We start from the raw sequence: 57,671 nt of genomic DNA, 5'->3' as shown, positions 1-57,671 counted from the left end.
ATTTTTTCACTAAGTATTCACAAGCGGCAATCACATAGCGCTTTTATGAAAACAGATTTGTTCCTCTCCCTCATTCTGAGAGTAGACAATATAGTTTTCATTAGGCAATCACAGTAATATTTGCATGAGTAATAATTGCCTGATTCGAGAATTGGGCTATTTGAACTTGTGCTGTACCACCAAGTCCATCTTTATCAAAGAATAGGTTGCCTGTAGTTTGATTGTAGATGAAGCGATCGCTTGCTGTTACAGCATTAGCACCAAGTCGAAATAAGCTAGCCTCAAGAGAAGTATTTTGAGATTGGCTAAGTCCAAATTCTGCCTTGGAAACAAAGATAGTATCATCTCCAACAGTAAAATCAGCAATAATATCATAGCCTCCAATGCGTGTATCAGTCAGGTAGAAGCTATCTCGACCAATTCCACCAGTCAATACATCTTTACCAGTTCCACCACTCAGTAGATCATCGCCTACACCACCGAACAAGGTGTCATTGCCAGTACCACCAATTAGGCTATCATTACCATCAACTCCATTCAACGTGTTAACACCAGTGTTTCCAGTCAGGATGTTATTCTGGCTGTTGCCAATACCATTGATTGCTCCGGTTCCAATCAAGGTCAAGTTTTCCAGGTTATTTCCCAACACCCAACTAACCGAAGACTTGACTAAATCAGTGGCTGCATCTAAGCCTTCAGTAATACTATCGTTCAGGTTGTCTACAATGTAAATGTCATTGCCAACTCCACCATTAAGATTGTCAGTCCCTGCACCTCCATCCAAAGTGTCATCGCCTGCACCGCCGAACAAGGTGTCATTGCCTGAACTACCAATAAGGCTGTCGTTGCCATCAACTCCATTCAAGATGTTAGCGCCAGTATTTCCAGTCAGGATATTATTGAGACTGTTACCAGTACCATTGATTACCCCACTTCCAGTTAGGGTCAAGTTTTCTATGTTATCTGCTAAAACCCAACTGACGGAAGACTTAACTAAATCTGTACCTGCATCTAGGCCTTCAGTAATCGTATCGCTTAGGTTGTCTACAGTGTAAATGTCATTACTGACTCCACCATTGAGATTATCTATTCCCACACCTCCATCCAGGGTGTCATTGCCAGAACCGCCGAATAAGGTGTCATTGCCGTCACCACCAATTAGACTATCGTTGCCATCAGATCCATTCAAGGTGTTAGCAGCAGTATTTCCTATGATGATGTTATTAAGGTTGTTACCAATACCATTAATTGCTCTACTTCCAGTCAGGGTCAAGTTTTCTAGGTTATCTGTTAACAACCAACTTACCGAAGACTTGACTAAATCTGTGCCTGCATTGACGGATTCAAGAATAGAGTCGCTGATGCTGTCTACAGTGTAAATGTCATTACCGATTCCACCAATCAAGCTATCATCTCCTAAACCTCCATCCAAGGTGTCATTGCCAGAACCACCGAACAAGGTATCGTTGCCGTCACCACCATAGAGATAGTCATTGGCATCGCCACCGTCAAGGATATCATTACCCGTACCACCATAGAGAGAGTCATTGCCAGCACCACCATAAATGTTGTCTTTGCCTGTTTCTCCATAAAGGCGATCGCCACCTTCGTAGCCGAAGATGATATCATCAGCTACGCTTCCCGTCAGGGTATCAGCTGAACGCGTACCAAATAAAGTATTTTCGCTGACATCTTGAAGTCTAACTGTGACAGTTTCTACGCTGCTAGTGCTAATGCCGTCGCTAACAGTAACTTGCAACTCAAAGGTGGGGTTAGTTTCAAAGTCGAGGTCGTCGCTATCGTTGACAGTAATTTCTCCAGTGCTGGAGTTGATATTAAAGCCAACCTGACCATCGCGATCGCTATCCAAGTTACCATTAATAATTGTCCAGTTAGAAAATGTGCTGCCATCCACATCTGTTGCAGCTATGGTGCCAACCACCGTACCATTGGCAATACTTTCATTAATGCTAAAACTTTGGCCTGCGGCGATCGCAGGAGCATCATTCACTGAGTTAATAGTAAGTAGCAGCTTTTTAGAAGTGCTTCCCCCTGTATTTCCATCGTTCACAACAATACTAAGGCTATCAGTACCATTGATATTGGCGTTACCTTTGTAAGTCAGTCCAGCAATATCAGCGAGGGTGGCATTAATTTGACTAACAGTACCAGTGAGAGTGACATTACTGCTACTGTTGTTGTTTATACTGGTTGAGGTTAAACCACCGACTACATCACTTTTTATTGTAACTGTACCTTTGGTTGCTGTGAGAATAACGCTAAGAAGCGAATTTCCGGCGTCAACATCATTAATCGCAATGCCAGGAATTGTGACTGAAGCATCTTCATTGACAGTAACACTAGGTAAATCAGAAATAGTTGGGGTATCATTAACAGCAGTAACATTAATTGTTCTAGTCACCGCACTACTAATACCACCATCACCATCTGTGAGGACAACTTCAATAGTCCGAGGAGTGGTTGAGGGGCTTTCAGATACATTAACGTAAGTAATATTCCGCACTAAAGCTTCGATGGCAAAGGGTGTTGCATTGGCATTCAAGCCAATTACCAAATCTTCAGTGCCAATACCTCCAGAGAAAGTACCGATTTGCAGAGTACCGTACTTGATGATGTTGCCGTTGAGGTTAATTTGAGTAATGTTAGTGCCTTCGTTACGGATCGCAAGACGGTCATCAATGCTAACACCGTTTTTGATGCGAACAGTCAATTTGCCATTGTCGAAGTTAACAGAATCTGGGTCTGTAACTTTGACATAAGATTCTGTAATCAAAATGGCAGCAGCGTTTTCTGTATAATTAGCAGCATATCCCGGCCAACTGCTGATTATTGGAGCATCACTCACACCAACTTTCAAAGTGACCGTGGCAATATTAGAATCAGCAATGCGATCGCCTGCTCGATAAGTAAAGGTATCAATGCCTTTGAAGCCAGTGTTAGGCGTGTAGTTAAAAGAACCATCAGGATTGAAAATTAAGCTCCCATTTTGCGTCCCGGACACCAAAGTTGCTTTTAGAGGTGTTTTCTCGCTATCAGTGTCATTTGTCAGGACACCAGGAAGTCGATTCCCAGTTGTTGCATTGTATTGTATTCGTCCCCGATAGCTTTCGTTTATAGGATCGCCATCGCCATTTTCTCGGAATGTGGCATCAAAGCTGACAATTTGGCTATCAACACCATAAATAATTTGATTGATAGTAAATTCACCAGTCAAACTGTTATATCCGCGTCCATCACCACTTACGTCTAAACCAGGCTGATTAGTCGCTTGGAATGGGAAACGCGCTGCACCTGTGTATGTTGTACCTGTTGTGAGTGGGGCGTTAAATGGAGCTGCAAATGAAAGATCCCACCACTTGCCGCCACTTCCAGGTTCGCTGTAGGTAATTCGTATCGCGTTATTGCTACTGGTGTTTGTTGAGTAGGCGCGTGAGGCTCCAAAATTACCTGTGAGCGGAGTATAGCTATAATAATCGCTTTGACCGATATAGTTACCGCGATCGCTATCTAAAATCAGCGCTGTAGTAGCAGCGGCAGTACTAAATAAGGTATTTTCTGATACCAAATAGCTATCGTTTGTTGCCACCGGTGCTTGATTAGCGCTAATCGCTGTACTCGTAACCTTGATATTATCAATACCAATCCACTCATCTTCCCCATTGGCATCAGTTGTAATCAAGCGAATTTGCACTTGTGCTTGATTGTTAACTTCCGGTGGTAACAAAACGCTTAAGCGTGCTTCTCGTGCATCGTAGGAATAGGGTGTTGTGCCGTTATTGGAAGCATCAGAGACGAAACCTGCTGGCAGATTGATGAAATCCCCTGTATTACCAATGCGATACTGGACGGCAAGAGGTTGAATTGCATTGCGTGTTGAGGTGTCAATGTCTTTGAGCGTGAAATTTAACTGGACATTCTGACGCCCTGTAGCGTTTAAATAAAATACCAAGTGCGGTGCTGTAGCTGTTGATGAACCTCGCAGGGCAATAGTTGGGTTGCTTTCATAGACAAACTCCGCCACACCAGCATTTGCGTAGGTACTAGGATTGGTCTGATTTGCATTAACATCAATCGGAGTTGCAGAACCATCAGCAAGCACTGTTTGTGGGTCAACGCCAACACTGCTGACTAAATTATCGCCTCGAAATCCTCTGATGCTGGGTATGTTCAGCCAATCATCATCAGTGGTAATTAAACTTGTGTTTGACCAGTCTTGACTAAAGTCGCTCAGTGCGAGTTGATAATAAACAGGAGCAATGGATTTGACTGTGAGCAAGGCGGTGTCCGTGGCGTTACTAAAGGCAGTTGTACCACCGTTGCTTGTGGTGTCGGCAAGATTACCATTGAGACCACTAGTTCTATCCCAAGCTCGGAAGGTAATAGCGTTAGCAATATCACCATTAAAATTAGCATTGGGCTGGAAGTAAATGCGGCTATAAGCATCTGCTACTAGCAAACGAGCGCTACTTTCAGAAACCGGCCCTAAAGGATTCCAGACTGTACCACTGTTAGTGCTGTACCACCAAGTACCGTTAATAGTGTTAGCGCCAGTAATAGCTATACCTATTAAACCGCCACTATTGGGGTCAGTAATATTACTATTTATACTGACTATGGAAGATATTAAAGTTCCAACTGCCCCCGAAGGTGCGCCTGCATTTTCATTGACTGCGCTTAGGGTAACAATAGTATCAGATAACACAGGTGCTGTATTCGCAGGCGCAGTTGGTACTTCATTAGAAACACCGAGGAAACGTGCCACTGCAAAGTAGCCATTGACATTACCTACAACAACAATCTTCCCATCTGATTGAGTTGCAAGGACATGAGTCTCATCATATTTACTCTTAAGCGAAGTTGTAACCTGACCAGCTGTGCCAAAGCTTGTATCTAAAGTTCCATCAGGGTTGTAAGCTAATAGAACAGTAGTGCGATTAAGGCTTTGAGTATCGCTTTCTACATAGCCACCGACAACAATTTTGCCATTTGGCTGAATCGACAAACTAGTACCACGGTCACCAGTGCTAACGCTAAGAGGAGCAATAACTTTACCACCATTGCCAAAGTTAGAGTCTAAAGTGCCGTCCGTATTAAAACGGGCAATAGCAAAGTCTTCTTGATTAGAATTATTCCATACATTCCACACATATCCAGTAACAACAATTTTGCCGTCTGACTGAATTGCAAGACTTTCGATATTCTCAAAAGAAATACCTATCGCGGCCAGAACTCTACCACTATTGCCAAAGCTCGTATCGAGACTACCATTGGTGTTATAGCGTGTTATGGCAAAATCATTGTTATTGCCATTGGAAGCTCTTCCTCCAACTACAATCTTACCATCAGGCTGAATCGCAACAGCATAGCCGTTTGTGCCATTTACCTTGCCACCATTACCAAAGCTTGTGTCTAGGCTGCCATTGGTGTTGTAGCGTAATAGAACATAATCTGGATTACCATTGCCGATATACCCCGCTAAAATAATCTTGCCGTCCGGCTGAAGTAAGACGTTATGACCGAAGTCTTCACCAAAGTTGGTAATAACTTTACCGCCATTGCCAAAGCTGCTATCTAAGCTACCGTCAGCGTTGTAGCGTGTGAGAGCAAAATCTGGTTGGCTAGGTTGGGTACTGTCCCCCCAACTATAGCCGCCAACAATAATCTTGCCGTCGGACTGAAGAGTAACACGATAACCAAAATCGCTGGAAGTACCTACTATATGAGTAGTAACTGTACCACTATTGCCAAAGCTGGTATCTAAGCTGCCATCAGGATTATAGCGTGCTAAAGCAAAGTCAGGGGCACTGACGTTATTGTTTTCCATGTAAACATAACCCACTGCCAAGATTTTGCCATCCGGCTGAATTGCAACACTATAGGCAGGCCCGCCATAACCAAATTTAGTAGTGACCGTACCACCATTACCAAAGTTAAGGTCGAGGTCACCAGGGTTCTGTACGAGTTTGATAGTAATGTTTTCGTTTGTACTGGTTGCAATACCATCACTGACGTTGACTTGCAGATTTACAGTAGGGTTAGTTTGGGGATTAAGGTCATCAATATCATTGATAGCCAACTGTCCGGTATTGGGATTTATACTGAAAGCTTGATTGCCGTCACCATCTGTATCTATGTTCCCCCCGGCAATTGTCCAGTTAGAGAAAGTAGTGTTGCTATCAACATCCGTAGCCGTCAATGTACGAATAATTGTGCCGTTGCTAGCATTATCGGGAATGGTGAAAGAAATGGGTGTGACTACAGGTGCATCATTGACAGCATTAATCGTAATTGCAGCTGTGTCAGTAGTACTACTAAAAGCAGTGGAGCCGCCATTAGTACTTGTGTTTGCCAAGTTTCCATTTGTTCCACTAGTTTCATCCCAAGCACGAAAGGTGATGGCGTTGCTGATGATGCCGTTGAAGTTAGAGGAGGGACGGAAATAAACACGGGTGTTAGCATCTGCCGCCAACAACCGGGCGCTACTATTTGATACTGTACCCAAGCTATACCAGTTTTGCCCATTGTTAGTGCTGTACCACCACGAACCGCTGATGGTGTTGGCGGCAGTAATAGCTATACCAGTTACTGCCCCAGTGTTGGAGTCGCTGACGTTTGCACCAAGGCTTACTAATGAGGAAACTAAGGTGCCCACTGCTCCAGAAGGTGCGCTCGAATCTTCATTAATTGAATTGAGGGTAACAACAGTGTCAGTTAGTGTAGGAGCATTATTTAGATGTGGTAGCACCAGGGGTAAAAGAGTAATTCAAAGTAATATTACCCGTACTACTTTGATAGCCATCTACAGAAATGTGATAAGTTGTTCCAGCAGTAACTGTAAAGCTCACCTTACTAGCACTAGTTCCATTACTGTCGTCGTTGTCAGCAACCAGGCTCAAACTATTAACAGCATTGCCTGTGTAAACACTAAGGTAAGTATCAAAGCCGCTATTTATAGTATCAAAAACAACGTTTCCAGAAGCGGCAGCAGTCCAACTCCACCAGACTGAGTTGGTGGCTCCTGATTGAATTAACTCGCCTGATTCGCTTGTGGCTCCTACATTATTGCCTGTACTACTGCCTGAGTTACCAGAAAGTACAATACGGTTAGCAAAGTTGTCATTAAAGGAAGCTAAAACGAAGTTGTAAGTCTCTAATATTTCTGGTTTAAATATCTGAACAGTTGTCACCTCGCCTCGACTGATTTCCAAATTCCAGTCTCCGCCTAAAGCAGCATTCCCTGTGAGATTGGCAGAAGCAGCAATGCCAGCTTTTGTCAACTTGTGCAACTTCTCAATGAATTCTTCTCCAGCGTCTCCAGCAGCAACGTTACAGCCATAGAGTAATAGAGATGGAGAAACGCAGAGATGGGAAGACCAGGTTTGTAGTTCTTGAGCGTAGCGTTGCAATGTGCTGAGGCTAAGTTGGGTGTTACCTAAGTAGAGGCAACCAGGGGAGCCATGAGAGATGATGTGTACACTTTCAACTCCACGGCGCTGTGATAGTACTTCGGTAATTTGTTCTACCCCATCTTGGTAGCGATCGAGGATAGCTACCTCTACTTGTGATACTAAATTTTTAAGTAATAATTCGTAATTAATTACCGAAGAATCAATGAAAATAATGTTTGTATTTTTCATGTCCACTGTATTATATTGATAGTTGGAATTTTGAGTTTTAATTGTTATTAAAACTCAGGATTAAACATGAAACATTGAATGATAAAAAACCAAAAACTATTGACCAGCAATTTATTCAATAAATTAGCCTGATTTTTTATCTTTATAAAATGACAATCCATCAAAAAAGATAGCGATTATGATAGTAATATTTTCTTTATATACTGTCTGAATTGCATCGATGTATTTTCTGAGATATTGTCAAGATATTGTAAAGATTTCAGAAAAGAGAGTAATATTTATTACTTTAATTTTCAAAAATGACCAAAGCTGTCCCATGACAATTAGATTTTTCAGCACGGGGTCTTGTTTTAAGTTTTCCCTCAGCAGAGGCTTTTCTACCAAAAGGAGATGCTAAATCAATCTTAAAACCAGATTTGCGAACAACTTATCATTCCGATTACCTATACTGGCCTATTAACACTGATCGCATCGCTCTAGGGCAAAGGAGCAGAGGGGCAGAGAGGAAAGATGCTTCAGGGGAAGATTTACTGCAAGTTTCTGCTCTGCTCCCCTGCCCCCCAGCTAGCTCTTTAATAAACTCAGTTACTAGTTTCTCACTAGTCTGTCTGAATCAATCTTCAGACTCAGGACTTAGGACTCAAGACTTTGTTCCGTGGTAATATCAGTCACACGAAATCGCAAAAAACCGTGGCTACTGTATTAAAATCTCATCGGGCATCAAGAAGGCGTAAACATTCAGCGCATCCTCTCCAACGTTTGCTTGAGTATGGACACCAGTATCGTAAACAAATTTGGCTGGCGACTACTTATTCTATCCTCAATAAGTTTTTCGACTTAGCACCACCCGGTTTAATTGGTATCGCGGTGGATGTGGTAGTCAAGCAACAGGATTCCATAATTGCCCAGTTAGGGGTACGGGATGTCTTTGGGCAATTTTTGATTATTTCCTTGCTGACTGTCATCATTTGGATACTAGAATCGGTTTTTGAGTACGCCTACGCTCGACTTTGGCGAAATTTGGCTCAGAATATTCAGCATGACTTGCGTTTAGATGCATACAAACATTTGCAAGAGTTGGAATTGGCTTATTTTGAAGAACGCAGCACTGGCGGTTTAATGTCTGTCCTCAGTGATGATATTAACCAATTAGAGCGGTTTTTGGATGGGGGAGCAAATGATATCATCCAAGTTTCTGCAACGGTTCTAATTATTGGCGCTGCTTTCTTTATTCTGGCTCCTAGTGTAGCGTGGATGGCTTTGTCTCCGATGCCATTTATCCTCTGGGGTTCTTTTGCCTATCAACGACTACTTGCGCCTCGCTATGCTGATGTCCGCGAAAAGGTAGGTTTTCTCAATTCGCGGTTGTCAAACAATATCAGCGGAATTACTACTATTAAAAGCTTCACATCTGAAGCTTATGAAGCCTATCGTTTGGAATTAGATAGTGACGCTTATCGTCACAGTAATTCTAAAGCAATTACTCTTTCTGCTGCTTTTGTGCCGTTAATTCGGATGCTGATTTTGGTGGGTTTTACAGCATTACTTTTATATGGCGGAATGGCAGCAGTTTCGGGAGCCATGTCTGTAGGTACTTACAGCGTATTAGTGTTTTTAATCCAACGCTTGCTGTGGCCTTTAACTAGATTAGGCGAAACTTTTGACCAATATCAAAGGGCAATGGCTTCTACTAATCGAGTCATGAATTTATTAGATACTCCTATCGCCATTCATACAGGTGATGTGGCGTTACCTGTAAATGAAGTACGCGGGGAAGTGCAATTTAACAATGTTTATTTTGCTTATAAAGATAGATTTCCAGTAATTAAAAATCTGTCTTTGGATATTCCGGCGGGGAAAACTATTGCAATTGTTGGTTCTACTGGTTCTGGTAAAAGCACTTTAGTCAAACTCTTATTGCGGTTATATGAAGTGCAAGCTGGAAACATTACTGTTGATGGCATTGATTTGCAAAATTTGAATTTGCAAGATTTACGCCGTTGTATTGGTTTGGTGAGTCAAGATGTCTTTCTATTTCATGGCACTGTAGCAGAGAATATTGCTTATGGTAGCTTTGAAACTACAGAGCAAGAAATCATCACGGCGGCGAAGATAGCCGAGGCGCACGAATTTATTATTGAATTGCCCGAAGGTTATGAGACAATCGTGGGGGAAAGAGGACAAAAGTTATCTGGTGGACAAAGACAACGGATTGCGATCGCCCGTGCAGTCTTAAAGAATCCCCCAATTCTGATTTTAGATGAAGCAACCTCGGCAGTAGATAATGAAACAGAAGCAGCAATCCAGCGATCGCTAGAACGGATTACAGTAGATAGAACTACAATTGCGATCGCTCATCGTCTTTCCACTATCCGCAATGCCGATTGCATTTATGTCATGGAACATGGGAAATTAGTAGAATCAGGAACCCATGAACAATTGCTAGAGAAAGACGGTATTTATTCCGGCCTCTGGCGTGTACAGTCAGGTTTGAGATAAATTTCGCCTATTGTCTGTGTCTTCATTACGAATTATTTATGTTTTTTGGTAATAGTCAACCAGAATCAGGTGATACTAAGTGGCGTCGCCAGTTGGATAAGTTTGTCAAAGCAAATCAGCAAGAGTTAGCGGCGCTGTTTTGGGGATTATGGTTAGCAAATGGTGACAGTCAGGGTACTGTTGGTATTGATTTGCAACCAACGCCGCATTTTGTTTATTGTCCAAAAGAGCAGATAGAGAATTTAAATATTAAGGTTGAGAATCGGCTTCAGGAAATTTTGGGAATTGTTGAGAATCACAAGCCGGAAGTGGAAGTTGTGATGATTGGGATTGGGAAGGGGGAAATTAAGTTAATTCAGTTTGCACCGGAACCAGCGCCACCGATTTGTTTTGAGGAAGTTGGGAAGGATGTGGATGGGTTATTGGATGTGCTGGAAGAGAGGATGAGGGAGGAGATTGTTTTTTAACGCAGAGGGACGCGGAGGGAAGCGCAGAGGTACGCGGAGAAAAGACTCTATTTATACCGCTTGCTGTGTTGATTTGCTAAGAAACGTTATATTTAGGTAAATAATTTATGTCAGGAAACGTAATGGCTAGCGTCACCATCACCACCAAAGGAGAAGTAATTATTCCTAAAGAAATTCGGGATTATCTTAATCTTGATATAGGTAGTAAGGTTGATTTTGTCATTGATGAAAATGGGACAGTTAAACTAATTCCACTCAATGTTCCTGTTCAAACTCTGTCCGGCATTTTACATCGTCCGGCGATGAAAAGTGCAACTTTAGAAGAAATGGAAGCAGCAATCCAAGAAGGCGCAAGTGATTGGAGTTGATACGAATATTTTAGTGCGCTACCTCACAAAAGATGATGAAAAGCAGTGGAAACAAGCTGCTGAAATTATCGAATCAGGAGAGCAATGTTTTGTAGCAAATATAGTTCTTTGTGAGTTGGTTTGGGTTTTACGGGGAAAGCCCTATGAATTTAGTAAGGAAGAAATTAGCAACACTATAGAGTTAATGTTGCAATGTTCAGTGTTTGAGTTAGAAAATCGCTCTTTAGTTTATCAAGTATGACAGCGATTTCATCAGGGAAAGGCAGATTTATCCGACTATTTAATCGGCGCGTTGGCGCAGCCCGCCGCAGGCATCGCTCAACATAATAGTTGTAGTTCAACAGTAACTTTTGACAGAAAGTTAAGAAGCGAACAGGGATTTAATTTACTTGAATAATGCTTATTTTGCAATCGGCGTAGGTGTAGCCCGTCGCAGACATCGCTCTCCATTATCAACGAACACATAAAAGCGATCGCTCACGATCTCAGCACCTCATCTAGAATCACAATCGGCAAGTTTGTGGCTGTCCTCAGTTGCCGATCGTTGGTGAGAAACTGAGTACAGCCAGATGTTGTAGCAGTCGCAATATGAATGGCATCAGGTGTTCTCAAACAAGGCGTGCTTGCACGTAGCCTTGCTGCTTCACGCAAAATGATCTGACTTATTGGAATCAACTGCATTTGAGGCGATCGCAGTAATCGCTCATAGGCATCAACCAGAAATGTATCCGAGTTTCTCAGTGGCACAACTAAGGTTTCCATCAGAGTTAGTTCGCTGCTAAAGACTTCAAGAGTTCTTGCCTGAAGACTATTCCATAAGGGATTCAGCAACACCCCATAAGTTGGGGTCTGTTCGACGGCGTAAATAACTGTTACCGTATCGATGTATACACGAGCAGCATTTGGCAGAATTAGTTGTCCCATGCATCTCGTTCTGCTTGGAGGTCTTGATTGATTTCTTCTACACTTCTGCCAACAGGACGCTGTTTGTGGATTTCTTCAAGCAGGTGGATAATCGATTGTCCTTCTAGTGTCGTTTTTTGTGGTATCAGGACAATTACCTCAATAGTTTGTCCTACAGAGGTTGAGAGTGTATCGTCAGGCAAGGTGATTTCAATTTTGTTGCCTGGTAACACTTTAGTTTCAATGCGTAATGCTGATTGCATCAAGCCTTCTCCTGATTTGGTTTCTTTTTAGCTATTGTTTGTTCTATGGACTCCCTATCGTTCTATCCATTGTGGCTCAAAAAGCGATCGCGATCGCAATTATCTCTCAACTATCAAAGGCGATCGCTTCTCGGTTTACAATCTAAATAAGAGCGATGTCTTTGACAGGCTACGCCTACACCCTCATAACACCATCATTTCACCTCAAAACAAGAATATTCTCGTTTGGAACAAGAACGTTCTCACTTAAAACAGAAACGTTCTCATTTGGAACAAGAACATTTTCACTTGAAACAAGAACGTTCTCGTTTAGAACAAAAACATTTTCATTTGAAACAGAAACGTTCTCACTAAAAACAGGAAGATTCTTGTTTGGAACGCGAAACTTCGAGATAAAAGCTTGATTGATGAGGTTGGGAAGATGAATTTTGCTATTGTGAGTTGAGGCGATCGCGTAAATTTGCTAAATTTTTACGACAAGCAAGAGTATTGGGATGATTCACCTTTAACTGTCGCTCCAAAATATCTAAAGCTTGGATGTACAGGGGTTCAGCTTTGCTGTATTTGCCTTGGAAGTTGTAGAGATACGCTAGGTTGTTGAGACTAGTGGCAACATCTGGGTGTTCTTCTCCCAGCAACTTGCGCTTGAGTACCAAAGCTTGGATAAAAAGGGGTTCAGCTTCGCTATATTTACCTTGGGATTGGTAAAGTAACGCTAGGTTGTTGAGGCTAGTGGCAACATCTGGGTGTTCCTCTCCCAGCCGTTTGCGCCATAGTGCCAAAGTTTGGATAAAAAGGGGTTCGGCTTCACTGTATCTACCTTGGGATTGGTAGAGTGACGCTAGGTTGTTGAGGCTAGTAGCGACATTTGAATGTTCTTCACCGAGCAGTTGACGCGTGAGTGCTAAAGTTTTGATGTACAGGGGTTCGGCTTCACTGTATCTACCTTGGAAATAGTAGAGGTTACCTAGGTTATTGAGAGTAGTAGCGACAGATGGGTGTTCCTCTCCCAGCAGCTTGCATCTGAGTGTCAAAGCTTGGATGTACAGAGGTTCGGCTTTGCTGTATTTGCCTTGGGATGCATAGAGTAACGCTAGGGTGTTGAGGCTAGTGGCGACATCTGGGTGTTCTTCTCCTAGCAGCTTGCGCCATAATGTCAAAGCTTGGATGTGCAAGGGTTCAGCTTCACTATATTTGCCTTGGAATTGGTAGAGTAACGCTAGGTTGTTGAGGCTAGTGGCGACATTTGGGTGTTCTTCTCCCAGCAGCTTGCGCCATAGTGCCAAAGCTTGGATGTGCAGAGGTTCAGCTTCACTGTATCTGCCTTGGGAACGGTAGAGTTCCGCGAGGTTGTTGAGGCTAGCAGCGACATCTGGATGTTCTTCACTCAAGCGTTGTTTAGTGATTTCTAGACACTGCTCTAACCAAGGTACTGCTTTTTCATACAATCCCTGACCATTGTAAAACGAAGCATTACCGACAAAAGACCAGTGTAAATCATCATTGCTGAGGTATTGAATAAGATGATTTGCTACTTCAGCTAAATGAGGTATTGCTGGGGTGACATCATTAATTTGCTCAAGGGTGGGTGTTTCAGGAATATCTTTAGCAACTGCTACCATTACCCGGCAAAGCGATCGCTTTAATTCCTCTGCCTGTTCTAAACCTGTAAGCTTATATTGGAAAAACTCCCGCAACAGTGGATGTAATTGGTAAATTCCCTCATCTTTGCGCTGGAGCAGATGCAAATTCAATAACTTCTTATCCCGAATATCCTCTAACTCTTCCTCGTCTGACTCTGGTAAACACTGTTCTACCAAATCCCAAGCTATAGGCGCGGCGGCAAATAAACTCAATAAACAGCCCAACTGCTTATCATCGTCGTTTAATTCTTGCCAACTCAACTCAAAGGCTGCTAACACACCCCGTTGTGCTGTCATGTCGCCTTCTGGTTTAATAAGTGCAGGCTGTTCAAGTCGCTTTTTCTCCAACCGTCGCAACATTTCTGTTAAAGAAAGGTCTGGTTTCCGCTTGAGATATCGCCCCACTAATTCCAAACCCAAAGGCAAATATCCCAACCACTCACACAACTGATTTGCCACAGCTAATTCTTGCTCAATTCGCTGTGGTGTTTCTTTAAAAAATGACTTTAATAACTCCAGCGCCGCTTCTGGTTGCAATACATCCAAGGATAATTGCTGAATAGATGCTCCTAAGTATTGGCGCGTGGTAATCAACACTTTAAACCGGGAAGATGACGAGGGTAAATAAGGTTTAACCTGCTGATATTCCCCAACATCATCTAACACTAGCAGCACATCACCCTCACACCAATGCCGCCAGCAGTATTGCACTTGAGCCAGGACATCCAAACCTTCTGGTAGCTTTAAATCAAGCACAGTTCTGGCAAACCGCACAACTTGAATGCCTGCATCACCAGATTTTGCCAACAACCAGCAAATTCCACCCTTGTAAGTTTCGCGGTGATTCCTGGCATATTGTAGGGCAAGTTCAGTTTTACCAACTCCACCCATGCCAGCAACAGCAGCTATAGCCACCTGTTTGTTTTCCTGCAAAAGTTGGTGGAGATTTTGCAATTCCACTTCACGTCCAACAAACTCCACCACCCCACTTAAGGGAATATTTTCATAAAACGTAGGCTTGGGTTTAGCTTTTCTCGCTTCCGCACGCTGCACACCTGGCTTTTCTTCCCTAAGACGTTGCCATTCTTCATCGAATTTCTTTAAGTTCCCATCTTTATCGCCTTTGTCACACCAAAGCGTCAGCTTAAAATGCCAGTTCTCTGAACCTCGCTGGTGTTCGCGCAAATCTTCCAGAATACCCAAAAACTTAGCAAGTGCTTTTAATGCTTCTCGAACTTGTTCTTTCTCTAAACCACCAAGTTCCGCCAAAACTCTTAGCTGTGTCCTCACAAGTAATTGCTTTGGTGTTTGCCAATTAAAGTCTATTTTAAAACGCTCACTGTTTTCTACTTCACCATTGGCATAAGCCAACAACCTTTCTAATAGCTGCCTTACCCGCGCTTTAACATCATCACCATAGCTAACACGCGCCATCGGTTACTTTTGCTCAAATTTGGACAAAGTTTCGGGAATCCCCAAACTTAATCTAGCATCCCCAAACTCAAATCTCCGGGTATTCACCCATTACAGCCAACAAACAACTGTATTTGCTTTCACTGACTACCCCAAATTTACCGTTGCTTCAGTATTCAAGGTGAAACAAATGCAAAAGGCAACGAAATCTATCAATATTAAAAAGCTGGTGACAGTTTTACTATTTGTAATTCCCTTAATTGCAGACTGGTTAATTCCAGGTTCGGGTATTTTCATAGAATTTGCCTTTCTAATTTGGGAATTGCTGGAACTACAGGAAACAGAAGGGGATAATTTGAAGTAAAAGTGACATTTACCAATGTTACAAACCCTTATCTTCAGCCCTATTTATTACAATGGAATAGGGTTTTATTCACTTCCCTGCAACATTTACCCCACCCTAACCCTCCCTTTTACAAGGGGAGGGAACCAGATTTTTCTTGTTTCCCCCCTTTACAAGGGGGGACTAAGGGAGGTAACAACGCAATTAATTACGAATTACAAATGCAATTTAATACCCAACTGCTACCTCAAATTAACAGTAAATCCCTGAGAGAAAATGGTAAACAATATTATGTAGATGCCAAGGGAAACCGCTTCCCTAGCGTCACCACAATACTTAATGTCACCAAACCCCAAGCAGATAGAGACAGATTATTAAATTGGAAAGCGCGTGTTGGAACAGAAGAAGCCACCCGCATATCTACAAACGCCAGTCGTCGGGGAACCCAAACACACAAACAAATTGAGCGCTACCTCCTGGGACAAAATCCTGTTTGTCCAGAAGCCAGTCGCCCTTATTGGGAAAGTATTCAGCCAGTTTTAGCAGAAATCGACACAGTGAAACTCGTAGAAGGCTCCGTTTTTCATTACGATTTGAGCTATTCTGGCAAAGTTGATTGTATTGCCAGTTATCGAGGCATCCCTTGTATTTGCGAGTGGAAAACAGCAGACAAACCTAAAGGTTCAATCGAGCATTTATACGAACATCCACTGCAACTTACAGCATACATTGGAGCAATTAACAACTATTATCGAGATTATGGTATTCAGCTAAATCATGCTTTGTTGGTAGTCGCAATTCCAGAGATGCCAGCTGAGGTATTTTGGTTTGAACCAGCAGCAATTAAAGATTACTGGCAGCAATGGGAAAAAAGAGTCGCCGAATATTGGGAACGCAGAAGTGTTTGGAGTTGATGAGTGGGATTCTGGTTCAAAGATGCGGTAAGTGGCTTGATTTAAATTGCTGCGATCGTCGTTAAAGAAATACTGCTAATCATGCATTGCCTCCTACCCACTTCGAGATGTGGGACGAAAGGAACTTAAATGCATCTTGCTACATCAGTTGCCTTGCTGTAAAGTTGGAATGCGATGAGAATTTGTAAATTTTTTCCTCTTATGATTCAAAAAAAGTAGCTGGCGAAATGTGAAAAAACTCTGCAAGTTTGCTAATGTGATTAACTGTTAGCTTGCGCTGTCCACTCAAGACTTCAGATACAATAGACTCAGTTTTAAAGATAGGAATTAAGTCTTTCTGTCGCAAACCAAATTCGGCAATCATTGCTTGAAGTAATTCTACACCATGAATATCAGGTATAGAATGATGTTTTTGTTCATACTCGTAAACCAGAGTACCTAAAACATTGAGATAATCTTGTTCATCTGGTGTTAATTCAACTTTATCAATTAAGGAATCAATGACTTCTTGCGTAGCCAGCAATTCTTCCTCGGAAGTTACGGGACGAGGAGGAAATGATTTGAGTAATTCAATATACCTTTTATTAACAGGTGTTTTAGGGATCATTTTGTATTCTTATGAACAACTCACTAATAAACAATAAAATCAACCTCCTTGAAAGTGATTCAAGGTAAATTTTCAGGTTTGATAGTTGGGATTTCGCGGGGGTAATGCCTGGAGTAGACTTTGTGTTCCTAACTGCACCTCTATCCGATGACGAATATAACTATCCGGATGAGTTTTAGCGATCGCAATTGCTTCTGGTATAAGATGTCTAAGTTCATCGGGATAAAGCAATGGATCTAGTACAAGACTAGGAATAATACTGCGGCGTACTTCGATGCTAGAATTTTTAACGAACTCTCTAAGAAACAGGCAGCGCTTGCATAGCTGAATATCAGCTAAGGCATCATAAACTGCCTGTGATTCTGGTGTTGCGTACTCTTTACTAAAGCTAGGAACTTCTCTATCAAAGCGCAAGGGAACCTGTGCCCAATACAGTGCGTTTACCGCCCCTGCTTTCTCGAAATTTGACCCATGCTCAACGAATTCTAGCAAAGCTTCATTGACAAGACGATGACCGAAAGCAATAACACATGGTTCTACGAATGAACGATTAAAGCTGGGATTTATTTCATAGACAGCAGCGCGGATGAGAGGGGAAAACAGCCTTTCTTTAAGGCGCTTGGGAGCAGATTTAGTAACTTTGTTGACCATGAAGACAACAAATAATTTACGTTGTTCATCTCTAAGTGCTTGGATAAACCAATTGATATCTTCTTCAGATGCACTTAAAAAACGCTGCCCAGTCTCAGACCATAAATTTTTCAGAGTTTTATCAGCTAAATCAGTTCCCCGTGCTGCTAAGTAACTTACACAATAGTCATCCCAGCTATTATTTCGTGTGTCCATATTGTTAGAGAATCAAAGCGATCGCTTTCAATATAGCTTCACTTAAGTAAATCAACTTAAACTAGAGGCAGCAATTGTATTCGCACGCTTAACTTGAGGTGTTGCAACCATCCGCATTCCGGCTGGTGCAGCTAAAGTTAACCCACGGCGCACAGGACGCACGGGACGTTTATTCACTAGCGAAACTTGAAATTCTGATAAAACAGTTGCCAAGACAATTTTCATTTCATACAGAGCAAATGCCATCCCAATACAGCGACGATTACCGCCACCAAAAGGTAAATATTCATAAGGTGAATATTGTCTTCCTAAAAAGCGTTCTGGTTTGAACTGCTTGGATTGTGGGTAAACTTCTTCCCGATGATGCGCTAAATAAATACTGGGGATTATTACCGTTCCCTCTCGCAGTTCGTAGCCCATAATTGTAATTGGGGTCTTCACTATCCGCGGGAAAGCAGTCATGACAATTGGGTAAAGTCTCAATGTCTCTTGGCAAACTGCTGACAAATAGGGCAATTTACCTACACTATTCAAATCGTGGTTAACTCCAATGGTGTTGAGTTCCTGTAACAACTTCTCACGCACCTCTGGTAAACGATCAATCCAGTAAAAAGCCCATGTCAATGCCGAAGCGGTAGTTTCATGTCCTGCAACTAGCAGCGTCATTAACTCGTCGTGTAATTCTTCATCTGACATCCCTTGACCATCGTCATAACGAGCCGCCATCATCAAACTTAGGATATCTTGGCGATTTTGATCGGCTTGCTCCCGACGTTCTCGAAGCAAAGCATAAATTAGTCGATCGATTTTTTGCCGTTGTTGCAGAACCCAACCCCACGGACTCCACACACCGAAATCTTTTTGCATGAACTGGAAAAAGAAGGCGCTGGACATTATGGGCGAAGTGATGAAGTCTAATAAGTCACTTAGCGATCGCCTCAGTTCCTCAAACAGTTCTCCATCATTCAAACCAAATACAACCCGTAAAATAACACGCAAGGTAATTTCTTGCATCGACTCACGGATCTTAAAAGGCTTGCCAATTTGCCATTCATTAGTCACCTGTCGGGTGATTTCCCGAATTTCCTCACCGTAAGCCCGCATTCTTTCGCCATGAAAGGGAGGAGCTAATAATTGCCGTTGCCTCTGGTGGCGATCGCCATCCGCTAACATAAAAGAGCGATCGCCAAGTAAAAATTTTAGTCCGATGTTCCCCCTGCCAACCTCAAAATGCCTAGAATCAGCAGTAAAAATCTGCTCAAGTGCTTGGGGTTGACTAAAATATACTAGATGGTTATCAGAGCGATTACTCTTGATCGTGAAAGTGTCACCGTAGATTTGGGCAAAATCATCCACATATTTCACTGGCTGAGTAATAAACTTGATCATCCTCAGCCAGCGCGGCATTTGAGGCCCATCGGGTAAATTGTAAGTTGTTGTCATAGAATTTTAGGGAGTTAATGGCTTCTGAATTTTATTGTTACGACTTTTCATGTTACTTAGGGTTACAGAAAGCGGTATATTCATCATTGGGGACTAGAAACTGGAAGCTGGGGACTGAAAAAGAAGACAAAGAGGATAATAATAACTCTTGTACAGACAAGGGTTAATCGCGTCTCTACTTCTAACTCAGCACTCAGCACTCCTAACTCAGCACGGGCTAAACGCCCCGCTACCGCTAACAAAAGGCAGCATCGGAAGTAAGCAGTGCCAAAAATCATCGCTATTCTCAACGGTAAAGGAGGAGTCGGTAAAACGACTACCGCAGTCAATCTGGCTGCAAACTTTGCGAAGAAAAAAAAGGTGCTGCTGATTGATGCAGATATTCAAGGTTCTGCCAGTTGGTGGTTTGGGCGCAGTCAGCAGGGAATGGGATTTGATTTATCTCAAGAAACAGATCCCGCACTTTTAGGTGATTTAGCAAAGATAACAGGTTACGATTTAGTAGTGGTGGATACACCTCCCGCGCTACGCTCTGAAGCATTAGTGGCGGTAGTTGCGATTGCAGATTATCTAGTTTTGCCGACACCCCCATCTGCAATGGATTTAGCAATCCTCGTGGAAACAGTCAAGGAAGCCGTCATCCCTGTGGGAACCCCCCATCGGGTATTGCTCACCAAAGTCGATACGCGCAGTCTGGGGGAAGCACAAGAAGCAAAAAACACTCTGACTCGCTTAGGTATTCCTACTTGTAATACCTTTATCCGTGCCTATAAAGCTCATGAACGAGCAGCACTTGAAGGTGTAGCGATTACTCAATGGCGAGGCGGAAATGCACGGGAGGCGGAATTAGACTACCGCCGTGCAGCTGATGAATTACAGCGTGATTGGAGAAAATAATAATGGCTAGGAAACAAAGTCTCTCTGACTTACTACAAGAAGAGGCGCAAAAATTTACACCCCCAGAAGGTGAATCTGCGATCGAGGTTACAGCCGAAAAAATAGCCGAAGAACAGGCTGCATCTGATGAGGAATCGTCAGCACAAACACTTGAGCCAACTTCTACTAAGCGCACAAGTCCCACTAAAGCTGATTTAGAAGCAAATGTCAAAGAGTTGACAAGTAATCTAGAAACAAGCCACAAAAAAGAAGCATCTCTTGAACAAGAAGTCGCTGATTTGCAATCAAAATTATCTAAACAAAAAACATTTGTATCAGAACAAAAATCATTACTAGAACAGCTAACAAAAGAACTTGATGAGACCAAAAAAACAGCACTGCAACTTGCAGAAGCAAATTCCCTGCTTATAGAAGAAATTAATTCTTTAAAACAAAAAGCAGAGCCAAAAGTAGAACAAAAAGTACAAGAGAAATCTAAACTTGTTGTCAAAGAAACTAGCGCGATCAGACCAGTAAAAGACCACTACAATCCACTTAACTACAAAAAATCACATCGGTCATCAGAAACACTCGCTCAAAATCAACCACAAAATCAGCCGAATGAGTATCCTGATAGTTCTAATGAGATGTGGTTACTTGACTAGAGTCAGTTCATCACTCAGTTAAAGGTTAATGGTACAAATCAAAATCTATGGCACTGCTTCATTTATCCGTCATTATCGCAGTGCCATTTCTGACGCAATTCATTCTTGTGTTGTTGAAGCTCTAGTATATCCTCAAGATAAGCGTGTCCATCGGTTCTTTCCTCTAGAAACCGATGATTTCATCTACCCTTTAGGACGTTCAGAGAAATACATCATCATTGAGATTAGTATGTTTGAGGGACGCACTATTGAAACGAAAAAGAAACTAATTAGGTTGTTGTTTTCTTGCTTATCTGAACAAGTTGCAATTGCACCTATAGATATAGAAATCACGATTACAGAAACCCCAAAACACAACTGGGGTATCCGGGGAACAACAGGAGATGAATTAAACCTAAATTACCAAGTGCAAGTATAAATCTTTTGAGCTTGTAAGGCATGTATTGTGATGCCCATACTAATCTGATTTACTCATATAAAAATCTCATGTCTACCTACTAAGTAATAAACTGCTATCTTTTTACAAAACAGGTTTGCGATCATAGCTACAGAGTTTCCTAAAATTCTGTAAAAGTAATACCAATTTGAAAAAAAATGCGACAAATAGATCGTCTGTAGAGAAGCGATTCATCGCGTCTTTCCCCAAGGATGTGTTGCAATCATTAATTGAATTGGTATAACACAATTAAAGATAAAAATAGTAGCTATGACAGAAGCCATTAGCAACAGATGAAAAACTTTCTAAATCGGCTTTAGAGAAAAATTATTGAAAGTTGGGCTATCTTTCAACTCGAAAATCTAAAATATGCTGGGCAGTTATTTGTGGTTGTTCCAAGTGTGGGAGATGACCACAATCTTGAATCCACTTAAGAGTACTGTGTGGAATTGCCCTTTTAAATCTCATGGCATCCTTAATACCCAAAATTTTATCAGAATCGCCCCACAAAATTAGTGTTTGTTGCACAATTTTTGATATGGCTGTGAATCTAAAAGCACTGTAACCACCACTTTTAGTGAAAGAAATCAAAGCTTGATGCCAACTCGGCATTTGTAAATGTAATGCTCCACAATATAACGCATCGATAGAGGCAAGAGTTTGATTTTTGTATCCAATGCGAGAAACGCGATCGCGCACCTTCATATTACTCAAAAACTGAGTTGCTAAATAATCTAATGGGGGAAACATGAATTTGCTCAATGGCGAACCACCCGCTAACCCCGCACTGTCAATTAACACCAGCTTTTTTACCGCTTCTGGGTAAGCCAATGTAAAATCAATCGCTGTGGCACCGCCCATCGAAGCGCCTACTAAAATTACAGGTTGGTTAATTAGGCTTTTCCAGAAATAATAAAGATGGGTTTTAATTGCAATTGGGCTATAGGCAATTCCTGAAAGTCTATCTGTAAACCCAAAACCCAACAAATCCACTGCCCAAGTTTCATTATCTTCAGAAAGTAGTGGCAAAAGCCGCCGAAATTCTAATACAGAACTGTCAAAGCCGTGAATTAATAAAATTGGAGTTCCACCACACCCTTGCTTGACAAATGTTGTGGTAACTGCTTGATTAGTTAAAGGAGTAGCGATCGCAGTTGTTTGAATACTCCGAGCTAGTGCGATCGAAGTAGGTTCTGTAAGTTGCCCAACTGCCGTAGGAAGAAAATTCGGAAACATAAATTTCAGTTTATCGTACTAGTACAACACGGTGGAAATAAACCACCCATTCCAAATCAATGAAATGCTTATGCTGTATTCATTTTTAATTTTTAATTTTTAATTCTGCCTTGCGGTACTAGTTTGCTTCCACCCATAACTAATTTTGTTAAACAATAAAGTTACACAACCTAAGATGCTGAAGTATTATTTGTAATATATATATAAAACATAAGGCAGGGACTATCAAAATATTCTAACTCCCAACAGACATGATTAATCGCGTCTCTACTCCCCCAAAAAATATGGCATCAAAGAAAGTTTCCCAAAATGTCAAAATTGGGACTAAAGCCACGTACAATTAAAATCGCTTATCCCTTAATCCAGGAGCTAATGCCATGCCAATGGCGGTTGGCGTAATTGAAACTTTAGGTTTTCCGAGTGTCTTAGCAGCAGCAGATGCAATGGTCAAAGCTGCCGCAGTTACAATTGTGTATTATGGTCAAGCGGAAAGCGCTCGCTTGTTAGTCGCCGTCCGGGGACAGGTTTCTGAAGTAAATAGAGCTGTTGAAGCCGGAATCGTAGCGGGTGAGGAAGTAAAAGCTGGTACAGTAATTACCTACTACATCGTTCCCAATCCCCCAGAAAATGTCGAAACCATATTACCAATCCATTTCACCGAAGAATCAGAACCTTTCCGCATCTTCTAAGCAATTTTGCTATCAAAATCTGTAGCGAAGCTTCGTACAATTAACTTGTAGCCCCCAGTTTGTTCATACAGGAGATTAATAATGTCATTACAGGCAGTTGGAGCACTTGAAACTAAAGGTTTTCCTGCGGTGCTAGCAGCAGCAGATGCTATGGTAAAAGCTGGTCGAGTTACCCTTGTTGGTTATATCAGAGTAGGTAGCGCTCGTTTTACAGTTAATATTCGTGGTGATGTTTCTGAAGTAAAAGCCGCTATGGCTGCCGGTGTTGAAGCCGCAGAAAATGTTTACGGCGGTACACTTGAATCTTGGGTGATTATTCCTCGTCCCCATGAAAACGTTGAAGCTGTTCTACCAATTGCTTATACAGAACAAGTCCAAGGTTATCGAGAATCTGTAGAAAATCCCATTGTTAGATCGAACAATCGATAGATTTAACTTCCTGCGGGGGAATTCAAAACAAAAACTTCCCATAAATGAATTTAAAGAGAAGTTTTTTGTCAGGCTTCTGACTATCAAAACTTTAGAGGATTACATTCCTTCTGTTTTTAGATTTTGCATAAGTTGAATTTTGAAGCAGAAAGAAAGCAACAGTCAGAGTCAATAGTCAAAACCAATATTGACTGTTGACTGTTCATTTTTAGAAATATAAAAGCTTTAAGAATAACTTACCAATATGAAAGGTGTAGTTGTGACTGAAGCTAGTTTAAAAAAGATAAATTTACTTATAAATCCCTGCTATCATTTTATACAACAAATTTCCAAAAATCCTTTGAAGCGCTAATTACCGTATATACACTTAATTAAATCAACAAATTTTACAAAACATAACTTAATACGATTCAGTGAAAGCCCGATCCTCTTTCAAAAGTAGGGAATTCAGCCAATTTTTTCAGAGGGATTAGGGAATCTTCCAAGGCAAAATCTCATCAACACTAAGAGGATGTTTAAAAAGTATTTTTGGTAACATTTAAGTCTCAGAAACCTAACCCCCCTAGCCCCCCTTCCCTACAAGGGAATGCGGGTTTCAAAGCCTCTCTCCGCTTGCCTAACGGCAGGCTAACGCCAACGGGGAGAGGTTTGGAAGTGGGGTTTGTAGTATACTTTGCGACTTTTCAAACAACCTCTAAGTATATTGAGATTAAACTAAATATTATATGACGTAAGGGTTTGTACAGAGTCGAAACTTATACTAGTGGAATAACGTCCAACTTTGAGTTAAATTAGATTCGTTCCTCGGATCTGTTACAAAATGTCAGATTTACCCGATCCATTTTGTGAAAGGTGTATCCTCCACACTTTAAGCAGATTTCTGTTCTCAACTAAAAAAACATAACTTTACAAAAAATTTAAATTGGCAGAATGCCCCAAATGCTTGATACATAGTAGGTTTGGACTTTTTAAAGTAAAAGTAAAACATCAATGTAGAAATTTCTGCATAATTTTAGTGAATCTAGACGTAATAAAAGTAGAATCACTGAGCTATTTTCATGAAACTCATGAAATCTGGGGCAGCTGCCAGTTAAACAATTAGGTGGGACGAATGGGGGTTGTAATGCAAACTTCAAAATTGAGTTTCGAGGAATGCAATCTCATTATGACAATAGATGTGGAAAAACTGGCTCTAGATTGGCAAAAGCGCTTGGCTGTGGAATGTCCAGACCAAAATGAAGCCGCAAGGCAAAGCATTATTCTCTGGCTGCTGGGATCTGACTCAAAACGGTTCGATCTGTATAATCCTAAAGAACTAGATATCGCCAAGCAAGCGATGGAATATCGCTGGAGGATTTTACGTCAACGCTACTTGGGGTTGGGGCGAGAACGTGCTTATCGCAACTTGATAACCCGATTGGGGAGTTTAGTAACATTACGGAATAAAATTCAGACTTGGGTTTCCCTCAGCCGCGATCGCCAGCGTAGTGTAATGGATGTATTACAAGAAGTACTCCAAGAATTACTGCAAAACGACAGCCAGATGCAACAGCAAATGGCTGATATTGCCAAATATACAAGTGATAGACGATTGGGAGATGCTCTGCTATTTGCTAGTTTAGAAGAATATTGTTTGCGGCCAGTAAGGAATCAACCCCTATTAGCTTATCGATTTGTAAATTATTTGCGTCGCACTCAGCGCGGTGGTTTAACCCAAGTGCCAGGGCGTGATTTGGTTCGCCTAGTCTCAGAAGAAGTTCTTACAGACGACAGTGACAATCGAGTTAACTTAGTCGATAGTCAGGCGATCGCAGAATATATTGAAGCACAACAACTAGAGGAACAACAGGGACTGCGCCAGTCAGTACAAAAAGAATTTGAAAATTATTTACAAGAAAATCTTGGCACAGAAGCAGTGGAATGGCTACGGTTGTATCTACAAGGTAAGTCCCAAGAAGAGATCGCCAAAAAACTGAATAAGCAGACTAAAGAAGTCTACCGTTTGCGAGAAAAAATTAGTTACCATGCTGTACGTGTTTTTGCCCTCAAAGGCAATCCAGAACTCGTAGACAACTGGCTCTCAATTTCCTTGCAAGAACATAACTTGGGATTAACCCAAAACCAATGGCAGCAACTTGATGAAAAATTGACTCCTCTAGGGCGGCAAATCTTAGATTTGCGCAGAGCAGGTAATTCAATAGAAGCCATAGCCGAACAGTTAAAACTCAAAACCCATCAAGTGCTAGGCGAATGGACGAAAGTCTATCTTGCAGCCCAAGCTTTAAGAACCCAAGAGTAGCCTGTAGTGGAAAATGGAGCATAGGGAAGTGGGGAGTGGGAAGCAGGGAAAGAGGGGAGAATAATTAATACCCAATGCCCAATGCCCAATGCCCAATGCCCAATGCCCAATCTTCAGTATTATCCCCAGTCCCTAATCTAAAATTCATACTTTACTTACATTTACTTAAGTATATATAATTGGAATTTTAACAATTTAACAAAGTATCTTTATTAACTACCTATTGAATTAGAGGCAAAATATAAGTAAACACCAACGAATCAAATCTATGTTGTCTTCAAAGGGCGAACTAAATGATACCGTAGCAAATGGACAGCAAATGCCAACTGCCGCTCAAACTAGGTGGGAGCAAGAAGGCGATTGCGAACAAATGTTCCACCTAATCGATCATCTTTTGTCCTTTGAAGCTTGCCTCTACCACCAGATTTTACCCTTTAGATTAGAAGACAAAAACCTCTTGCTAGGTATGGTTTATCCAGAAGAGAGCGAAGCCCTAGATTATGTTGGTCGCATTTTGTCTTATATCAATTGCACAATGGTGATTGAGGCGATCGCAGCCGATGCTCACCGCAGAATACTATCAGCCTACCTCAATCATAAGAATATATCCCAGCTAGATGCCCAACAACTGCATCAGCCAACAGTGGACTTTCCCCCAACAAATAGCCCAGCTACGATTACTGACATACCCAGTCCTTCTCTAGATGCCGACTCAGAATCAAATCAACAACCAGTATTGACGGTGTTTCAGACACAAAAGCGCCAAAATTCTGGACAGCGGGTAGACTTGCCTCCTATCCCAGAGCTAGACCAATCATCTCAAACTACGACATTCTTCACCCCTATTTCTAGAACTCAATCGGGAGAGTATTCTGAACCCACATCATCAAACAATTTACCTATTTTTCCCACACAAGCTTCCCAACTACTGAATCCGATTGAGTTGCTAACAACACTGCCACCAAAAAAATTACTAGAAGAATTACTAGGGCGAATTTTTGCTGGGGGAATTGGTCGGCTGTACTTAGAAAGACAAGCTTACGAAGGCAGAATATTGTGGAGTGACAATGGAGTTTTGCAGTCTGTATTAGACAAACTGCCGCTCTCAGTTTTTCAAGGAGTATTGAATGAATTAAAGCGGTTTGCTTCCCTACCTGTAACCACGCTTGCAGAACCAAAACAGGTAGAAAAGGAATACGTGTATCAAAAAAACCGCTTATTATTACGTTTGCGAGTCATGCCGGGAATCTACGGCGAAGAGGCAACACTCCAAGTATTGCGGGGAGCAGCATTAAAATTCTATCAACAACAACAATTGACGCGTATAGGCCGCGATGCTTTAGGAATTTCTCAACAACTAAGCATTAAGTTACATGAACTACAAGAACAACTTTTACTGAATCCTAGCCTTGATTCTCAGCAATTAGAGGCTTTAGTTGCCCTGAATCAATTAGTGAAAAATTTAGACCAACAGATCAAAATACTGGCACTAGATAGCAATCTACCAACAAAGAGTAAATCATCAGTCAGTAGGTGAAAACGCTGATTTCGTTCGCATACATAATTGTTATGTTGTAATGGAATCCTAGACTGATAAAGCTTAGAGATTCATCTCTAAATAAATACAAATTTTGCGATCGTATTCTGAGTAAGATTACGGTTTAGACAAACTTAATAGTAGCAAAGTTAGTTACCCGCTCTTGAATCCTATTGTTGCAAATATTTCATGCTAACTGAGGTTTTTAGTGAACTTTTCCCCTTAATGAGTACAGCCAATCCACAGACATTGGAATGGCTACTTAACGTTGCAATTGAACATGAATATCCATCTGGGCGAGCCGTTGTGATGGAAGATGCCTGGGGTAACGCCGTTTACTTCGTGGTTTCTGGTTGGGTCAAAGTCCGGCGTACCGTCGGGGACGATTCAGTAGCTCTGGCAATTTTTGGTCGTGGCGATTTTTTTGGAGAAATGGCAATTTTGGATGAATCTCCACGCTCAACCGATGTCATTGCCCTTTCATCAGTGAAATTGCTTAGTATCTCCAGAGAGCGGTTTATTCAAATACTGTTTAAAGACCCGCAGTTACATCACCGGATGTTGCAACTGATGGTGCGGCGATTGCGACAAATTAACCTGCGCCTACAAATGCGGTCTTCACCACCAGCAGTCAAACTCGCCCATACCCTAGTGAGTTTAGGCGAAAGTTATGGTCAGGAATCAGACTTAGGAAAAGAAATTTTTAACATTCCCTTTAAAGATTTAGCAGAGGTGACAGAAATCGGCGTTGAAGAAACCACCAAAATCATGGAAAAGCTGCATGAAAAAGGGTGGATCAAAATTGATAGCGCCAACAACATCACTTATCTTGTGAACTTCAAACAGTTGATGAACTTGGCTGGCAAAGTGTAATTGTTTTATTTATTCAGCGATACAAATTTTGGTATTAAGTAAGTCAACCGATAAGATGCTTCGGTTGACTTACTTATTAGAGGTGTAGGTACTTCACGAAATTAGTCCAATGGATGACACCATTCCACCCCTGACAAAAAACGTCACACAGGCACAATTAGTAGCAGCAGAACCTAGTACTGACCCTGAACTGTTGCGCGAATTAGGATTATCTAGCGACCAACAAACCCGTCAGTTGGTTGCAGGTAATCCTAACACCCCAGTTGATGTCCTGTTGCGTTTGGGAGCAGAATTTCCGTCCCAATTGCTAGATAACCCCGTGTTCCCATTACTGCTTTTTGAAAATCTTAATCTAGTTGCAGAAATTCCCTTACCTACCTTACGAAGCATTCTTAGGCTAGAAAATGTTCCTGTGTCTATTCTAGAAAAATTAGCAGATAAGTCAGATTACAAAGTACAACTACTAGCGCTAGTTAACAACGTCCAAACTCAAAAAGTAGTTTTCAATCGGTTAAATCAAATCAACGATTCTTATATTGTCGAATCTGCTCGTTTACACATCAATTTAGCTGGTGAATTAACAGAGGGATACGAGCAAAAAGTTAAAGAGGTAATTCAAGGAGCCATCTCTTGCGATCGCAATGTTTTTGCTTACGATCTTGTTGTCCCCGCTCAAATTTGCTTTATCCCAGAATTTATTGTTGAATGTTGGGTAAGGGAGCCAATCTATGAGCATTATTTGTGTAGGAGGATTGCTTATTCTCCTGCTACCTCTGCCAGTATTCTCAAACATTTAGCCAATCATACTGATGGTTATACACGGAATGGAGTTGCCCAAAATCCCAATACTTCCGCAGAAGCTTTACGAAAATTGGCAAGCAAACAGGAAGCAGGAGAACCTCGAATCTTTCTTGCTCGCAATCTAAATACACCTAGTGATGTTTTGGAGAGTTTGAGCAAAGATCGAGATAAAAAAGTTCGTATTAGCGTCGCTGAAAATCCCAACACACCCCTAACTGTACTTCAATATCTAGGAAACGATACAGAGAGAAATGTTGCTGAGGCTGCTACTAGAGCAATAGGAGAACAACAAGGGGAATATACTGCTGAAACAGTCAGAAAAAACCCGAAAACTCCCCCCCATGTGTTGGAAAAGTTAGCAGAAAAAGACCCCCAGACTGTCTGCCAACACCCAAATACACCGTCCGAACTGCTTTTAGAATTCTCCAAAAGCGTTAACTCACAAGTTCGTGAATGGGTGGCTAAAAACCCCAACGCACCAGTGAATATTTTAGAACAGTTGGCTGATGATGACTCTTCTACAGTTCGGCAGGAGGTTGCCCAAAATCCGAATACACCATTAAGTCTTCTGTTTAAGCTATTTGCTAGAGACGCATCGTTAAGCGATACAATAGCTTATCAAATGTCAAGAGAACAATATCACTCCCCCCAGGTGAAGAGTATCTTAAATATCCTAAATGAAGAAAGTACCAGCCACCTAGAAACCATTTTGCAGAGATTAGTAAGCGAGGGAGGAGAGGCGACTCGTCTGTTTTTAGCTCGTCGCGTTGATTTACCTGCTCATATATTGGCACAACTTACTGAAGCAACAGAGGTTAAGGTGCGTCAGGCTGTAGCTCAAAACGCGAATACACCAACCAGCGCCTTGGAAAAATTAGCCAGAGACGAAGATAGTACAGTTCGGATGCATACCGCTTCAAAAATTAACCTGTCGCCTGAGACTTTAGAAGAACTAGCGGTTGAGAAATCATCTAGTGCAGTGCATGAAAAGGCAATGGTGAATCCCAGTTTACCAAAAGAAGCAGTGGAACGTACTCTTTGCGGGGAATATGCAACAGATTACTTGAAACTGAATCCTGATTTTCTATCTCGTCATCCTGATAGCAAGGCTAGGGTAATCAATTACTATGCCAAGTCCGAGTCTTTTTGGGTTCGTTTTATTGCCCTACTTCAACCCCAGATTTCTCAGGAATTACTACAGGAAAAAAGCCTTTCTATTTACTGGTTGGAACGATTAGCTGTGGCTCAAAATCCACAAGCTGCTCAAAAAATCCTCAATCAGCTGGCAAAAGACGGCAATCAGTTGGTTCGAGCAGCAGCAAAAGCTACATTGCAGGATCTCTCTTAATCCTATATTCGCAGCAGAAGATTTAGGGACTTCCAAATAAAAAAACATCCCAAAACTGAGGCAAAAATTCTCTCTATTTCTTTTCTCTCTGTGTTCTCTGCGTCTCTGTGGTAGCCTACAGCAAGCCATTCTGCATCTACGTTTATTTAAATAATTGGCGTTGCATAATAGAGGGATGAATTGAGGTCATCTACTGTGCAATGTCCATACTGCGACTCTACTGAAATTAGAAAAAATGGTAAACGAAGAGGTAAACAAAATCACATTTGTGTCAATTGTGGTCGTCAATTTATCGATGTTTACAGTCCACCAAAAGGGTACTCAAATGAAATCAAGCAAGAATGTTTAAGGTCATATGTCAATGGCATGGGATTTCGAGCAATTGAGCGTGATAAAGGAGTTCACCATACAACCGTAATTTATTGGTTAAAACAAATAGGCGAAAAACTCCCCGACGTACCGCCTAGCGACGACATACCATCCGTTGGAGAATTAGATGAACTACAAACCTTCATCGGTTCAAAAAAAACAAAGTTTGGTTGTGGACGGCAGTAAATCACTTTCATGAGGGTATCTTAGCTTGGGTAATAGGCGATCGCAGTTCAGAAACATTCAAATGCTTGTGGGATATTGTTTCCTATTGGCAATGTTACTTCTACGTCACAGACGGTTGGAAGGTTTATCCTTGCTTTATTGACCCAGGAGACCATATCGTGAGCAAAACCTATATGACTAGGGTCGAGGGCGAAAATACCCGCTTGCGCCATTACCTAGCAAGACTACACCGAAAAACACTCTGCTATTCTAAATCCGTGGATATGCTTAAACATTCAATTCGATTGTTACTTCATTATTTTAAGTATAGAGAAATACCCGTGTTTCCATGATTCATCCCGCATTTATGCAACGCCAGAAAGGCTATTATTTGCTCGTGTACGCCTGTTTCTAAGGCATAAGCTTTGAAGCTATCAAAATCAGGTTGTGCCTCTAGATGTAAAAACCTGTTTGCTAAAGGCGTAGGCATATCAAATACAGCTGCACGGTCTTCTTTGCGGTTGCCAGCAGCCCAGACAAACCAACCTGATGGTACAACGTAAGAGCCGACTTTTCGATCTAAAATCAACTGTTGAGCGACTCCCTGCATTGCTGGCGGTGCCATATTTAGTTCATCTAAAAACAAGATGCCTTTACCGTCACGAGGGAGGAATTCTGGTGGATACCACTTGGAGATACCATCTTCAGCAACGGGTAAACCGCGCAAATCGGTGGGCGCAAGTTGACTGAGGCGCACATCCACAAAGTCGATATCATACTCTTGAGCTATCTGTCCGACAATGCTGGATTTGCCAATGCCAGGAGGCCCCCAAATCATCGTACTAATTTGCAAGTTTTTACGGATCAGGTTGTCTAAATATGCTTTTAGATCGGAAGGTGTCATGGATTTTCGCTTTTCGGTCAAAGCTCAGAAGATAGAACCTCGGCTTCTAACGAGAAGTAAAGGATACGGGTATTATATTTGAGCATTTCCAGGTATAACCTAGAAACTAGATTTTAAAAGTGTTTTATTACAAATGGGTTTTCTAATCAGAGAATCTCCGCCAGTAAGGATTTTTGGTGCGTTGGCGTAGCTCATTGTAGACATCGCAGACTGCTAAATATGGCTGAAATACTCAAATAGCCTGTAGTAATTATGTACAATGCATAAGTAGTATATTAGTTATGCAAAAGAAATAAAGTGTAATCTTTATTTGAGAACAAGCGGATTTATACGTGGAGTCAAAACTTACAATACTGTCTTTTCTACGAGATGCAGTGCGATCGCACTGCATCTCGTAGCCTATTAACAATTATCTCAGCAAACAAGATGACTGAAGCAACAGCAACTCGTCCCAATACCTACATCGAGGGAACTGGGCCAATGATTCATTACCTGGTGGCTATGCCTCAACCAGAAACCCATCTGTTTGAGGTGACTTTACACCTTGTCGATTATCCCTTACCGATTCTTGATTTAAAATTGCCCGTTTGGACACCAGGTTCCTATTTAGTCCGAGAATACGCCAAGAATTTACAAGATTTTGAGGCTTTTGCAGAGAATAAGCCTTTAACTTGGCGTAAGCTTGGTAAAAATCATTGGCAGATAGACAAAATAGATGTTTCAGAATTAACTGTACGTTACCGCATTTTTGCGAATGAGCTATCGGTACGAACAAATCACTTAGATATCACTCACGGTTATTTTAACGGTGCGGCACTATTTTTTAGAATACCTGGCTGGGATAAGCAACCCATTCGCGTCACTATCGTACCACCACAGCCAAAATGGCAGGTAACTACTGCCTTACCACCCGTTGCTGAGGAAACGAATACTTTCTTGGCTAGCGATTTTGATACTCTGGTGGATACTCCTTTTGAGATTGGTTCCCACCAATTGTATAAATTTGAGGTATTAGGAAAACCTCATGAATTGGCAATCTGGGGACAAGGTAATTACCAAGTTCAGCAAATGATTGCTGATATCCAAAAAATTATTCAAGTAGAAGCACAGATGTTCGGCGGTTTACCATATCAACGATATGTGTTTCTGCTACATTTATTTAGCCAAGCTTTTGGCGGTTTGGAGCATAAAGACTCTTGCTCCTTAATTTACCAGCGTTTTGGATTTCGCGCTCAGGAAAAATACGATCGCTTTATGCAATTGGTAGCACACGAATTTTTTCACTTGTGGAATGTGAAGCGTATTCGCCCAAAAGCATTAGAGGTTTTTGATTACGACCAAGAAAATTACACCCCATCATTATGGTTTTGTGAGGGTACTACTAGTTACTATGACTTGTTGATTCCTTTGCGGGCAGGAATTTTTGATGTTCAGTCGTATTTGAATAACTTGGGTAAGGAAATTACCAGATATGAAACTACACCGGGGCGGAAGGTACAACCCGTTTCCGAGTCGAGTTTTGATGCTTGGATAAAACTTTATCGCCCGGATGCCAATAGCGGTAATTCCCAAATTTCTTACTATTTAAAAGGAGAAATGGTATCGTTGCTGCTAGATTTGCTGATTCGCTCTACTCACAACAATCAGCGCTCCCTTGATGACGTGATGCTGAAAATGTGGCAGCAATTTGGGCAAGATGAAATCGGCTATACCCCAGAACAGTTGCAGGAAGTTATCGAATCTGTTGCCGGAATCGATTTGACTGATTTCTTTAAACGCTACATTGATAGTACTGAGGATTTGCCTTTCAATCAGTATTTAGAACCCTTTGGTTTGCAGTTAGTAGCCGAACAGCAAGAAGAACCTTACCTGGGCGTGAGAATAAATACAGAAAATGGGCGGGAGATCGTTAAGTTTGTAGAAATTGGTTCACCTGCACAAGTAGGGGGAATCGATGCAGGTGATGAGTTGTTAGCAATTGATGGGATTAAGGTAACGGCAGGTGGCTTAAGCGATCGCCTCAAAGATTACCAACCAAACGATACCATTCAAGTAGCAGTTTTCCACCAAGACGAACTGCGTACCTATTCCATCACCCTCGCATTACCACGCCCCATTCGATATCAGGTGAAGCCTGTTGATTATCCTAACTCCACCCAGCAACAAAACTTTGCTGGATGGCTTGGGGCTGCGATCGCAACTGTTTAATTAAGGGGCATGGGGCATGCATGGGGCATGGGGCATAGGGCATTGGCAGAAGAGGCAGAGGGGAAAAACTTACTGAACTTCTCCCCTGCTCCCCTGCTCCCCTGCTCCTCTGCTCCCCTGCTCCCCTGCTCCCCTGCCCCCTGCTTCTTCGCCACTTCTAAGCCGTTCTCACCGCCCCAGAGTAAATCAAACCCCGTTGCAAATCTAGCGTTATAATCGCTCCATCCCGAATCGCCTGTGTTGCCTGCTTCACGCCGACAATGACTGGTACACCGAGACGCAAGCCAATCACTGCTGCGTGACTTGTAAGACTTTCATCTTCAGTAATAATCCCGGCAGCTTTCCGAATTGCCTCAACAAAATCGGCACTAGTGCGGGGTGCAACCAAAATATCTCCGGGATTAAAGTTACTCACATCCATACCAGTACTAGCTACCCGTGCGCGACCACTTACTGAACCTTGTCCTAGTCCAATTCCGTGACCTAGTACTGCCGTCACCACCTCTACTTTAATCAAATCTGTAGAGCCAGAAATCCCCTGGAGTGTACCAGCGGTCATCACTACTAAATCTCCTTGGGACAGTAACTGAAGTTCCTGAGCCACGTTAATCGCAGCTTGAAATGTCTGACCAGTAGAAGGTAATCCTAGCACCAACAGCGGTTTGACTCCCCACACCATCTGTAGCTGCCGCGCCACATTTACATGGGGTGTCACTGCCAAAATTGGTGTGTGAGGACGAAACTTAGAGACATTGCGAGCTGTTGCCCCAGTTTGCGTTAGGGTCATAATTGCTGCTGCACCTAGTTGCTCGGCAATTTGACCAACAGCTTGACTAATCGCATTGGGAATGGAGCGGCGGGAATCTCTCAAAGAACGTAAGTTTAAGTGTTGGGCTTCTTCCTGCTCCATCCGCTCGGCAATTCGTGCCATCGTCGCCACTGCTTCTACAGGGAAGCTACCCACAGCGGTTTCATTGGAGAGCATCACCGCGTCTGTGCCGTCTAAAATCGCGTTTGCCACATCCGAAACTTCAGCGCGAGTGGGACGGGGATTGCTCACCATGCTATCTAACATTTGAGTAGCGGTGATGATGGGAATCCCCAAGCGATTTGCTGTGGCAATTAGCCGTTTTTGCAGCACCGGAACATCTTCTGCTGGCAATTCCACCCCTAAGTCGCCTCTGGCAACCATCACGCCATCACACAAAGCCAGAACCGCTTCCATTTGTTCAATGGCTTCATGCTTTTCAATTTTGGCAACCACTGGCACTTGCTTGCCTGTACTAGAAATTAGTTCTTTAATTTCGATCATGTCCTGGGGATTGCGGACAAAGGAAAGTGCCACCCAATCGACACCCTGATCTAGACCAAACATTAGATCCTCTCGGTCTTTGTCGGTCATTGCCTTAATTGACAGGTAAACGCCGGGAAAATTTACGCCTTTGTTGTTAGAAAGTTTACCAGGCACGGTGACGCGACAATGCAAATCACCTTTGTCCCGGTTTATTTCCTCCACCAACATTTCTACTCGTCCATCATCGAGGAGAATTTTTGCCCCAACTGGGACTTCTTCGGCTAAATAATCGTAGGTGACGCAACTAATTTCCTGCGTGCCTACAACTGGACGATTTGTCAAGGTGAAGCGATCGCCTTTTGCCAAAACTATAGACCCGTTATCAAACTTCCCCAAACGAATTTTTGGGCCCTGCAAGTCTTGGAGAATAGCCACTGGCTGATTTAGTTCAAAGGCAGTTTGCCGAATTAAGCGAATACTACGCTGATGGTCGGCATGAGTTCCGTGGGAGAAGTTTAGCCGCAGCGTCGTGGCTCCCGCTTCAATAATCGCCTTGAGTATTTCAGGACTGCTAGTGGCGGGCCCAATAGTAGCGACAATTTTTGTCCGGCGCAGAGAATCTCGTAATTGCATAAGGGCTGAAGTTAGGGAGCTATCTGGGAAGTCATCGTAACTTAAGTGGCATCTCCTTTTCAGTCACTGCTATATCAATTAGATATAAGCAGTTAGATGAGGGTTTATGGGAGAGTGGGGGCTGTGGGATAGACTAGATATAGTACATCAATCTTGTATCTATCCTCCCAACGAAGGAGTTTATTGCATCAACTTCTTGCCGATTGTCATACCCCACTTATCAGTAAAGACTAGGCTTCGTCTGGAATCATAGCGTTATTCATCTGCTGATATGCAAAGCTGTCGATAAATCTTGCTATACAAAAGTTTACAAAACTTTATTCGTCCCTAATATTTATCGTATATTCGTAATGTTTGATTAAGAAGGAGACAATGTTGGAGACGATCGCATCGGAGGCAAAAAAGCCACTGACAATCCCGCCAAAGGAATTTTTAGCGCCTCCTGGTGATTTTAATCCCACGCTACTGTTGTTTTTGGTAGCTGTAGCAATGCTGGTGTTATCTAACTTTGGTTACTGGCTTTGGGAATGGCCGCACTGGCTGTGTTTTAGCGTTAACACTATTGCCTTGCATTGTGCTGGAACGGTAATTCATGATGCCTGTCACCAATCTGCCCATCGCAACCGGGTGATGAATGCAATGTTAGGACATGGCAGCGCTCTGATGCTAGCTTTTGCTTTTCCTGTATTTACGCGAGTGCATTTACAGCATCATGGTCATGTCAATCATCCCAAAGACGATCCAGATCATTATGTCTCTACAGGCGGGCCGTTGTGGTTGATTGCAGTGCGGTTTTTGTATCACGAGGTGTTTTTCTTTCAACGGCGACTGTGGCGTAAATATGAGCTATTAGAATGGTTCATTAGCCGCTTAATTGTCGGTGTGATTGTTTATATCTCAGTGCAATACCACTTTTTAGGTTACATTTTGAATTTTTGGTTTATACCAGCTTTTGTGGTGGGAATAGCACTAGGATTATTTTTTGATTATTTGCCCCATCGTCCTTTTGCGGAGCGCGATCGCTGGAAAAATGCTCGCGTCTATCCTAACCCGATTCTGAATATCTTGATTATGGGACAGAATTACCACTTAATTCATCATTTGTGGCCTTCTATTCCTTGGTATAATTACCAGCCTGCATATTATGTAATGAAACCGCTTTTAGATGAAAAAGGATGTTATCAAACTTCAGGATTGTTGCAGAAAAAGGACTTTTTTGAGTTTGTTTACGACATCTTTTTAGGAATTAGATTTCATCATCAAAAACAATAGAGTTGCTGCATAAAGCGATCGCTATTGAAATTGATGTATAAGAACTTATCTTTGACAACATCCGCCCCGAAGGAATTTTCAGATTAGACTGGATCGATAACCTATACTGCCCTGCCCAAGATTTAGCTTGCTGGCAGATACTTTAAGATGTCGCATTGGGTTTAACTGCAATTGTCCAATACTGAAATGTTTTTCCCCCAATCCGATCGCTATCCTCACGGTAGATTTGCCGCAAGCATTCATAAAACGCTTGGGCTTCATTCTCCAATCCAAATGTTATTAAACACTTTAAAATACGGGTGATGCGAAGATAATTGTGGTTAAAGATATACACCCATTCGCCTTTACGATTCAGATAGTCTTCTGACTGGCTGATAAGTATTTTTCCGTCATTACTCTCGTGGCGTTGCAACCCATAAAATTTAAGCATAACTGTGAAGGAACGCAGCAAATTTTGACGTAGGTGTGGGTTGCTTTGAAATGCTTGAATTACTTCCTCATCAACGATGGGTGCATTAGAATTGAATGCACTTCGCTCAGGCAAAGGGAACAACCACTGAATGTAATCATGGGTACACTCCAATTGTTCAAAATCCCAAGTCCACATCTCTTGAATTGTCCGACCTTCTGAATCGCGTTGCTCGCCTAAGTAGAACGGAACAAGCATTGCAGTGAGTTGTTTTTGATGATTCATTGCAAATTCCCTTTACAACTCAATATCTTGATTTTGAGCGCGATCGCCTTACCAATGACCTTAGAATAAAAATTGTATCTTTTCAGTCATAGACTCAGAAGAAAGGTTTAGCGTTTTTATAGCTTCTTCAATATCTACTCTGAAATCTAAGCGTTGAGCCATAAAATTTACATCGCTCTAATACCAATATAATCAGTGAGTTCACGCCTCAAGGGTCGTGGAACACATTCATCAAGCAGAATTCGCATAGGCAGTCAGCATTTCCTTTGCTAATTCGAGAGCGGCGTAGGCGTAGCCCGTCGTAGACATCGCTTGCTCACGGCTGACACTGGGAAAGCGATCTAAAAACTCATCTAGTGAGTCACCCGCTTCCAGATAATCGACTAAGGTTTTTATCGGCACACGAGTATCAACAAAAACAGGGGTTACCCCAATATATCAGGGTCACTATGAACAACACGCGATGTAGATGTCATATAGTTAGTATGCGTGCGACAGATAACCTTCCGATCCTAGCTTTGATTCTCTCGTAAATCTCAGCATATATTCCATATTCTTGAAGCCTTATTTAGCGCAGCTTAATAAATAATTAGTATTACAATTAAACATAGGGTATGACAATGTATTATCAAATAAATATGCCATCGAATCTGTTCGCGCTTGTCAAGATTCTCTAGTACTTCCTAGTATTATTTATTTTTGTCCCAAGAATTGATTGCTCTTTATCTTTTATGAGAAATTTAGAGCTATTAATTCTAATAACCTCATACATTTCTGCCACAAACACTGAACCTAAAGTAGCTACCATATCTGCAATAGAAATCTTAAATACTAATGGAACCTTAAAATTAAAAAATGATTTTGGCATAGTTTTAACATTTAAATACAACTTTTTTTGACTAACGTACCATACTCCAGTAAATTTATTACCTGTTAGAAGTTCTTTAGGTTTAGATAAAAGTAATGTTTGAATCCTGGTTTGCTCATAAGTCATATCATCTTTAAATTCAATAGTTATTTTTTCCGAACCAGTATTAAAACGCCATTTTCCCAAAAGTAAAATTTCTATTTCTAAATCGGAATGTTTACTAATATTCATATCTTACTTATCCACAGAATAATTATTTAATTTTTCTCTCAACTTAGGTGAACAGTTGCGTGTAGCAAAAATGCTTTGATTTCCTACTACCCATATCTTTGGATGATTTTGTCTAAAAAATTTTTGAATATCATGAATGCAAACTCTTACATTATTAAGATACTCTCACTTGGCAAAGTGCATAAGCATAAACTTTCGTAACGAGCGTCTGTTCATCCTCACGCTACAACTGAACTTCTGCATCCGGGTAGGTGACTTGGAGTGCTTCTACTTGTAAGTATCGCCTAATCCTTCCACGCCTGATTCGTTATTAATGCGTATTTAGATGCATCGCTACACGAATTCGTTTTAGGGCGTTGCATAATTGCGGGATGATTTTACTAGTTTTGTGGGATGGGCCGAAAAGCCCGTCCCTTGTATTTCTGGGCGGGCAGGATGCCCACCCCACAAAATTTTGGATAAGGCTACCAATTACCTACAGGTTGAGCAGTTGGAGAAAACATTGAGGGATCGATTGAAATGCCCAATCCTTCAGCTACACGACGACCATAAGAAATATCTGCCCGGAAGAAGTGGCAAAGTTGGCGCATTTGGATATCCTGTCTCGCTTGAGAGAGACTGCCGACGATATTATGAGCAAGACGCTCTTGCTGCTCAGGAGTTAGTAACCGATACAAATTACCTGCTTGGGTGTAATCGTCGTTTCCTTCACGATGACTGTAACGATCGACTGTGACATCGCCCAAATGGTTAGGTGGCTCTGCATAAGCTGGATTTTCTTTAGGCGTACCCTCAGCACTATTCGGTTCATAGTTAGGAGCGCTACCGTGGTTGTTCCCCGATGCCATAAAGCCATCTCGCTGATAATGCATCACTGGACATTTGGGCTGGTTGACTGGTAGTTGCTGATAGTTACCACCCAAGCGATACCGTTGAGCATCTGGGTAAGAAAAAATTCGAGCTTGCAGCATTTTGTCTGGAGAGAAACTAACGCCAGGAACCACTGCACTAGGGCTAAAAGCGGCTTGCTCTACTTCGGCGAAATAATTCTCAGGGTTACGATTTAGCTCTAATATCCCGACTTCGATTAAAGGATAATCTGAGTGCTTCCAAACTTTGGTCAAGTCAAAAGGATTATCAGGATGTTTGGCCGCTTGCTCCTCGGTCATCACCTGAATACACATCCGCCATTTGGGATAATCTTTGTTAGCGATCGCTTCAAACAGATCGTGAGTCGCATGATCTGGATCTTCACCCTTAATCTTAGCCGATTCTTCCTCCGTCAAGGTTTGATGCCCTTGCAAAGTCTTAAAGTGAAATTTGCACCAGACGCGATCGCCCTGAGCATTAATTAAGCTGAAGGTGTGGCTACCAAAACCATCCATGTGTCGATAGGTTTTGGGTATTCCCCGATCTGAAAACAGGATCGTCACTTGGTGAAGCGATTCTGGACTGAGTGACCAAAAATCCCACTTTGCATTCTGGTCTTTGCAATTAGTTTGAGGATTGCGCTTTTGGGTATGGATAAAATCAGGAAACTTCAGGGGGTCACGGATGAAGAAAATCGGGGTATTGTTGCCTGTGATATCCCAGTTGCCCTCTTCAGTGTAGAACTTGATAGCAAAACCTCTAGGGTCGCGCTCGGCATCTGCTGAACCTTTTTCTCCCCCGACTGTAGAAAAGCGCAGGAGAACTTCAGTTTTCTTGCCAATTTCAGAAAAAAGTTTAGCTTTACTGTAGCGGGTGATGTCATTGGTGACAGTAAAAGTACCGAAAGCAGCCGCACCTTTAGCGTGGACAACTCTTTCAGGAATACGTTCTCTGTTGAAATGAGCCAGCTTTTCTAAGAGATGAAAATCCTGGATTAATACAGGCCCACGCGATCCAGCCGTGAGTGAGTTCTGATTATCAGCAACAGGAATACCGTCAGCAGTTGTCAAGTTTTGGGGTTCAGTCATGGTTCAAGAAGCTCTCCATGTAAGTTACTCAGATTGCCCACAGTACATTTTAGTCAGTAGGTATCTATCTACTGATAGAACAATCTAATTCAACGTGAGTTCGATAAACCTCTCCCTCCCAGCCTCCCTCTCCGAAACGGAAAGGGAGGAGCAATGAAAAATTCAGCTTTTTGCTCCCCTCTCCGTGTCGGAGAGGGGTTGGGGGAGAGGTCAAATAAGACTTGTCGAACTCAAGTTAATTCATAGTCATAACGAGTTTATATGTAAAGCATACTCGATATGATTATGAATTACAAGAAATCTTTTTGTATTTTGGTAAGATGTAGAGACGATATATCGCCTCTATACTGCCTTTCAGGTATTTAAATGTTTGAGAATCAACGAGCAAACATCTGTCGCCTCAATTTGATGTTCATTAACTAGGTGAGTTTGATGGGTGATAAATAGAGGCCCTTCAGCAACAGAAGTGGTGATATTACCGTGAGAGCCACGCACCAGCGAAGCATCCAGAGGGATCACATCCATTAAGTAGCGAAAGCCCAGTTGTTTTTTAAGTAACTTGAGAGCAATTTTTCCTTGAGGAAATTTTATTTGCGGATCGAGGAAAAGTTCTACAGGATCGTAACCAGGCTTGCGGTGGATATCTACGGTTCTAGCAAAATCAGGCGCTTTTGCATCATCGAGCCAATAATAATAGGTAAACCAAGCGTCAGACCCAGCGATCGCTACCAACTCTCCCGATCTAGGATGATCGAGATGGTACGTTTGTTTACCCTCTTCATCCAATACTTGCGCCACGCCTTCAGTCGCTTCTAGGAGCGATCGCACTTTCGGGATATACGCCGGATCGTTCACATATACATGAGCAACTTGATGATCGGCAACAGCAAAGGCAATGCTAGCACCAAAATCCAGTAGTTCTCGCCCTAATTCCTCGCGCACAGCAATTAAACCATTTTCTCGTAGTACGCGGTTCAAATCCACCGCTTTAGAAACTGGAGTAATGCCATACTCAGAAAGAATAATTACTTGAGTATTTCGTGCTTGATAATATTCAATTAAATCGCCACAAACAGCATCAATTTCTCGCAAATCAGCTTGAATCTGTGTTTGATTGTTACCAAACTTTTGCAGACAGTAATCTAAATGTGGTAGATAAACTAGTGATAATGTCGGGCTATAACGTTCCTCAATCCATTTTGCGGAATTGGCAATCCATTGGCTAGAACTAATGGTAGTTTTCGGCCCCCAAAAATCGAACAGAGGGAAGTTTCCTAAATCAGATTGAATTTGCGATCGCACATCACTAGGATGGGTATAAATATCAGGTAATTTTCTCCCATCTGCGGGATACATTGGGCGCGGTGTAATCGCATAATCTACTGAAGAATACATATTGTACCACCAAAAAAGGTTGGCACAAGTGAAGTTTGGATCGATTGATTTAGCTATTTCCCAAACTTTGGGAGCTTGTACTAGTTTATTAGATTGTCGCCAAAACTTCACTTCACACTCATCGCGGAAGTACCAACCATTAGCGACAATTCCATGTTCATCAGGCAATTTTCCTGTTAAATAAGTAGCCTGAACCGAACAAGTTACAGCAGGTAGAACTTTTTTAATGGGAGCCACTTGTCCTTTATTAGCCCAAGAAGATAAAAACGGCGTATTTTCTCCTAGTAAACTGGGCGTTAATCCTACGACATTTAAAACAACTGTTTTCTGCATACATTCAATTCTCTCTTATACCAATTTGAAGAAATAACTAGAGATGCGCTATGGTATATCTCTACAGATTTCAACCAGAAAAACCAGTGAAAATCTTAATTTATTAATTACGAATTACGAATTACAAATTACGAATTATTTTTAATACCCACTCATATTCACGCTGAATAGAAGTCAGCAAATCTATCTTCATTTCTGATGGCAATACATCCCAAGTGTAAGTCTCAATTTCTAGATGTGAGCAAGCATTATTTGTCTGAAGTAGCTGTAAAACAGTAGCAATATCATCTTGGGTAGATTGCAAAATTTGATAATCATGAATAAAAATTGGGACATGAAAGTGAGTGCGCCATTCTTCAGCTAGAGATTGCTCTAAATTTGGTAATGCAGTTATTAAATCAGGATAGTGGTGGAGTGTACCATCGCTACGACGTTCTATTACCTGGTGAAGATAGGTAGATTCTGCAAAAGGACGTAAGCGTTCAACTATCAAACTACGCTTTTCAACCTCAGCAGGTATTTTTACTTTAATTGCAGCGCTGATTTGAATTTTCCCAATTTTAATTCCTACCGATTGCAAACGTCCAAATACAGAGTTTGGCTGCTCATATTCAACGGAAAAATGGCAGGTGTCATAGCAAATTCGAACGTGTTCTAGCAATTTAGTCTCTGCTAAATCCTGCTCAATATTTAACTTGTCTGATAAATAACTACCACCTATTGGCAATAACCAATTTTGATAGAAGTCAATTACTTCCGAAGTATTTTCAATTAAACCATCAGGCTCAGGTTCTAAATCAATATGAAGGATCTTGCCTGTTTCTTCATGGATGCGAATCATTTCTATAACAACTGATGCTATATTCAAACAACTCTTTTTTATAACTGTCTCAAAAGTTGCTTGGTCTTTTATCCACCAAGGTTTATAGGATAATGGTAGTGTAGAAATTCCGCCATCAAGTCCTTGGGGTAATAGACTAGCTAAAATGTGTGCCAAATTTAATGTATAATTAACCCGTTCTTGTGTAGACCAATCTGGTGCATAAACTTGGTCTTTTACCACCTGTCGATGGAATCCACCATAAGGAAATCCATTTAAGGTGAAAACATATAAATCTTGTTGAGTTAGCCAAGTTTGGAATTGAGCCAAGTTATTATTTTCTAAAAGTTCTTTTGCTGCAACATCTGCTAACCTCAAGCCAATCCCAAAAGGTTCTGTAGGCGATAAACGTGATTTTAGTTCGGGAATATACTTCTCTAAATTGGCGAAAACCTCTAGCCAACTTTCACCAGGATGAATATTGCTGCAATAAGTTAAGTGAAGATTATTGTTTTTTGTAATTTTCATTTTCTAGTTATATGCCTTGTATATTTTTAATCTGTTTTCTTTGGCTTCAACTATTTCACAAAATACTTGCTACATATTCATGGGTAGGGGCGCATAGATGTGCGCCCCTACAGCCGATTAATGGTATTACTGGGTGTATACATTCAAATTTAAGTAACAGCAAATACCTTTGCTAACTTCATAGAAAATGGTAGCAAAATTAGAACAAATAAACCGTAATACAAACCAGCAAAACCAGATGCAACGGTTGCATCTAATACTATTAGAGATAAAACACCTATTCTCACAGCATTTCTGATATTTTCAGCTATCGGTTCGCGCGCTGCTTTGATAAAGTTAGGCAAGATTCTGATAGCTAAGAAAATAGCGAATGGTAGGGCTGCGATCGCTCTATACTCTTCTAGTAATCCTAAAGCTAAAACTGCTGTCAAAACTATTGCAATTAGAAGTAGCGCCAGTACTCCCGTAATCTTCTTACCACCGTGAACTTCACCCTGACTAATTGCCGTGATAGCAGCAATATAAAGAACAGGAATCAGCGCTAAATACCAACGTTCTCCGATTATTTCTGGTACAGCACTTACGCCTAATAATAAGTTACTGCCACGACACAAACCCATATTTAAAGGGCCGAAAAAAGGATGATGTTTGGCGAGTGAGTTATAAAGGAGGCATGAAAGAGTAATAAATGTTGCGATCGCAGCACTCAACAACGATACTTGAAAAGCAGCTATAATCCCAATCGCAAACAGTATACTCCCCAAGAAAGTAGCATTTTGACGAGATACGCGACCACTAGGAATTGCTCTATTTGGTCGCTCTTTGGCATCTAATTCGGCATCGAAAACATCATTAAAAACTATACCGCCACCGTATAAGCCAGTTGTAGCTAATAACAACCAAGCTAATGGAATTAGTATGGAAAAACTTGCTTCTCCATTTATTAATTGAACAAAAATAATCCCAGAACCAGAAGCAGCAAAACCAAGAAGAATATCCGCCCAAGCAGTAACAATATTAGCAGGACGCATCAATTCCAGATAACCCCGCCAGCTTTGAAAATTTAAGCTTGCAACATTCACTTATCTGCCTCCGTGCCTAGTATTTCTCAAAATAAAGCGCATATTACAAATGAACCAGATATTTATACACTCCTCACTGCCAATTTTCTACTCAATCAACACAAAATCTGAAACTGATTTAATTCCTGGTTCTTGTCCCCGTAGCACAGAATTACCACTGAACATTTGACGTTGATCGATAGATTGAGGATTGAGCCAGTCTGAAGCTTTCATCTGCCCAGTTTGACTGTAAGCAGCTAGGGCATTTTCATAACAAACTGCTCGCACATGATCTTCAGGAATACCCCTATCTAACATCAACTGAGCCGTTTTTGGGACTGCTAAAGGATCGCTAATACCCCAATCAGCACTACTATCTACAATGATGCGATCGCATCCATACTTACGGACAACTTCTACCATCCGGGCGTTACCCATCTTCGTCTGTGGGTAAATCGTGAAAGCCGCCCAAAAACCTCGTCCTAATACTTCTTCAACGGTTTCTTCGTTGTTGTGATCGATAACTACTTGTGAAGGATCTAAGCCATATTCAATACAACGATCCATACTCCGACTAGCACCCGCCTTCTTATTACGGTGAGGAGTATGAATTAGTACCAAACTATCGAGTTCTTTGGCTAATTCTAACTGTTGACAAAAGTACTTATCTTCTGCTTCCGTCATATCGTCATAGCCAATTTCACCAATGGCAACAACTCCTTCTTTACAGGCATAAAGTGGTAGCAGTTCCATAACTTCAGCTGCTAGCGCTTCATTGTTAGCTTCTTTCGGATTTAGGCCGATTGTGCAGTAGTGTTGGATGCCAAACTGACTAGCACGAAACCGTTCCCAGCCCACAAGACTACTGAAGTAGTCTTTAAATGAGCCAGCATTAGTTCGGGGTTGTCCTAACCAAAAGGCTGGTTCAATAACGGCAACAATTCCATATTCCCGCATTACTAAGTAATCGTAAGTAGTACGGGAACACATGTGAATGTGAGGATCGATAAACATCATAGTTTTAATAATTGGGGATTGGGGATTGGGGATTGGGAATTGGGCATTGGGCATTGGGCATTGGGCATTGGGAAAGACGAGGCAGGAGGCAGAAGTTCTACAATGTTTGAATTTTGAATTTTGAATTTTGAATTGATTTCTCCCCTGCTCCCTTGCTTCTTCCCCAGTCCCCAGTCCCCAGTCCCCACTCCCTTCATTTGCGGCTAAAACTGCTCCAAGTCAGATTACCTTGTTGAATGGATGACTGTAAATCTGGGTAATGAGAAAGTAATGCTTGCGCTTGCGGTAAAGGAGACTCAGCACAAGCTAAGGCTGCCGCTTCTTGCTCGTGTATATCCCCATTAGCCAGTACTTTTTCCAAATCTGTAATGATGGCGCTATCGGCAAACCGCCCTACAGGTCGCCAAAGTTCTGGCGTAACTGAGCGTTTAGCTGCCCAACGTTCATGGGCATAATCTGCTAACATCCTCGCCAATTCTGGATTAGCACGCCGATCTAGACCCCAAATTAGATGTAAAGGACTGCCGACAAACACAGCCTTCAGTACCATCTGATTCCAAGCAGCATTATCTAAGTAATTTGCTGGATAAGGGTTACGCAGTGCTATAGCTTGAAATACATTACTCATATTGCTGCGAATTCCCTCAGCAGTACGATGGCGATGTAACTCTGGATGTGGTAGTAGCGGCAAACTTTGATAAAGGGCAACTAACTCCCTCATATCGGCAGTGGAGAAGACTCGATCGAGCGATCGCACATAGACCTCAGCATCATCGTGGGGCAAAGCTAAAAGCAAAAGTGTGCGACCCGCTTGATCTACACTCCAATTACCAAGATACCAGCCGGGAATCAGATCCTCTGCTGCTTCCAAGTCCTGGAATGTTAGCTGCAAATCCTGTTTACCTAGATAACGCGGCACAGCACTAAAAGCCGTAAAAAACACTTGTTCAGCAGTGCCACTAGCAATCTGTGCTTGCTTCTGTTCCAACCAAGTAAAAGCTTTCTCTGAAACAGACTTTAACAGCCAGTGATGCAGTAATTTGTTTACTTTACTCATGATAAATTCAGGATAAGTTGCCCAACTTCTTTGTGACAACCAAGTATAAAATATAGCACTAAACTTGATATTTTGGGTTTAAAGCAGTTAGGTAATATACTACTGGGATCATAACTTCACTGAATCTATAAAAATCTCCTGACTTTAAAGAAGATACTGTAAAGATACCATTTTGATTAGATAAATCCTCAAATTATCTTACGGAAAAAAATTAGAATTTTATGTAATAATGATCTCCATTACTAACCTCATATATAAAGGATAGGCATTAATATAAATTGTAAATTCATGTTATTTTAAACTTTATCTATTAGGTGAAATCCTTCAAAAGTATGATTAATTTAGTAAATAGATTCGTTTAGTAGTTCATTTAAATTTTGAATTACGTGATGGATTTATTCTGTTTATATTGCTGTTAATTTTAATTGCAATAGTGTATTTATTTATAGCTACTTAAAAAGTAATAATATTCAAATGGCTATTCAACAAAAAACCGCTCTTAATCTCCAACCAATTAACCAATGTGTCCGCGTTACCTTCAATTATGATGTTCACTTCACTAGAGGTTTGTTTGAGTTAGATAATCCTTTACTTGCGCAAGCGATCGCCGCAGATGGGGAGACAACCCCAAAACAAGTACTAGCAGTGGTAGATGGAGGATTTTTACAGTATCAAGATGGGCTGTTAAAAAAATTATCAGCCTATGCCCAATGTTATGAAGATGTATTAACACTGAGCGGTGAGCCGATAGTAGTTCCAGGTGGAGAAGCAGTCAAGAACGATTCTAGATTTATAGAGCAAATTCATCAGCGGATCAATACAGCTGGATTATGCCGTCACTCCTACGTTTTAGCAATTGGAGGTGGAGCTGTCCTAGACATGGCAGGATACGCAGCAACAACAGCTCACCGAGGAATTCGGCTACTACGAGTACCGACAACAGTATTAGGGCAAAATGATTCGGGTGTAGGAGTAAAAAATGGAATCAATGCCTTTGGTAAGAAAAACTTTTTGGGTACATTCATGCCACCTTATGCTGTCTTGAATGACTTTGATTTTCTTACTAGCCTCGACGATCGAGATTGGCGATCGGGTATTGCAGAAGCGGTAAAAGTAGCGTTGATTAAAGATGCAGATTTCTTCGATTTCATTATGACTAATGCCGATAAATTGGCTAATCGAGACATGGACATAATGGAAAGACTGATCTATCGCTGTTCTCAGTTGCACTTAGAGCATATTGCTGGTAGTGGCGATCCCTTTGAAATGGGTTCATCGCGTCCTTTAGACTTTGGACACTGGGCTGCTCACAAACTGGAGCATTTAACTAATTACAGCTTACGTCACGGTGAAGCTGTTGCGATCGGGATCGCTTTAGATACAACCTATTCATATTTAACAGGGCAACTCTTACAATCAGAGTGGCAAAGGGTTCTAACTACACTCAAAAAATTAGGCTTTACTTTGTACATATCGGCATTGACAGAGCAATTAGATCGACTAGACCATCCGCATTGTCTATTTAGGGGGCTTACGGAATTCCGCGAACATTTGGGAGGAAAATTGACAATTACCCTTCTACAAGGAATCGGAGAGGGAATAGAAGTTAACCAGGTAGATTTGTCTTTGTATAGAGATGCTATTTTGATGCTGCAAGATTGGGAACTTTTGCATTGATTCTCCATTGGATGCAATCAGCAGAAGCGATGTCTATCAACAAGCCTAGAGGTGGAGAGTAAGATTTTCTTCACCTTTGCCTAATTGTGGTTATTTTATGCAAATATACCGCTTAGTTTTGAAAGCGATCGCTACTTCGTGGTTCCAAATTGCAAAATACTTTTTAGTTCCTCTTCTTCTTCCTTGAGAACGTGGTAAAGTTCCCAATTTTGTTGGAGGTTTAACCAAAACTCTGAGCTATTTCCGAAAAATTTTGATAACCTTACTGCCGTACTAGGTGTAATACCTCGCTTTTGATTTACAAGCTCATTTATTCGCTGATAAGGAACGTGAAGTGCATCTGCAAGTTCTCTTTGGGTGATTCCCATTGGGTCTAGAAAATCTTTAAGTAATATTTCACCTGGATGTGATGGAGGTCTATACTTTGGAACTCTCATCTGTTGTTACCTCCTAATGGTAATCGACTATTTCAACTTCTGATGCACCCTGGAGTGTCCATATAAAGCAAATTCGATATTGGTCATTAATCCGAATGCTATGCTGACCTTTACGCTCACCTTTTAGTATCTCTAACCTGTTACCTGGTGGAACTTTCATGTCATCTAGAGATAACGCTGCATTGATTTGATCTAATTTTCTCCGTGCAACTTCCCAACAGTATATAGGACATTGCTTTCGAGCTTCCTTTGAGTCATTGCCATCAAAAATATCTTCGGTTCCTCGATCCTTAAATGATACTATCATAATTAGCATGATGACACGGTTATCATGCTATCAAAAAAACAAAGTGATTTTTTGTAGGATGAGTAAACTAAATTAAAGTTATCGTGAGTTAAAAAAGTTATGATGTCTTCGCTTCCTGTCAACGACGCTCAAAATAATTTGCAAGAGATCATCGACCAAGTTGCAGAGCAGGGTAAACCTGTGATCATTCGAGGCGATCGTGGTAATGCAATTCTGCTAGCGGAAAAAGATTGGTCTGCAATTCAAGAGACTCTTTACTTATTATCTGTCCCTGGAATGCAAGAATCTATAAAAGAAGGACTAGCAACCCCGATCCAAGAATGTGATGAGGAGTTGGATTGGTGAGTCAGCAAGCTTCTGAGGAGCCACTTGCAAACCCCGAAGGAGCGATCTGGAGGTTGATTTACACAAAACAAGCGCAAAAAGACGCGAAGAAATTAGCTTCTAGTAACTTAAAGGAAAAGGCCGAGGAATTACTCGCAGTCCTTAAAGAAAATCCTTTTCAAAATCCTCCACCTTATGAAAAGCTGGTTGGTGACTTATCAGGTGCTTATTCTCGTAGGATAAATATACAGCATCGATTGGTATATGAGGTCATTGAATCCGAGCAAGTAGTCAAGATAATTCGGATGTGGACGCATTACGAGTAAGTTACCTCCTCAACCCTCCTTGGTGTTCACAATGGAAACCTCGATGCTCCCAAGCTTGCATATCTACATCAGTAAGTTTTGTCACATTTGAGCATTGCGGTTGAATAATTTGACTTAAAATCGCCCAAAATAAGCTGCGCGTTACATCTAATCCAGTTTTAGTCCAAGATTCCCGATTACCAGGAATACCCGACTCCTGAACAATTTCTGGCTCAACCCAAATACCATGAGCGCCAAAAAGAACCTGTGCCATCCATTTAGCTCTGGGTAAATGACTTGGCGAGGTAATCAACATGACTTTATGCACTCCCCAACGGCGCAAAATTGGAATACCATAATAAAAATTTTCAAAGGTAGAATTCGCGCATTTTTCTAACCAAACGTTTTGTAACTCTGCTAATTCTGCCTCAAAAATTAACCGTATACAGGGATCTGGGGAACCATGAGAAATTAAAATTGGGGTTTGCGGGTATTGTTTTGCTAGTTGGGCAACATAAGTTTCTCGACGAATACTGCCACCAAGCACAAAGAACGCATCTACTGGCTGCGAAGACGCAAAAACTAAGGTTATAGTAGTAAAAATCAGCCAAACACCCAGGACAACATATAATCCACCACTGAGTTTTTGTAACAATTGCCACAGATTAGCAGATTTTTTTTTAATAGAAATTAATGATTTGTTGGTAAATTTGCGTTTCATGACTTAAGTAAGAAAAACTGATTTTATTGCTGTATAACAGTACTGCAATTCAGTGAGCAAAGTGCTATCTTATAAAAGTAATCTAGAATGCAAAGATGACGCTAATTAAAGTGTCACACGCTCAGTATAGCCTTCCGGAGTAGACTAACAAACTGAGAAATGATTGTTAATAACTAATGCGGCATTTTTGGCATCATTTAAGGATAAAAATGATGAAGGAACATAGTTGATTCTGGGGTATAAAAACTTAAAAATTTCTGGAAAGCCTGATTGCTAAACTGTCAACAACACAATTATTCCAGCTAAGTATACATGAACCAATCTGCGAAAAGTTACTCACCGCTCCAAGTAGCCTTGATTGGTGGAGCGATCGCCACAACTGCTACCATGTCTGTATTCGGCCCCGCTTGGACTCGTGGTGTCCGTGCTGCTCTAGCCCTCCAAGACAGCCCAAAAGTGATAGTTGACCAAGTTTGGCAACTGGTAAATCATGAATATGTTGATGGCAAATTTAATCAACAAGATTGGCAAGCAACCAGGCAAAGCTTGTTGAGCAAAGACTACTCTTCTAAGGAAGAAGCATACACTGCCATCCGCGAAGCTTTACAAAAGTTAGGAGATCCTTACACTCGGTTCATGGACCCCCAACAATTTGAAGCTCTAACTAGCCAAACATCTGGGGAAGTCTCTGGTATCGGCATTCGGATGGAAGTGAACGAAAAAACTCAGCAGCTCACCGTTGTCGAAGCCATAGAAAATTCTCCGGCGCTGAAAGCTGGAATCAAAGCAGGCGATCAAATTTTGGCAATTGACGGCAAATCCACTCTCAAAATGAAAGTGGATGATGCTTCTAAGCTCATCCGTGGCAAAGCGGGTACTCCGATTAAGCTAAGATTAGGACGCGCAGGCCAAAATGCCTTTGATTTGAAGCTGACAAGGGCAAGTATCGAAGTCCCAACGGTACGCTATACCCTCAGACAAGAAGGGAATCGCCGCGTTGGCTATATCCGTTTGCGGGAATTTAGCGCTCACGCCGCAGACCAAATGCAACGAGCCATCCGCGATTTGAACACTAAGAAAGTTGATTCTTACGTCTTAGATTTGCGGGGAAATCCAGGCGGTTTGTTGCAGGCAAGCATTGAAATTGCTCGGATGTGGTATGACAACGGCGGAATTGTCAAGACAATAGACCGTGTAGGCAGCAGCGAAGAAACTAAAGCCAATCGCACTGCTTTGACAAATCGTCCTTTGGCAGTCTTAGTGGATGGCAATTCAGCTAGTGCTAGTGAAATCCTTACAGGGGCACTCAAGGATAATAAACGGGCGGTAGTCGTGGGGGGTCAAACCTTTGGCAAAGCCTTAGTCCAGTCAGTTCATGAACTCGCAGATGGTTCCGGCTTGGCTGTCACCATTGCCCATTACTACACCCCAGCAGGAACGGATATTAACCACAAAGGAATTACACCTGATATCAAGCTAGACTTGACAGAGGCACAAGAGCGTCAATTGGCTTCTAATCCCAATTTAATTGGAACTAAGAGCGATCCCCAATATGCTCGAGCGATCGCAATTTTATCAAATAATAACTTTGCCCAGCCACCAGCAAATCAACCGACTCGACCCATGAGCCGCGCCGATAACCTGAAATTTTAAATTGACGCGAATGATTTGTTACCAGGTGTTTATATAGTAGTATTCCCAAATCCAGATTTTTGGAGTTATGAAAACTGCTTGATATGCCGTTCCAGGATTTTGATTTGGGAATACTAACTACTAATCCCATCTCCAAAATCTCAGATTTATGAATCATCAACCAGTTGATGCAACCACCGCCACCAGCTTTTTACCAATGGTATCGGTGGTTGTTCCTATTTATAACGGTGAGGCAGATTTACCAGAGTTAATCAATTGTCTGTTGTCTCAAACTTACCCAAAAGACCGGGTAGAATACTTGTTGGTGGACAACAACAGTAGCGATCGCACTCTCACCATCCTGAAAACATCTGCCGAAAATTCCCCAATTACAATTCGCCCCTTAAGCGAAACCCAAATTCAAAGCTCTTACGCTGCTCGTAATACCGGGATTCGCGCCGCTACGGGTGAAATTATGGTTTTTACCGATGCAGATTGTCGCCCACAACCGCAATGGTTAGACACACTAATTCAGCCTTTTGTTAACGCAGAAGTAGTAATTGTTGCTGGTGAAATTTTGGCACTACCAGGCACAACTTTGTTAGAACAACACGCAGACCGTCAAGAAACTTTATCGCAAAAACATACCCTTAACCATTCCTTTCGTCCCTATGGTCAAACAGCTAATTTGGCGATTCGACGCATTGCTTTTGAAAAAGTGGGTTTATTTCGTCCCTATCTAACTACTGGTGGTGATGCTGATATTTGTTGGCGGATTTTGGCAGAAAACATCGGGCGTTTGGAATTTGCTCCAAGTGCGATCGTTCAGCACCGCCACCGCGCTACACTTCAAGAACTGCAAAGTCAATGGCGGCGTTATGGACGTTCAAATCGCTATCTGCACGAACTGTACGGTGTAGATTTAATGCGAGAGATGACACCCAGAGAATACGGCTATCGCTTGGCACGTTGGTTATTGAAGGAAGTACCAAGAGATATTAAAAAGGCTTTGGCGAAGCCCGCCCCAGCCATTGCTAGTCAAGCCAGCCTTGTAGATTTATTAAATACCCCCATTGGTTTATTCACAGCTAGGGCGCGTACTGCTGGACAAAGAGAGGCCAAGCTACCAGAGAATGCCAAGATAATTGCTCGACTGTAATTAAGAAAAAAGGCGTTGCTGATTTAGATGTGTAAATTTTGGTCTAAAGACGTTGCAATTGCTAGTCTCTACAAAGGTTTTGAAATTACGCAAAATCATTTTCATAGCTGAATTCAGTAACACCTGAGCAAAAACGTTCTTGTCAGTCTAGAAGCATTGGCTGAGAACCTTATGCTTTCTTTAGCTCACAAAAGCGAATGTATCTTAAGAAGTATTTTCAAAAGTAGGTAAAGCAAATATGCTGTTATTAATCTTTGAACTTTAGTACCTTGTATTTAATAAAATAAAAATTTCACTAGGTAGGGCTGGTTGGCACTAAATAAGGCTAAAAGTTGATTGAGGCTGCACAAATTTGATTGCTTCGTGATTATTGAAAGATAAATTAGTAAATCAAAAAACCAACTTCTTTAATATTTATTTATAGAGTGTCCGCTCTTTCAAGTAACCTTCTCTCCTTGCCTGCTCAATAGCGTCTGAAGTCTTGAAGAAAGCATGGAGTTTGCTTTCACTGCTTTCTTCATTCACACTTACGCTTTATAGTTTTGTGAGTTGAGCAACATGAAAGTGGATGGATTTAATCAACAGATAGATAAATTGTGCTCACAGATACAGGAACTATTAAAATGCTATGGAACTAAGCTGAACTCACAACCGGAGATGATAACAGAAGCTTTCGAGGAACTTAACACCGCAATGGAAGAACTATTGACAGCTTCCGAGGAGTTAAAGGTAACACGAGCGGCAGTAGAGAAAGAGCGCCAGCGTTACCGAGATTTGTTCGAGTTTGCTCCAGATGGTTACTTGGTAACTGATACTGACGGAATAATCCAAGAGGCTAACCACATAGCAGCAACTTTGCTCGGTGTCCAACAAAAATATTTAGTAGGTAAACCATTAATTCTTTTTATTGCTCAACAAGACCGCCAGTCCTTTAACTATCAAATAAACAATTTGCAAGAGATATTGAACTGGGAAATTCACTTACAGCCACGGAAAGGAAAGCCTTTCCCTGCTAATGTGAGAGCGTCTGTAGTATACGATCTTGAAGAGAAGTACCTTGGGTGGCGTTGGCTGTTGTGCAACATCAGTGAACGCAAACAAGCTGAAGAAATGTTGTACCGAGCTTACAGTGAGTTAGAAATACGGGTGGCGGAACGAACAGCGGAACTGGTAAAAGCAAATCAGAAATTGCTAAATGAAATTACAGAACGTAAAAGAGTCGAGTCACAACTACTGCACCTTGCTTTTCACGATACACTGACGGGTCTGGCAAACCGCGTTGCATTTATGAACCGCCTAAAACATGCGATAAATTATTCAAAACGGCATTCAGATTATCTATATGCTGTACTATTTATCGACCTAGATCGGTTTAAGGTGATCAATGACAGCCTTGGACACCTAAATGGAGACCAATTGCTGCTTGCTGTTGCAAGTAGACTACAAATATGTGTACGCTCCATAGATACAGCAGCACGGCTTGGGGGAGACGAATTTACAATCCTGCTTGAAGGAATCCAGGATATGTCAGATGCTATCAAAGTCGCTGAACGGATTCAGAAGGAACTGGCATTACCCTTTGAACTTGACGGACAAGAAGTCTTCATCACGGCAAGTATTGGCATCGCGTTGAGTTCGACAGTAGACTATCAACACCCAGAAGAACTGTTGAGGGATGCAGATACAGCAATGTATCGAGCCAAGATGATAGGCAGAGCGCGTTATGAGCTATTCAACTCAGATATGTATGCTGATGCTCTAGCGAGATTGCAGTTAGAGACTGATTTGCGGCGAGCAATTGAACGCGAAGAATTTCGGGTTTATTATCAACCGATTGTTTCGCTCGCTAATGGCTCTATTTTAGGTTTTGAGGCTCTATTGCGCTGGCAGCACCCAGAGCGTGGTCTACTTAATCCAGCAGATTTTATTTCCCTAGCAGAGGAAACTGGACTAATTTTCTCCATTGGCAAATGGGCTTTGCATGAAGCTTGCCGCCAGATGCAAGTTTGGCGGGAATGTCATCGTTCTAAATTACTAAAGAAAATTAGTGTTAATCTCTCCGTCAAGCAATTTTCTCAGCCGGATTTGATAGAGCAGATTGGGCAAATTTTGCACTCAACTGGCCTGGATGCTGGTACTCTAATCCTAGAGATTACTGAAAAGGCAATTGTGGAAAATGGCGATAAGGTAACTGCCGCAATTTTACAACTTCGAGAGATGGGCATTGAGTTATCAATTGATGACTTTGGTACAGGCTACTCTTCATTAGGTGGTCTTTATAACTTTCCGATTAGTGTGTTGAAAATTGACCGTTCTTTCATCAGCATGATGGGCACTAATAGTAAGAATTTAGAAATTATTGAGATAATTGTCACTTTGGCACACAAGCTAGGTGTGGATGTGCTTGCCGAAGGGGTAGAGACAAAAGAGCAACTATTAGTTCTAAGAAAGTTAAACTGTCAATATGTCCAAGGACATTTTTTCTCAGTTCCGTTAAATAGCTCGGCAGCAGAAGCATTAATTATGGAAAATCCTCAATGGTAAGGGTTATTAAAAAATTCGTAATTGATAAGAACGCTTTTTTTATTCTCATAGCAATCATGAATCATAGCTACTAGAGACTGCCTTACTACATGGTGGCTTAGTTTGATTCAAGACGAGCCAACTTTCCTTAGCGGTAGCCAACATGAAACCATCAACTGTTGGGATCTTGCTATAGGAGAATGTTGAAAAACTTTGCGGCCACCCCGTCCCGATGAAGGCACGATCGTTAATGCAGCAGCAGAGTTGATGGAGGCACAGATGTGAACTTTAAAAGCTTTTGAGTCGGTAGAGGTGAATTCAAGTTGCTCAATGCCTACCAACTTTCGCTAAATTGGAAAAAGGAAAACTCAAGGGAATTTTAAATGTCAGCACAATTGTTACTGGTGGATGATGAACCAGGGATACGGGAAGCCGTGAAAGACTATTTGCAAGAGAGCGGTTTCAGCGTTCAAGTCGCCAGTAACGCCCTTGAAGGTTGGGAATGGATGCAGCTGAATACACCTGATTTAGTGATTTCTGATGTGATGATGCCTCAAGTAGATGGCTATCAATTCCTGAAGCAACTACGGGAAGACCCCCGTTTCCAAGCACTCCCAGTAGTATTTTTAACTGCTAAAGGTATGACAGGCGATCGCATTCAAGGCTATCACGCTGGTGTTGATGCCTATCTACCCAAACCCTTTGATCCAGACGAGTTAGTGGCTATAGTCGAAAATTTGCTAGCCCGTCGCGCCGCTAAGGCTGCGAGTACGGGAGATGATGCTGAAACCCCCGATCTTGCTGAACTAGCCAATCAGATTTCCCAAATTAAAGCATTGTTAACTCAAAGAAATGCTATTTCCCAATCGCCAGCCCCTTTTAAAATTGATTTGACTCCCAGAGAACAAAGTGTTTTAAATTTGGTCGCAGAAGGGTTAATGAACAAAGAAATCGCCCGTCGCTTAGAAACCAGCGTCCGCAATGTAGAAAAATACGTCAGCCGTTTATTTAGTAAAACCGGTACCAATAGCCGTACAGAGTTAGTTCGCTTTGCTCTAGAACACGGTCTTGCTAAATAGGGATTGGGCATGGGGCATTGGGCATTGGGCATTGGGCATTGGGCATTGGGCATTGGGCATTGGGCATTGGGCATTGGGCATTGGGCATTGGGCATTGGGCATTGGGCATTGGGCATTGGGCATTGGGCATTGGGCATTGGGCAT

Annotated in this window: 48 protein-coding genes and 2 pseudogenes; 26 read left to right on the top strand and 24 right to left on the bottom strand. The window is 41.7% G+C overall.

The features are described 5' to 3' along the window. Nucleotides 1-100: 100 nt before the first annotated feature. Nucleotides 101-6,766 (bottom strand): tandem-95 repeat protein, encoded by a 6,666-nt coding sequence (locus RMY64_RS27160; RefSeq protein ID WP_322701633.1) that lies wholly within the window; start codon nucleotides 6,764-6,766, stop codon nucleotides 101-103. Continuing rightward, complete coding sequence (locus tag RMY64_RS27155; protein ID WP_322701632.1) at nucleotides 6,747-7,658, bottom strand: DUF4347 domain-containing protein; 912 nt, start codon at nucleotides 7,656-7,658, stop codon at nucleotides 6,747-6,749. The genes RMY64_RS27160 and RMY64_RS27155 overlap by 20 nt, the downstream gene beginning before the upstream one ends. Before the next feature lie 690 nt (nucleotides 7,659-8,348). On the opposite strand from RMY64_RS27155, the gene RMY64_RS27150 reads away from it, so the two are divergent. The 4 genes and pseudogenes from RMY64_RS27150 (at nucleotide 8,349) to RMY64_RS27135 (ending at nucleotide 11,389) form a co-directional block, all read left to right on the top strand. Next, nucleotides 8,349-10,157 (top strand): ABC transporter ATP-binding protein, encoded by a 1,809-nt coding sequence (locus RMY64_RS27150; RefSeq protein WP_322701631.1) that lies wholly within the window; start codon nucleotides 8,349-8,351, stop codon nucleotides 10,155-10,157. 38 nt (nucleotides 10,158-10,195) lie between these two features. Then, nucleotides 10,196-10,624: a hypothetical protein gene (locus tag RMY64_RS27145; RefSeq protein WP_322701630.1), complete on the top strand. Its 429-nt coding sequence runs from the start codon at nucleotides 10,196-10,198 to the stop codon at nucleotides 10,622-10,624. Nucleotides 10,625-10,746: 122 nt separating this feature from the next. Beyond that, entirely contained in the window at nucleotides 10,747-10,992 is a 246-nt protein-coding gene (locus RMY64_RS27140; RefSeq protein ID WP_069069158.1) for an AbrB/MazE/SpoVT family DNA-binding domain-containing protein, read from the top strand. Then, nucleotides 10,979-11,389, top strand: a pseudogene (locus RMY64_RS27135) (PIN domain-containing protein). The gene RMY64_RS27140 and the pseudogene RMY64_RS27135 overlap by 14 nt, the downstream one beginning before the upstream one ends. 80 nt (nucleotides 11,390-11,469) lie before the next feature. Here RMY64_RS27135 and RMY64_RS27130 read toward each other — a convergent pair. Together RMY64_RS27130 and RMY64_RS27125 are read right to left on the bottom strand one after the other, a co-directional pair. Next, nucleotides 11,470-11,916 carry a type II toxin-antitoxin system VapC family toxin gene (locus RMY64_RS27130; RefSeq protein ID WP_322701629.1) on the bottom strand — a complete coding sequence of 149 codons (447 nt, stop codon included), beginning with the start codon at nucleotides 11,914-11,916 and terminating at the stop codon, nucleotides 11,470-11,472. Further along, entirely contained in the window at nucleotides 11,904-12,158 is a 255-nt protein-coding gene (locus RMY64_RS27125; protein WP_322695856.1) for a hypothetical protein, read from the bottom strand. The genes RMY64_RS27130 and RMY64_RS27125 overlap by 13 nt, the downstream gene beginning before the upstream one ends. 34 nt (nucleotides 12,159-12,192) lie before the next feature. On the opposite strand from RMY64_RS27125, the gene RMY64_RS27120 reads away from it, so the two are divergent. Further along, nucleotides 12,193-12,408: a hypothetical protein gene (locus RMY64_RS27120; protein ID WP_322701628.1), complete on the top strand. Its 216-nt coding sequence runs from the start codon at nucleotides 12,193-12,195 to the stop codon at nucleotides 12,406-12,408. 181 nt (nucleotides 12,409-12,589) lie between these two features. Here the strand turns inward: RMY64_RS27120 and fxsT are convergent, their stop codons facing one another. Beyond that, nucleotides 12,590-15,235, bottom strand: coding sequence for an FxSxx-COOH system tetratricopeptide repeat protein (gene fxsT, locus RMY64_RS27115; RefSeq protein ID WP_322701627.1), 2,646 nt, complete (start codon nucleotides 15,233-15,235; stop codon nucleotides 12,590-12,592). 169 nt (nucleotides 15,236-15,404) lie between these two features. Between fxsT and RMY64_RS27110 the strand changes: the two genes are divergently transcribed. Then, nucleotides 15,405-15,578 carry a hypothetical protein gene (locus RMY64_RS27110; protein WP_322701626.1) on the top strand — a complete coding sequence of 58 codons (174 nt, stop codon included), beginning with the start codon at nucleotides 15,405-15,407 and terminating at the stop codon, nucleotides 15,576-15,578. 200 nt (nucleotides 15,579-15,778) lie between these two features. Next, complete coding sequence (locus RMY64_RS27105; RefSeq protein WP_322701625.1) at nucleotides 15,779-16,471, top strand: PD-(D/E)XK nuclease family protein; 693 nt, start codon at nucleotides 15,779-15,781, stop codon at nucleotides 16,469-16,471. 199 nt (nucleotides 16,472-16,670) lie between these two features. Here the strand turns inward: RMY64_RS27105 and RMY64_RS27100 are convergent, their stop codons facing one another. The 4 genes from RMY64_RS27100 to RMY64_RS27085 all read right to left on the bottom strand — a co-directional run bounded on the left by RMY64_RS27100 (nucleotide 16,671) and on the right by RMY64_RS27085 (nucleotide 19,645). Continuing rightward, on the bottom strand, nucleotides 16,671-17,078 hold the full coding sequence (locus RMY64_RS27100; protein ID WP_322671553.1) for a transcriptional regulator: 408 nt from the start codon (nucleotides 17,076-17,078) through the stop codon (nucleotides 16,671-16,673). A 72-nt stretch (nucleotides 17,079-17,150) separates the two neighbouring features. After that, nucleotides 17,151-17,924 (bottom strand): hypothetical protein, encoded by a 774-nt coding sequence (locus RMY64_RS27095; protein ID WP_322690837.1) that lies wholly within the window; start codon nucleotides 17,922-17,924, stop codon nucleotides 17,151-17,153. Nucleotides 17,925-17,975: 51 nt separating this feature from the next. Then, nucleotides 17,976-19,367: a cytochrome P450 gene (locus RMY64_RS27090; RefSeq protein WP_322671551.1), complete on the bottom strand. Its 1,392-nt coding sequence runs from the start codon at nucleotides 19,365-19,367 to the stop codon at nucleotides 17,976-17,978. Nucleotides 19,368-19,450: 83 nt separating this feature from the next. After that, nucleotides 19,451-19,645 (bottom strand): hypothetical protein, encoded by a 195-nt coding sequence (locus tag RMY64_RS27085; RefSeq protein ID WP_322671550.1) that lies wholly within the window; start codon nucleotides 19,643-19,645, stop codon nucleotides 19,451-19,453. Here RMY64_RS27085 and RMY64_RS27080 point away from each other — a divergent pair. The 3 genes from RMY64_RS27080 to RMY64_RS27070 are packed head-to-tail and all read left to right on the top strand — an operon-like array spanning nucleotide 19,632 to nucleotide 21,326. After that, the gene (locus tag RMY64_RS27080) at nucleotides 19,632-20,264 is read left to right on the top strand and encodes a ParA family protein (protein WP_322671549.1); all 633 of its coding nucleotides are present in this window, start codon (nucleotides 19,632-19,634) and stop codon (nucleotides 20,262-20,264) included. The genes RMY64_RS27085 and RMY64_RS27080 overlap by 14 nt on opposite strands. Nucleotides 20,265-20,266: 2 nt before the next feature. After that, nucleotides 20,267-20,908: a hypothetical protein gene (locus tag RMY64_RS27075; protein WP_322671548.1), complete on the top strand. Its 642-nt coding sequence runs from the start codon at nucleotides 20,267-20,269 to the stop codon at nucleotides 20,906-20,908. A 28-nt stretch (nucleotides 20,909-20,936) separates the two neighbouring features. Then, on the top strand, nucleotides 20,937-21,326 hold the full coding sequence (locus tag RMY64_RS27070; protein WP_322671547.1) for a tautomerase family protein: 390 nt from the start codon (nucleotides 20,937-20,939) through the stop codon (nucleotides 21,324-21,326). A gap of 360 nt (nucleotides 21,327-21,686) precedes the next feature. On the opposite strand, the gene RMY64_RS27065 is transcribed toward RMY64_RS27070, so the two are convergent. Further along, on the bottom strand, nucleotides 21,687-22,580 hold the full coding sequence (locus RMY64_RS27065) for an alpha/beta hydrolase (protein ID WP_322671546.1): 894 nt from the start codon (nucleotides 22,578-22,580) through the stop codon (nucleotides 21,687-21,689). 377 nt (nucleotides 22,581-22,957) lie between these two features. On the opposite strand from RMY64_RS27065, the gene RMY64_RS27060 reads away from it, so the two are divergent. From RMY64_RS27060 to RMY64_RS27030, 7 genes are all read left to right on the top strand, one after another. After that, nucleotides 22,958-23,269 carry a BMC domain-containing protein gene (locus RMY64_RS27060; protein WP_322690840.1) on the top strand — a complete coding sequence of 104 codons (312 nt, stop codon included), beginning with the start codon at nucleotides 22,958-22,960 and terminating at the stop codon, nucleotides 23,267-23,269. A gap of 81 nt (nucleotides 23,270-23,350) precedes the next feature. Next, the gene (locus RMY64_RS27055) at nucleotides 23,351-23,698 is read left to right on the top strand and encodes a carbon dioxide-concentrating mechanism protein CcmK (protein WP_012409276.1); all 348 of its coding nucleotides are present in this window, start codon (nucleotides 23,351-23,353) and stop codon (nucleotides 23,696-23,698) included. Between the two features lie 1,111 nt (nucleotides 23,699-24,809). Beyond that, nucleotides 24,810-25,997 carry a HetZ-related protein 2 gene (locus tag RMY64_RS27050; RefSeq protein WP_322671544.1) on the top strand — a complete coding sequence of 396 codons (1,188 nt, stop codon included), beginning with the start codon at nucleotides 24,810-24,812 and terminating at the stop codon, nucleotides 25,995-25,997. A gap of 268 nt (nucleotides 25,998-26,265) precedes the next feature. Continuing rightward, a complete protein-coding gene (locus RMY64_RS27045) occupies nucleotides 26,266-27,534 on the top strand; it encodes a pilus assembly protein PilB (protein WP_322671543.1) in 1,269 nt (422 codons plus the stop codon). 189 nt (nucleotides 27,535-27,723) lie between these two features. Continuing rightward, on the top strand, nucleotides 27,724-28,407 hold the full coding sequence (locus tag RMY64_RS27040) for a Crp/Fnr family transcriptional regulator (RefSeq protein WP_322671542.1): 684 nt from the start codon (nucleotides 27,724-27,726) through the stop codon (nucleotides 28,405-28,407). Between the two features lie 109 nt (nucleotides 28,408-28,516). Then, a complete protein-coding gene (locus tag RMY64_RS27035) occupies nucleotides 28,517-30,556 on the top strand; it encodes a hypothetical protein (RefSeq protein WP_322671541.1) in 2,040 nt (679 codons plus the stop codon). 195 nt (nucleotides 30,557-30,751) lie between these two features. After that, nucleotides 30,752-31,443, top strand: a protein-coding gene (locus RMY64_RS27030) for an IS1 family transposase (RefSeq protein ID WP_322701624.1) whose coding sequence is annotated in 2 segments (ribosomal slippage) — nucleotides 30,752-31,087 and nucleotides 31,090-31,443 — 690 coding nt in all. Because the reading frame shifts where the segments join, the coding sequence is not laid out codon by codon here. Here RMY64_RS27030 and RMY64_RS27025 read toward each other — a convergent pair. Continuing rightward, nucleotides 31,407-31,994, bottom strand: a complete 588-nt coding sequence (locus RMY64_RS27025; protein WP_322701623.1) for a MoxR family ATPase — start codon at nucleotides 31,992-31,994, stop codon at nucleotides 31,407-31,409. The genes RMY64_RS27030 and RMY64_RS27025 overlap by 37 nt on opposite strands. Before the next feature lie 426 nt (nucleotides 31,995-32,420). Between RMY64_RS27025 and RMY64_RS27020 the strand changes: the two genes are divergently transcribed. Beyond that, nucleotides 32,421-34,202: a M61 family metallopeptidase gene (locus RMY64_RS27020; RefSeq protein WP_322671538.1), complete on the top strand. Its 1,782-nt coding sequence runs from the start codon at nucleotides 32,421-32,423 to the stop codon at nucleotides 34,200-34,202. Between the two features lie 157 nt (nucleotides 34,203-34,359). Here RMY64_RS27020 and pyk read toward each other — a convergent pair whose 3' ends face one another. Beyond that, a complete protein-coding gene (gene pyk / locus RMY64_RS27015; protein WP_322671537.1) occupies nucleotides 34,360-36,129 on the bottom strand; it encodes a pyruvate kinase in 1,770 nt (589 codons plus the stop codon). A 372-nt stretch (nucleotides 36,130-36,501) separates the two neighbouring features. On the opposite strand from pyk, the gene crtR reads away from it, so the two are divergent. Beyond that, a complete protein-coding gene (gene crtR, locus RMY64_RS27010; RefSeq protein WP_322701622.1) occupies nucleotides 36,502-37,401 on the top strand; it encodes a beta-carotene hydroxylase in 900 nt (299 codons plus the stop codon). A 142-nt stretch (nucleotides 37,402-37,543) separates the two neighbouring features. On the opposite strand, the gene RMY64_RS27005 is transcribed toward crtR, so the two are convergent. The 9 genes and pseudogenes from RMY64_RS27005 to RMY64_RS26965 form a co-directional block, all read right to left on the bottom strand. Further along, nucleotides 37,544-38,095, bottom strand: coding sequence for an opioid growth factor receptor-related protein (locus RMY64_RS27005; protein WP_322701621.1), 552 nt, complete (start codon nucleotides 38,093-38,095; stop codon nucleotides 37,544-37,546). A 231-nt stretch (nucleotides 38,096-38,326) separates the two neighbouring features. Beyond that, a pseudogene (locus RMY64_RS27000) lies at nucleotides 38,327-38,571 on the bottom strand (DUF433 domain-containing protein). A gap of 197 nt (nucleotides 38,572-38,768) precedes the next feature. Next, a complete protein-coding gene (locus RMY64_RS26995) occupies nucleotides 38,769-39,194 on the bottom strand; it encodes a hypothetical protein (RefSeq protein ID WP_322690851.1) in 426 nt (141 codons plus the stop codon). A 464-nt stretch (nucleotides 39,195-39,658) separates the two neighbouring features. After that, a complete protein-coding gene (locus tag RMY64_RS26990; RefSeq protein WP_322701620.1) occupies nucleotides 39,659-41,152 on the bottom strand; it encodes a catalase in 1,494 nt (497 codons plus the stop codon). A 354-nt stretch (nucleotides 41,153-41,506) separates the two neighbouring features. Next, the gene (locus RMY64_RS26985; RefSeq protein ID WP_322701619.1) at nucleotides 41,507-42,880 is read right to left on the bottom strand and encodes an alkaline phosphatase family protein; all 1,374 of its coding nucleotides are present in this window, start codon (nucleotides 42,878-42,880) and stop codon (nucleotides 41,507-41,509) included. Nucleotides 42,881-43,001: 121 nt separating this feature from the next. Beyond that, nucleotides 43,002-44,228, bottom strand: coding sequence for a metabolite traffic protein EboE (gene eboE / locus RMY64_RS26980; RefSeq protein ID WP_322701618.1), 1,227 nt, complete (start codon nucleotides 44,226-44,228; stop codon nucleotides 43,002-43,004). 149 nt (nucleotides 44,229-44,377) lie between these two features. Further along, the gene (gene eboC, locus RMY64_RS26975; protein ID WP_322701617.1) at nucleotides 44,378-45,310 is read right to left on the bottom strand and encodes a UbiA-like protein EboC; all 933 of its coding nucleotides are present in this window, start codon (nucleotides 45,308-45,310) and stop codon (nucleotides 44,378-44,380) included. A gap of 87 nt (nucleotides 45,311-45,397) precedes the next feature. Beyond that, nucleotides 45,398-46,360 (bottom strand): TatD family hydrolase, encoded by a 963-nt coding sequence (locus RMY64_RS26970; protein WP_322701616.1) that lies wholly within the window; start codon nucleotides 46,358-46,360, stop codon nucleotides 45,398-45,400. 139 nt (nucleotides 46,361-46,499) lie between these two features. After that, a complete protein-coding gene (locus RMY64_RS26965) occupies nucleotides 46,500-47,363 on the bottom strand; it encodes an EboA family metabolite traffic protein (protein WP_322701615.1) in 864 nt (287 codons plus the stop codon). A 474-nt stretch (nucleotides 47,364-47,837) separates the two neighbouring features. Here RMY64_RS26965 and RMY64_RS26960 point away from each other — a divergent pair, with 474 nt between their 5' ends. Next, on the top strand, nucleotides 47,838-49,040 hold the full coding sequence (locus RMY64_RS26960) for a 3-dehydroquinate synthase (protein WP_322701614.1): 1,203 nt from the start codon (nucleotides 47,838-47,840) through the stop codon (nucleotides 49,038-49,040). Between the two features lie 131 nt (nucleotides 49,041-49,171). Here the strand turns inward: RMY64_RS26960 and RMY64_RS26955 are convergent, their stop codons facing one another. Then, nucleotides 49,172-49,477 carry a HigA family addiction module antitoxin gene (locus RMY64_RS26955; protein ID WP_322690859.1) on the bottom strand — a complete coding sequence of 102 codons (306 nt, stop codon included), beginning with the start codon at nucleotides 49,475-49,477 and terminating at the stop codon, nucleotides 49,172-49,174. Nucleotides 49,478-49,490: 13 nt separating this feature from the next. Then, a complete protein-coding gene (locus tag RMY64_RS26950; protein ID WP_322701613.1) occupies nucleotides 49,491-49,784 on the bottom strand; it encodes a type II toxin-antitoxin system RelE/ParE family toxin in 294 nt (97 codons plus the stop codon). 102 nt (nucleotides 49,785-49,886) lie between these two features. Here RMY64_RS26950 and RMY64_RS26945 point away from each other — a divergent pair, with 102 nt between their 5' ends. Together RMY64_RS26945 and RMY64_RS26940 are read left to right on the top strand one after the other, a co-directional pair. Beyond that, nucleotides 49,887-50,129: a type II toxin-antitoxin system Phd/YefM family antitoxin gene (locus RMY64_RS26945; RefSeq protein ID WP_416212007.1), complete on the top strand. Its 243-nt coding sequence runs from the start codon at nucleotides 49,887-49,889 to the stop codon at nucleotides 50,127-50,129. Further along, the gene (locus RMY64_RS26940) at nucleotides 50,126-50,434 is read left to right on the top strand and encodes a Txe/YoeB family addiction module toxin (protein WP_322701612.1); all 309 of its coding nucleotides are present in this window, start codon (nucleotides 50,126-50,128) and stop codon (nucleotides 50,432-50,434) included. The genes RMY64_RS26945 and RMY64_RS26940 overlap by 4 nt, the downstream gene beginning before the upstream one ends. A 1-nt stretch (nucleotide 50,435) precedes the next feature. Here the strand turns inward: RMY64_RS26940 and RMY64_RS26935 are convergent, their stop codons facing one another. Continuing rightward, nucleotides 50,436-51,134 (bottom strand): YdcF family protein, encoded by a 699-nt coding sequence (locus RMY64_RS26935; RefSeq protein ID WP_322690863.1) that lies wholly within the window; start codon nucleotides 51,132-51,134, stop codon nucleotides 50,436-50,438. Between the two features lie 312 nt (nucleotides 51,135-51,446). Here RMY64_RS26935 and ctpB point away from each other — a divergent pair, with 312 nt between their 5' ends. From ctpB to RMY64_RS26915, 4 genes are all read left to right on the top strand, one after another. After that, nucleotides 51,447-52,787, top strand: a complete 1,341-nt coding sequence (gene ctpB / locus RMY64_RS26930; protein WP_322671521.1) for a carboxyl-terminal processing protease CtpB — start codon at nucleotides 51,447-51,449, stop codon at nucleotides 52,785-52,787. 148 nt (nucleotides 52,788-52,935) lie between these two features. Continuing rightward, the gene (locus tag RMY64_RS26925) at nucleotides 52,936-53,925 is read left to right on the top strand and encodes a glycosyltransferase (RefSeq protein WP_322701611.1); all 990 of its coding nucleotides are present in this window, start codon (nucleotides 52,936-52,938) and stop codon (nucleotides 53,923-53,925) included. 657 nt (nucleotides 53,926-54,582) lie between these two features. Further along, complete coding sequence (locus tag RMY64_RS26920; protein ID WP_322701610.1) at nucleotides 54,583-56,469, top strand: putative bifunctional diguanylate cyclase/phosphodiesterase; 1,887 nt, start codon at nucleotides 54,583-54,585, stop codon at nucleotides 56,467-56,469. 362 nt (nucleotides 56,470-56,831) lie between these two features. Next, nucleotides 56,832-57,527 carry a response regulator transcription factor gene (locus RMY64_RS26915; RefSeq protein WP_322671518.1) on the top strand — a complete coding sequence of 232 codons (696 nt, stop codon included), beginning with the start codon at nucleotides 56,832-56,834 and terminating at the stop codon, nucleotides 57,525-57,527. Nucleotides 57,528-57,671 lie beyond the last annotated feature (144 nt).

This window comes from Nostoc sp. DedQUE08 (assembly GCF_034530895.1).
Taxonomy (GTDB): Bacteria; Cyanobacteriota; Cyanobacteriia; order Cyanobacteriales; family Nostocaceae; genus Nostoc.
Note: the sequence above shows the minus strand (reverse complement) of the source record. Positions and strands in the feature narration are given on the sequence as shown.

Bases quoted from the DNA above. Each gene is read 5' to 3' on its own strand.
- RMY64_RS27085 (WP_322671550.1), bottom strand. From the start codon at position 19,645: ATGATTTTTGGCACTGCTTACTTCCGATGCTGCCTTTTGTTAGCGGTA.
- RMY64_RS26925 (WP_322701611.1), top strand. From the start codon at position 52,936: ATGAATCATCAACCAGTTGATGCAACCACCGCCACCAGCTTTTTACCA.
- RMY64_RS27155 (WP_322701632.1), bottom strand. From the start codon at position 7,658: ATGAAAAATACAAACATTATTTTCATTGATTCTTCGGTAATTAATTAC.
- RMY64_RS27025 (WP_322701623.1), bottom strand. From the start codon at position 31,994: ATGACACCTTCCGATCTAAAAGCATATTTAGACAACCTGATCCGTAAA.
- RMY64_RS26960 (WP_322701614.1), top strand. From the start codon at position 47,838: ATGGCTATTCAACAAAAAACCGCTCTTAATCTCCAACCAATTAACCAA.
- RMY64_RS27090 (WP_322671551.1), bottom strand. From the start codon at position 19,367: ATGACAACAACTTACAATTTACCCGATGGGCCTCAAATGCCGCGCTGG.
- ctpB (WP_322671521.1), top strand. From the start codon at position 51,447: ATGAACCAATCTGCGAAAAGTTACTCACCGCTCCAAGTAGCCTTGATT.
- RMY64_RS27065 (WP_322671546.1), bottom strand. From the start codon at position 22,580: ATGTTTCCGAATTTTCTTCCTACGGCAGTTGGGCAACTTACAGAACCT.
- RMY64_RS27130 (WP_322701629.1), bottom strand. From the start codon at position 11,916: ATGGGACAACTAATTCTGCCAAATGCTGCTCGTGTATACATCGATACG.
- RMY64_RS27105 (WP_322701625.1), top strand. From the start codon at position 15,779: ATGCAATTTAATACCCAACTGCTACCTCAAATTAACAGTAAATCCCTG.
- RMY64_RS26955 (WP_322690859.1), bottom strand. From the start codon at position 49,477: ATGAGAGTTCCAAAGTATAGACCTCCATCACATCCAGGTGAAATATTA.
- RMY64_RS27070 (WP_322671547.1), top strand. From the start codon at position 20,937: ATGGTACAAATCAAAATCTATGGCACTGCTTCATTTATCCGTCATTAT.
- RMY64_RS26990 (WP_322701620.1), bottom strand. From the start codon at position 41,152: ATGACTGAACCCCAAAACTTGACAACTGCTGACGGTATTCCTGTTGCT.
- RMY64_RS27145 (WP_322701630.1), top strand. From the start codon at position 10,196: ATGTTTTTTGGTAATAGTCAACCAGAATCAGGTGATACTAAGTGGCGT.
- RMY64_RS26995 (WP_322690851.1), bottom strand. From the start codon at position 39,194: ATGAATATTAGTAAACATTCCGATTTAGAAATAGAAATTTTACTTTTG.
- RMY64_RS27035 (WP_322671541.1), top strand. From the start codon at position 28,517: ATGGATGACACCATTCCACCCCTGACAAAAAACGTCACACAGGCACAA.
- RMY64_RS26970 (WP_322701616.1), bottom strand. From the start codon at position 46,360: ATGCCCAATGCCCAATTCCCAATCCCCAATCCCCAATCCCCAATTATT.
- RMY64_RS26945 (WP_416212007.1), top strand. From the start codon at position 49,887: ATGTCTTCGCTTCCTGTCAACGACGCTCAAAATAATTTGCAAGAGATC.
- RMY64_RS27140 (WP_069069158.1), top strand. From the start codon at position 10,747: ATGGCTAGCGTCACCATCACCACCAAAGGAGAAGTAATTATTCCTAAA.
- RMY64_RS26950 (WP_322701613.1), bottom strand. From the start codon at position 49,784: ATGATAGTATCATTTAAGGATCGAGGAACCGAAGATATTTTTGATGGC.
- RMY64_RS26915 (WP_322671518.1), top strand. From the start codon at position 56,832: ATGTCAGCACAATTGTTACTGGTGGATGATGAACCAGGGATACGGGAA.
- fxsT (WP_322701627.1), bottom strand. From the start codon at position 15,235: ATGGCGCGTGTTAGCTATGGTGATGATGTTAAAGCGCGGGTAAGGCAG.
- RMY64_RS27040 (WP_322671542.1), top strand. From the start codon at position 27,724: ATGCTAACTGAGGTTTTTAGTGAACTTTTCCCCTTAATGAGTACAGCC.
- RMY64_RS27050 (WP_322671544.1), top strand. From the start codon at position 24,810: ATGGGGGTTGTAATGCAAACTTCAAAATTGAGTTTCGAGGAATGCAAT.
- RMY64_RS27055 (WP_012409276.1), top strand. From the start codon at position 23,351: ATGTCATTACAGGCAGTTGGAGCACTTGAAACTAAAGGTTTTCCTGCG.
- RMY64_RS26920 (WP_322701610.1), top strand. From the start codon at position 54,583: ATGATAACAGAAGCTTTCGAGGAACTTAACACCGCAATGGAAGAACTA.
- pyk (WP_322671537.1), bottom strand. From the start codon at position 36,129: ATGCAATTACGAGATTCTCTGCGCCGGACAAAAATTGTCGCTACTATT.
- RMY64_RS27060 (WP_322690840.1), top strand. From the start codon at position 22,958: ATGCCAATGGCGGTTGGCGTAATTGAAACTTTAGGTTTTCCGAGTGTC.
- RMY64_RS27100 (WP_322671553.1), bottom strand. From the start codon at position 17,078: ATGATCCCTAAAACACCTGTTAATAAAAGGTATATTGAATTACTCAAA.
- RMY64_RS26985 (WP_322701619.1), bottom strand. From the start codon at position 42,880: ATGCAGAAAACAGTTGTTTTAAATGTCGTAGGATTAACGCCCAGTTTA.
- RMY64_RS27045 (WP_322671543.1), top strand. From the start codon at position 26,266: ATGTTGTCTTCAAAGGGCGAACTAAATGATACCGTAGCAAATGGACAG.
- RMY64_RS27005 (WP_322701621.1), bottom strand. From the start codon at position 38,095: ATGAATCATCAAAAACAACTCACTGCAATGCTTGTTCCGTTCTACTTA.
- RMY64_RS27095 (WP_322690837.1), bottom strand. From the start codon at position 17,924: ATGGACACACGAAATAATAGCTGGGATGACTATTGTGTAAGTTACTTA.
- RMY64_RS26965 (WP_322701615.1), bottom strand. From the start codon at position 47,363: ATGAGTAAAGTAAACAAATTACTGCATCACTGGCTGTTAAAGTCTGTT.
- RMY64_RS27075 (WP_322671548.1), top strand. From the start codon at position 20,267: ATGGCTAGGAAACAAAGTCTCTCTGACTTACTACAAGAAGAGGCGCAA.
- RMY64_RS26935 (WP_322690863.1), bottom strand. From the start codon at position 51,134: ATGAAACGCAAATTTACCAACAAATCATTAATTTCTATTAAAAAAAAA.
- RMY64_RS27110 (WP_322701626.1), top strand. From the start codon at position 15,405: ATGCAAAAGGCAACGAAATCTATCAATATTAAAAAGCTGGTGACAGTT.
- eboE (WP_322701618.1), bottom strand. From the start codon at position 44,228: ATGAAAATTACAAAAAACAATAATCTTCACTTAACTTATTGCAGCAAT.
- RMY64_RS27125 (WP_322695856.1), bottom strand. From the start codon at position 12,158: ATGCAATCAGCATTACGCATTGAAACTAAAGTGTTACCAGGCAACAAA.
- RMY64_RS27020 (WP_322671538.1), top strand. From the start codon at position 32,421: ATGACTGAAGCAACAGCAACTCGTCCCAATACCTACATCGAGGGAACT.
- crtR (WP_322701622.1), top strand. From the start codon at position 36,502: ATGTTGGAGACGATCGCATCGGAGGCAAAAAAGCCACTGACAATCCCG.